We start from the raw sequence: 57,671 nt of genomic DNA, 5'->3' as shown, positions 1-57,671 counted from the left end.
CGGCATTCCCCTGAGGAGGAACATTGAAGATCAGGCGACTGAGCGCTGCCGTCGCGGTGGCTGCCAGTGGTGCGCTGCTGTTCTCGGCGTGCACCAGCCCGGCGGGCAGTAACGACCCGGCCGAAGGTGAGTCCACGGAGACCACCGCAACGGCCGCCGGTCCGTGCAAGGCCGATCTCGGTGACATCGAGACCGCCGACGGTGAGGTCAAGGTGTCTGTCGAGGACGAGTTCCTCGGTTACAACTCGAACACGCCGGAGACCTACTCCACGTACAACAGCGCCGTGACCGAGCGCCTCATCGGCGGCTTCTGGTACTTCGGTACCGACGGCGCCATCTGCGCGGACGAGGAGTACGGCACCTACAAGGCCATCTCCGAGGACCCGCTGCAGGTCGAGTACACCCTCAACGACGAGGCGGTCTGGTCGGACGGCACGCCGATCACCTACGCCGACTACCTGCTCGACTGGGCCGCCCAGGCGATCACCAAGGACGGCAAGGTCACCAAGGACGGCACTGAGACCAACCCGCTCTTCAACCACATCTCCGGCCTGACGCTGGGCGACTACGTCCCCGAGGGGCCGCAGGCGGACTCGCCGGACGCGAAGACGTTCACCTACGACTACGAGCGGGTGTACGCCGACTGGAAGATCCAGATCGGTGGCGCCTTCCCGGCACACGTCGTCGCCGAGCAGGCGGGCGTCTCCACCGAGGAGCTCGTCACCGCGATCCAGGACCTGGACATGGACGTCCTGAAGAAGGCCGCCGACTTCTGGAACAAGGGCTGGCTGTCGCAGCCGGGCGAGGTCCCGGACCCGAAGATCGCTCCGGTCAGCGGCCCGTACGACTTCAAGGCCGACGGCTGGGAGGCCGGTCAGTACATCACCCTCGAGGCGAACGACGCCTACTGGGGCACGCCGGCCGCCACGAAGGAGCTCACGATCCGCTTCGTCGCCGCCGACGCGCAGATCCAGGCGCTCGCCAACGGTGACCTCGACGTCATCCAGCCGAACGGTCCGACCGTCGACACGGTGCAGCAGCTCGAGCAGCTCGGCGACGCGGTCAAGGTGGACACCAACCAGAACCTGACCTGGGAGCACCTCGACTTCAACTTCGGCGACGGCATCTTCTCCGACAGCCTGGAGGCCCGTGAGGCGTTCGCGCTCTGCGTGCCGCGCCAGAAGATCGTCGACGACCTGATCGCGCCGATCGACCCCGAGGCCGTCGTCATGAACGCCCGCGAGGTCTTCCCGTTCCAGGAGAACTACGAGGACGTCGTGTCCCAGTCCTACGACGGCCGGTACGACGAGGTCGACCTCGACGCCGCCAAGGAGAAGTTCGCTGCCGCGGGCCTCGAGGACGGCGTGGAGGTTCGTATCGGCTACGCCGCGCCGAACCCGCGTCGTGCCGCCGAGGTCGAGGCCATCAAGTCCTCGTGCGACCAGGTCGGCTTCGACATCGTCGACAACGCCGCGGAGGACTTCTTCGACAAGGACCTGCCGAACGGTGACTACGAGGTAGCGCTGTTCGCCTGGGCTGGTTCGGGCCAGATCGCATCGGGCCAGAACATCTACGCGACGGACTTCCCGCAGAACTATGGCAAGTACTCCGACGCGACCGTCGACGAGGCGTGGGACACGCTGGCCTCGACCACGGACGAGGCAGTGCACGCCGAGCAGACCGTGATCATCGAGAAGCAGCTGTGGGACACGCTCTTCGGTATCCCGCTCTTCGCCCACCCGGGCGTCATCGCCAACAGCTCGAGCCTGAGCAACGTGTTCAACACCGCCGCCCAGAGCGGCGTCGTGTGGAACGCCGAGCAGTGGTCTCGCGCCTCCTGACGCGAGCCTGACGCAAGACCTGCGGGGAAGGGAGCGCCTGTTCCCTTCCCCGCAGGGCTGTCTGCCGCCGTCCAGAGTGGTGTCCAGGATTAATTCCCGGCCTGACCTGGGCCGATGGTGGCAATTTTCATCCGGTGTCCTATAGTGACACGCTGATCGCTTTCCCCAGCAGACGCCGTGCTGCGTCCGCCTCGAAGGGCCACCCCGTGCTCAAGTTCATTCTCCGGCGCATCGGCGCCTCGGCGCTCGTCCTGCTCGGCGCCTCATTGCTCGTCTACGTCCTGACCATCAACTCGGGCGACCCGCTCAAGGACCTGCGTGAGTCCAACGACCCGAACCGCGCCACGCTCATCGCAGAGCGCATCGCGCGGATGCGGCTCGACGACCCTTGGTACGAGCGGTACTGGGACTGGCTCAAGGGCGTCGGAGGGTGCTTCACCGGGAACTGTGACCTCGGTGTCACCGTCAACGGAATCGACGTTGCGACGCTGACGCAGCAGGCGGCGTCCTCGACGCTACGGCTCGTGACCGTGGCTACGCTGCTCGCCATCTTCGTCGGCATCGCGCTCGGTATCCTCACCGCGATCCGGCAGTACTCGGGCTTCGACTACACCATCACCTTCAGCGCGTTCCTCTTCTTCTCGCTGCCGGTGTTCTGGGCGGCGACCCTGCTCAAGGAGTACGCGGCCATCCAGTACAACAACTGGATCGCCGTGGGCCAGTACGCGCCGTGGACCATAGTCATCGTCGCGGTGCTGGCGGCCTTCGTGCTCCAGGCAGTGCTCGGCGGGACCACCAAGCGCCGGCTGATCACTGCTGCCGCCGTGTTCGGATTCGTCACTGTCGTGCTCTTCGTGTTCAACGCCCTCGACTGGTGGCGCAACCCGATGTTCGGCATCGGCGGGGTGCTGCTGGTCTCGGCCGCCGCGGGTGTGCTCGTCACCGCGCTGGTCGCCGGCGTCCGTAACCGGCGCGCGCTCTACGCTGCGTTCACCACCGCCGTCGTCGGCGTGGCCGCCTACTGGCTCACCGCGCCGTTCCTGGTCAACCAGCCCTCGTGGCTGCTGCTCGCCGGGCTCTTCGTGGTCGCCGTCGTGGTCTCGGTGGCGATCGGGGCCGCCTGGGGTGGCTACGCGCGCAAGCAGTCGATGCTCGTCACCGGCATCACGGGCGTCATCACCAGCCTCATGGTCGTCGCCGACATCCTCATCGCGCACTGGGCAAGCTTCCTGAGCGTCAAGTCGCGCCCGATCTCGACCATCGGCTCGCAGACCCCGAACTTCACCGGCGGGTTCTGGGAGCAGGTGCTCGACCTGGGCACGCAGATCCTGCTGCCGACCATCCTGCTCACCCTGGTCTCCGTGGCGAGCTACTCCCGCTACACGCGGTCCTCGATGCTCGAGACGCTGAACCAGGACTATGTGCGCACCGCCCGGTCGAAGGGCCTGTCCGAGCGCGAGGTCATCGTCAAGCACGCGTTCCGCAACGCACTGATCCCGATCACGACGATCATCGCCTTCGACTTCGCGGGCATCATCGGCGGCGCGATCATCACGGAGCAGGTGTTCGGCTGGAAGGGCATGGGCGCGCTGTTCCAGGACGGCCTGAACGCCGTCGACCCCGCGCCGGTCATGGCGTTCTTCCTCGTCACGGGCGTCGCCGCCGTGGTGATGAACCTAGTGGCAGACATTGCGTACGCGGCCCTCGACCCCCGGATCCGGCGCTGAGCGCGGGCCACGGCAGGAGACACAGACATGAGTGACATCAGGAACAGCAATCCGGGCGGCGAGGACTACGAGCCGCAGATCTCGGCATCCGGCGTCGACGCCGTCGGCCTCGCGGCAGGTGGCTCTGCCGACCCCCTGCCGGGCGAGGACAAGTCCTACAGCCAGGGCCAGCTCGTCGCGCGCCGGTTCTTCCGGCACCGCGCCGCGGTGACCTCGATGATCGTGCTCGGCATCATCATCGTCGTGGCGTTCACGTCCATCGGAGTCGGCAGCATCCCCGGCTGGTGGCCCAAGGACTACACGCTCCAGTACGACAAGATCGGCGACGGCGCGCCCACCTGGGCGTACCCGTTCGGCCAGGACACGGGCGGCAAGGACTACTTCGCCCTGGTCATGCGTGGCACGCAGTTCTCGCTGATCATCGCGTTCGCCGTCGGCATCATCTCGACCGTCGTCGGCACGCTGATCGGGGCCCTGGCGGGCTTCTACCGCGGGTGGCTGGAGTCGATCCTCATGCGGATGACCGACGTCTTCATCGTCATCCCGCTGCTGGTCATCGCGGCGGTGCTCGGCAAGACGGCGTCGGGCTGGGGCATCCTGGGCCTCGCCCTCGTGCTCGGCCTGGTCACCTGGACCGGCCTGGCCCGCCTGGTGCGCGGCGAGGTGCTCTCGCTGCGCGAGCGCGACTTCGTGCTCGCCGCCCAGGCCGTCGGCACGAGCCCGTGGCGCATCATCAGCCGGCACGTGCTGCCCAACGCCGTGGGCGTCATCATCGTGTCCGCGACGCTCTCGATCTCCAGCGCCATCCTGCTGGAGACCTCGCTGAGCTTCCTCGGGTTCGGCGTGCAGCCGCCCGACACGTCGCTCGGCACCCTCATCTCCGAGTACCAGGCGGCCTTCGCGACCCGGCCGTGGCTGTTCTGGTGGCCCGGCCTGATGATCCTGACCATCGCCCTGTGCGTGAACTTCATCGGCGACGGCCTGCGCGACGCGTTCGACCCCCGCCAGAACCGGACCAAGGACTGAGAATGACGACTCTCGACATCAGCGCTCCCGGTCCCGTCACCGCGACCGGCGACGCCGTCCTCTCGTTCGAGGACCTCTCCGTCACGTTCAAGACCGAATTCGGCGACGTGCACGCCGTCAAGGGCATCGACCTGGAGGTGCGCCCGGGGGAGGTCGTCGCGCTCGTGGGCGAGTCCGGCTCGGGCAAGTCCGTCACCTCGATGACGGCGCTCGGCCTGCTGCCCCGCAACGCGCGCGTCGGCGGCACCATCCGCGTGGGCAACAAGGAGGTGGGCGCCCTCGACGGCAGGGGGCTGCGCAGCATGCGCGGCAACGACGTGGCCATGGTGTTCCAGGAGCCCATGACCGCCCTGAACCCGGTGCTCACGATCGGCGACCAGCTCACCGAGGGCCTGCAGCTGCACGGCATCGCCTTCGGCAAGCAGGCGACGGCGCGGGCCGCGGAGCTGCTCACCATGGTCGGCATCCCCGAGCCGGAGCGCCGCCTCAAGCAGTACCCGCACGAGCTCTCCGGCGGCCAGCGCCAGCGCGTGGTCATCGCCATGGCGATCGCGTGCGACCCCAAGGTGATCATCGCCGACGAGCCCACCACGGCCCTGGACGTGACCGTGCAGGCCGACATCCTCGACCTGCTGCGCTCGCTCAAGGACAAGCTGAACACCGGCATCCTGCTGATCACCCACAACATGGGCGTCGTGGCGGACATGGCCGACCGCGTCGCGGTCATGCTCAAGGGTGACCTCGTCGAGACGGGGACCGCCGACCAGGTGCTCAACCACCCCCGCCACGACTACACGAAGCGCCTGCTGGCCGCCGTGCCCCACCTGGGGTCCGGGCCGGGCCAGTTCGGCGACGTCGCCCCGGTCGACGCGGCGCCCGAGGACCTGCCCGCGCTCGACCTGGGCAACCTCGTGATCGAGTACCACCGGGTGGGCAAGCCCACCTTCCGGGCCGTCGACGACGTGTCGCTGTCCGTGGCCCAGGGCGAGATCGTGGGCCTCGTGGGCGAGTCGGGCTCCGGCAAGTCCACCATCGCCAAGTGCGCGCTGGGGCTCATCCCCGCGGCCTCCGGCTCGGTGTCGATCCTCGGGACCGACTTCACGAAGCTCCGCGGCAAGGAGCTCAAGGCCCTGCGCAAGCGCATCGGCGTCGTGTTCCAGGACCCGGCGTCGTCGCTCAACCCGCGCCTGCCCATCGGTGACGTGATCGCGGAGCCGCTGGTGGTGCACAAGGAGGGCGACGAGCGGTCGCGGCGCCGCCGCGTGCTGGAGCTGCTCGACGCCGTCGAGCTGCCCCGCAGCGTCTACAACCGGTACCCGCACGAGCTCTCGGGCGGCCAGCGGCAGCGCGTGAGCATCGCCCGGGCGCTCACGCTCGACCCCGAGCTGCTGGTCGCGGACGAGCCGACGTCGGCCCTGGACGTGTCCGTGCAGGCCAACGTGCTCAAGATGTTCACGGCGCTGCAGGAGCGGTACAAGTTCGCCTGCCTCTTCGTGAGCCACGACCTCGCGGTGATCGACCTGCTGGCCCACCGCGTGGTGGTGCTGCAGAACGGCAAGATCGTGGAGCAGGGCCCGCGCGAGGAGGTGCTGCACCACCCCCGCGAGGAGTACACGCAGCGCCTCATCGCCGCAGCACCCGTGCCGGAGCCGCTGGAGCAGCGGCGCCGTCGCGAGGCGCGGCACGCGCTGCTGAACCAGCTCGGCGACGACGTCGCGGAGCTGGTTATCGAGGACGACTACGAGCGTCCGGTACCCAAGCGGGACGAGGGCGGCACCCCTTCGGGCCTCGCCGGCCTCACGGACGCCGACAACAACTGACCCGCCGAAGAGAACCGTGGCGAAGTAGAACTGTGGCGCACCCTCGGGTGCGCCACAGTTCTACTTCGCTCTGGTTCCATCTCGCCACAGTTCTACCTCGGCGCACCGGGGGTGGTTATTCGGCGGTGTCCACCGTGATGCGGACCTCACCCGGGTTCAGCTGCGTCTCGGCTTCGGTCCAGGCGGCCTCCTCGCGGAGCCACACCTGCCCGCCCAGGTGCACCTCGATCGCCTGCGTGGCGTGGGCCGTCGCGACGGCCCACTGGCCGACGGCCCAGGCCCCGCGCGCGGGGTCGTCCGGTGTGAGCGGCGAGGCGTCGACGGTCACCGTGGCCGACGCCGGATCCTGCCGGTTCGGGTCCGCTGAGCCGGTCGCGGGGGCGAGCCCGAGGTCGCGGCCCAGGCGGCCCACCACGACGTCGCGGGCGGCGTCGGGGGCGAGCTGATCGCCGTCCGCCACCGGAGCGAGCTCGCAGGACAGGGCGCCGGGAGAGTTGCCGGTGAGGGCCGAGGCCCAGGCGCGCGACCGCATCTCGTGCTGCGCGTACGCCTCGGGGTAGGCGGAGCGCTGCACGGTCTGTGCGGCGTCGGTCACCGCCATGTCCTCGTACCCCTCGACCTCCACCAGCACGTCGTAGAAGGCGTTCGTCGAGTACACCGGGTCGAGGATCTCCTCGGCGGTGCCCCAGCCCTGCGACGGGCGCTGCTGGAACAGCCCGACCGAGTCGCGGTCGCCGTGCTCGATGTTGATGAGCTTCGACTCCTGCAGGGCCGTGGCCAGCCCGATCGTCGCTGCCCGCGCCGGCAGGCCGCGCGCGAGCGAGGTGCCCGCCACGAGCGCCGCGTTGTCCGCCTGGTCGGGGGACAGGTACCAGTCCGAGTCGTTGAGCACGGCGGTGCAGCGCTCGGTGACGGGCCCGGAGCCCGTCAGCCGGTTCAGCCCCACGACGACGCCGACCGTCCCGACCGCGCACACGGTCCCGATGGCCACGACGTACTTGAGCGCACGCCTCATCGGACTTCGCGGCGCGGAGCCGTCGACCGGAGGCGGGCCCGGCGAGCCGGCCTGGGCCAGGAGTGCCATGCGTGCTCCCTGTAGTCCGGGGAATCAGGAGGACCGCAAAGTGTAATCCGCCTGGTCAGGGGTAGTGCAAGCGGGTTACGCACATCAGTTCGTGTGCAGCACGTCGTTCAGCTCGATCCCGACGCCGGTCCGGTCCAGCACCTCGACGGCGCCCGTGGTGGAGTTCCGCCGGAACAGCAGGTTGCTGCGGCCCGCGAGGTCACGTGCCTTGACGGGAGCGGTTCCGTCACCGTACGGATCGGCCGCGGCGCCGAGCACCGTTACCTTGGTGCCCGCCGTGAGATACAGACCGGCCTCGACCACGCAGTCGTCGCCGAGGGGGATGCCGAGGCCCGCGTTGGCGCCCAGGAGGCACCGCTCGCCGAGCGACACCACCTCCTTGCCCCCGCCGGACAGGGTGCCCATGATCGAGGCGCCACCGCCGACGTCGGACCCGTCGCCCACCGTGACGCCCGCCGAGATACGGCCCTCGACCATGGACGCGCCGAGCGTGCCCGCGTTGAAGTTGACGAAGCCCTCGTGCATCACGGTGGTGCCGGGGGCGAGGTACGCGCCGAGGCGGACCCGGTCGGCGTCGGCGACGCGGACGCCGGACGGGATCAGGTAGTCGACCATCCGCGGGAACTTGTCGACGCCGAATACCGTGACGTGGCCGCGGGCCCGCAGCCGCAGGCGGGTCTCCTCGAAGCCGGTGACGGCGCACGGGCCGGCGCTGGTCCAGACGACGTTCGTCAGCGCGCCGAAGATCCCGTCCATGTTGAGCCCGTGCGGGCGGACCAGGCGGGCCGACAGCAGGTGGAGCCGCAGGTAGGCGTCCGGGACGTCCTTGGGCGGGTCGGCGAGGTCGATCTGCGTGGTCACGACCTCGAGCCGGACGCCGCGCACGTCGTCCGCGCCGGTGGCCCCCGTGAGCGCCTCCGGCGGGGTGGCACCAGCGGGAACATCGCCGAGGGCGGGCGCCGGGTACCAGGTGTCGAGGGTGGTGCCGTCGGCGGCGATCGTGGCAAGGCCGAAACCCCATGCGGTCGTCATGACTCCAGCCTAACGGCCATGACCAGCGCCTAGGGTTGCCCTGTGGACACCGTGATCGACCCAACTCTGCTCGACCCGTCCGGCAAGACCGACCTCGTTGCTCTCACCCGGACCATCTGCGACATCCCGTCCGTCAGCGGCGACGAGAAGGCCCTGGCGGACGCCATCGAGACGGTCCTGCGGGCGTGCCCGCACCTGGAGGTGCTGCGCGACGGCGACGCCCTGGTCGCCCGCACGAACCTGGGCAGGGACCGGCGGGTGGTCGTGGCCGGCCACATCGACACCGTCCCGATCGCGGACAACCTGCCGACGCAGCTGGTCGGCGCCGGCGACGACGCAGTGCTCTGGGGCCGGGGCACTGTCGACATGCTGGGCGGGGTGGCGGTCGCCCTCGCGCTCGCCGTGGAGCTCGGCGCGCCCGGCAGCGCTCCGGCCCACGACCTGACGTGGATCTTCTACGACCACGAGGAGGTCGACTCGGCCCTCAACGGCCTGGGCCGTCTCGCGCGCAACCACCCCGAGCTCCTGCACGGGGACTTCGCGATCCTGGGGGAGCCCTCCGACGCCGGGATCGAGGGTGGCTGCAACGGCACCATGCGCATCGAGGTGCGCACGCACGGCGTGGCCGCGCACTCGGCGCGGGCGTGGACGGGCGAGAACGCGATCCACGCCGTGGCCCCGGTGCTCGACCGGCTCGCGGCCTACGAGCCGTGCGAGGTGGAGGTCGACGGCCTGGTCTACCGCGAGGGCCTCAACGCCGTGCGGATCGAGGGCGGCATCGCCGGCAACGTGATCCCGGACGCGTGCACGGTGGAGGTGAACTATCGGTTCGCCCCGTCGCGCTCCGTCGACGAGGCCGAGGCGCACCTGCGGGAGGTCTTCGAGGGGTTCGACGTCGAGGTGACCGACGCCGCCGGCGGCGCGCGCCCGGGCCTCGACGACCCCCTTGCCGCCCAGTTCGTGGCGTCGGTGCTGGCCACGACCGGTGGCGCGCCCGCGCCGAAGTACGGATGGACCGACGTCGCCCGGTTCGCCGAGCTGGGCGTGCCCGCGGTGAACTTCGGCCCGGGCGATCCCCTGCTCGCGCACAAGGACGACGAGCACCTGCCCGTGGCGCAGCTCGCGCTGTGCCGGGACGCGCTGCGGGCCTGGCTGCTGGGCGGATAATTTGGTCCTATGAGCGACGACGGAATTCCACAGTCCGGCCGCGGGTACCGCCGAGGTCCGGTTCTGCTGCGCGGGAACCAGATCCCGCGGACCACCACGGACCAGCGACTCCTGGCGTCGGACCAGGACACGGACTGGCTGCACCTGGACCCGTGGCGCGTGATGCGTATCCAGAGCGAGTTCGTGGAGGGTTTCGGCGCGCTGGCAGAGCTCGGCCAGGCGGTCTCGGTGTTCGGCTCGGCACGGACCAAGCCGGACCACGAGGACTACGCCGCGGGGGAGACCGTGGGCCGGCTCCTGGTCGAGGCCGGGTACGCCGTCATCACGGGTGGCGGGCCCGGCGTCATGGAGGCCGCGAACAAGGGCGCCGCCGAGGCGGGCGGCACCTCCGTCGGTCTCGGTATCGAGCTGCCCTTCGAACAGGGTGTCAACGAGTACGTCAATCTCGGTATCAACTTCCGGTACTTCTTCGCGCGAAAGACGATGTTCCTGAAGTACGCACAGGGATTCATCGTGATGCCTGGAGGATTCGGCACCTTCGACGAGCTCTTCGAAGCCGTCACTCTGGTTCAGACGCACAAGGTGACCCAGTTCCCGATCGTCCTGGTCGGTAAGGACTACTGGGGCGGCCTCCTGGAGTGGATCCGGTCGACAGCACTGGCGCACGGCGCCATCAGCCAGGCCGACCTCGACATCATCTACCTCACCGACGACCCCGCCGAGGCGGTGCGGCACGTCGTCGACCGGGCCAGCCAGATCGCGGCGGAGCAGGCCGCGCTGCAGGCGGCGGCGTCCGCGGGGCGTGCCGCCGAGGAAGCGGCGGCGGTCGGGACCGGGCTGCGGGCCGCCTCGGGCGGCGCGTAGGTGGACGGTCCGGACGTCCCCGAGGTGACGGTTCCGGCAGCTCCAGAGCCTGCGGTCCCGGTGGCGTCCGCGCCGCTGGTCCTGCGCGGGCGCGAGGTGGGGGTGGACGGGCGCGCGGTGCGCCCCGTCGTGATGGCGGTGCTGAACCGCACCACCGACTCGTTCTACGCCCCCGCCCGGGTGCCGGACGACGCCGCGGCGCTGGCCGCCGCGGAGCGCGCGTTCGCGGACGGCGCCGAGATCCTCGACGTCGGCGGCGTGCGGGCCGGCAACGGTTCGCCGGTGGACGAGGCCGAGGAGATCCGGCGCGTGGTGCCCTTCGTGGCGCAGGTCCGGCGGGCCGTGCCGGACCTCCTGGTCTCGGTCGACACCTGGCGCGCGGGGGTGGCCCGCGCGGCGATCGACGCGGGCGCGGACCTGATCAACGACACCTGGGCCGGGCACGACCCCGACCTGGTGGAGGTGGCGGGCGCGGCCGGCGTCGGCGTCGTCTGCTCGCACACGGGGGGAGCCGTGCCGCGCACGGACCCGTACCGGGTGGAGTACCCAGGGGCACGCGACGGTGACCCGCGTGACGGGCTGGTGGCCGACGTCGTGGCGACCCTGCGGGCCGCCGCGGAGCGGGCAGTGGCGTGCGGCGTGCCGCGCGAGTCCGTGCTCGTGGACCCGACCCACGACTTCGGCAAGAACACGTGGCACTCCCTGCACCTGCTGCGCAGCACGGGCGTGCTGGCCGGGCTCGGGTTCCCGCTGCTCATGGCGCTGTCCCGCAAGGACTTCGTGGGGGAGACGCTCGACCTGCCGCCCGAGGAACGCCTGGAGGGGACGCTCGCCGCGACGGCGGTGGCCGCATGGCTGGGCGCACGGGTCTTCCGTGCCCACGACGTGACCGCCACGCGTCGCGTCCTCGACCTCGTGGCGGCCGTCCGCGACGAGGCTCCGCCGGCCGCCGCGCTGCGCGGTCTTGCCTGATCCGTCCGCGCTCCGTTCGCGCTGCGTCCCAGATCGTGCCTGATCCGACGCATGGTCCGACGAAGGACGACCAATTAGCGGGTGGAAAGTAAGGGGCGCCATTTGAACTAGAATGGGTCTGTGCCCTCGGCGTTCGCCGGGATCATGAATGCTGCTACACACCGGACAACGGAATGGGAGAGCCACACATGGCTGCGATGAAGCCGCGAACGGGTGACGGACCGCTCGAGGTCACCAAGGAGGGGCGCGGCATCGTCATGCGTGTGCCGCTCGAGGGCGGCGGTCGGCTCGTCGTCGAGCTCAACGCGACCGAGGCCAGCGAGCTCGGCGACGCTCTCCAGACCGTCGTCGGCTGAGCCAGAGGCAGATCAAAAGCTTTGCGGCGGCCGTCCGTCGCGGGAACCGGCCTCTCGGCGGGTCAGCGACGGACGGCCAGCAGCAGCCCGTCCCCGCTCGGCAGCATGGCAGGCAGCACCCGCTCGTCGTTCCGCAGCGTCCGGCCCACCTCGCGCACGACAGTGGTGAGCTCGTCCCGGCGGGCGGGGTCCGCCACCCGGTCCCGCAGCAGCGCCCCGTCGACGGCGAGCACGCCGCCGGGTCGCAGCAGCCGCAGGGCCTCGTTCACGTACTCGGGGTACCCGAGCGGGTCACTCGCCACGAGCACCAGGTCGTAGGCGCCGTCCGCCAGGCGGGGCAGCACGTCACCGGGCCGTCCGGGAATGATCCGGGTGCGCTGCGGGGCGACGCCGTCCTCCGCGAACGCCGTCCGCGCGGCCCGCTGGTGCTCCACCTCCCGGTCGATGGTGGTGAGCTGGCCCTCGTACGGCATACCCCGCAACAGCCAGAGCGCCGCGACACCGGCACCCGTTCCCACCTCCACCACCGCATGCGCGTTCGTCGCGGCGGCCAGCACCCGGAGCACCGCACCGACGCCGGGCAGCACGGCCGGGCAGCCCAGCTCCGAGGCGCGTTCCCGGGCACGCAGCAGCACCTCGTCCTCGGGGACGAAGGCCTCGCTGTAGACCCAGGCCGCGACCTTGCCGTGGCCGGACGGCTCCGCTGTACTGATGGGTTCCTCCGCTGGACCTGTTCAGATGTGTGCATCACGTGCGGCGTCAGGGTACAGGCAGTGGGAACGCCTGGGCTTCCACGTGCGTTGAGAGGACGATGACTTCTGTGAGCACTCGCGCAGCAGACGCAAGCGCGTCGGTACCTTCCGGGGCCGGCGCCGTCGACATGCCCTGGCAGCCGCCGACCTGGGAAGAGATCGTGCGCGAGCATTCGGCACGTGTCTACCGGCTCTCCTACCGTCTGACCGGCAACAAGCAGGACGCCGAGGACCTGACGCAGGAGACCTTCATCCGGGTGTTCCGCTCGCTGTCCAGCTACACGCCGGGCACGTTCGAGGGCTGGTTGCACCGCATCACCACCAACCTGTTCCTCGACCAGGCGCGCCGCAAGAAGCGCATCCGCATGGAGGCGATGGGCGACGACGACGGCCACGTCGCCGACACCGGCGACTTCGGCCGCCCGGAGCGCGGCTACGAGCACGCGAACCTGGACCAGGACGTGCAGAAGGCGCTCGACGCACTGCGTCCCGAGTACCGCGCCGCCGTCGTGCTGTGCGACATCGAGGGCCTGAGCTACGAGGAGATCGCCGTGACGCTCGGCGTCAAGCTCGGCACGGTGCGCTCCCGCATCCACCGGGCCCGCGCCCAGCTGCGCGACGCGCTGGAGCACCTGGCGCCGACGCGCGGGGGTGCGCGATGAGCGGGCATCTCGGCGACCTGATCAGCGCGCTGGCCGACGGGCAGCTCTCGCCCGCGGAGACCGAGCGGGCGCTCTCCCACGTGACGATGTGCCGCCTGTGCGCCCGCGAGCTGGACACCGCCCGCGCGGCCCGCCGCGCGCTTTCCTCCGCCGCCGACGTGGTGCCCGACCCGGCCCTCACCGCGCGCCTGATGGCGCTCCAGGCGAGCATCCCGCCCACCTCCGATGACCCGCTGCGCCGCCCGTTCCTCGGGCCGGACCCGCTGGCCGCCCCGGTGTGGCCGACGGGGTTCGACGACTTCGACGGCCGGCTCGACCGCCCGGCGCGCCGTCGGAGGGCCGCCCGGATCGCCGCGCTCGGTGTTGGTGGCGCCGGCGTGCTGGGCCTCGCCCTCTTCACGCTCGGCGACGTCCCGGTGGTGTCCCCGCAGCTCTCCGCGCAGACCAGCATGACCATGCTCGGCCGCACCGGCCCGGACACCGCAGCGGCCGGCCAGGACGTGCTCGCCACGCTCGACGTCGCCCCCGGCCAGCGCACGTCCGCCGCGCTCGACTGGGCCGCGGACAACGGCTGGGCGGCGCCCGCCGGCCTGCCCGACGGGTACACGATCTCGGCCATGCGCCTGGTGGGCGACCAGGGCCAGACGCTGGAGATCGACCTGACCGGCCCCTCGGGCCACGCGGTGGTCCGCGAACGCCCGGGACAGCTCGCCGAGAGCGGCACCGCCGTGGGTGACGTCCAGGTGCTCGCCACCGAGCCCGCCCACGTGGCGTGGCAGTCGGACGACATGGTGGTCGACGTCGTCGCGGACGCGCCGGAGGAGGTGCTGACCGAGCTCGTGGCATCGTTCGGTGAGCATGGCTACGATGCCGGGGTCCTGCCCCGCATCGCCCGCGGGTGGCACACCGTGACAGGAGCCATCGAAAGCCCATGACCGACGAGAACCCGTTCGCGCCCCCCACACCGCGCGCAGCAGTGCCCCCCGCGAACGATCCGGCGACCCCGGCCGCGGCTCCCACGCCCGAGCCCGGCCCCGCCGGAGCGCCGGAGCAGGGGTCCGCGAACGGCGCGGCCGCCGAGCAGCCGACCGAGCAGCTTCCCGCGCAGCCGGCCGAGCAGCAGACCGCGCAGCTTCCGACGTCGGGCTTCCTGACCACGGTGCCCGCGCCGGCCACCGCCGGGCCGGAGGTGCCGGGTACGCCTGCGGAGCACCCGCACACAGCCACAACGCACGCAGCGACATCGCACGCGACGCCGCCCCACGGGACGGCCCAGGCCCCCCGGTCGCGCCGGGGCAAGCTCGGCGCAGGCGCAGTGTCCGCCGTCGTGCTGCTGGGGCTGCTCGCGGGTGCGGGCGGCGGTGTGGGCGCCTACGCGCTGCTGGACGCGCGCGAGACGGCGCGCCCGGCGGACGCCGCGCTGCCCGAGCCCGCGGCGGGCGCCACCCAGGTGCAGCGCCCCGAGGGTTCGGTGGCGGCGATCGCCGCTGCCGCGCTGCCGAGCGTGGTCTCGATCGAGGTGCGGGCCGAGCAGGGTGTGGCAACCGGGTCCGGCATGATCCTCAAGGCCGAGGGCTACATCCTCACGAACAACCACGTGGTCGCCGAGGCGGCGTCGGGGGCTGACGTGACCGTCACCTTCTCCGACGGGCACGAGCAGCCCGCCGAGCTGGTGGGCGCGACGCCGGACTACGACCTCGCCGTCATCCGGGTCGAGGAGACGGGTCTGGAGCCGCTCGTGCTGGGCGACTCCGACGACGTGGTGGTGGGCGACTCCGTGCTCGCCGTCGGCTCGCCGCTCGGCCTGGAGGCCACGGTCACCACGGGGATCGTCAGTGCGCTGCACCGTCCCGTGAAGGCGGGGGAGGCGGCGGAGGCGGCGTTCATCGACGCCATCCAGACGGACGCCGCCATCAACCCCGGCAACTCCGGCGGCCCGCTCGTGAACTCGGCGGGCGAGGTGATCGGCATCAACTCGGCCATCGCGCAGGGCCCCGGCACCACGACGGCCACGGGCAACATCGGCCTCGGCTTCGCCATCCCGTCCAACCAGGCGCGGCACACCGCCGAGCAGCTCATCGAGACCGGTACGGCCACGTTCCCGATCATCGGCGTGCTGCTGGACCCCTCCTACCAGGGCGAGGGCGTCCAGGTGTCCGAGGAGGCGCAGCAGGGCACGCCCGCGGTCACGCCGGACGGTCCCGCCGACCAGGCGGGCGTGGAGCCCGGTGACGTGATCCTCTCGATCGACGGCCGCCCCGTGTCGGTGGCCGACGAGCTCATCGTCGCGATCCGCGCCAAGGCACCCGGTGACCCGGTGACGCTGCAGGTGCGCTCCGGGGACGAGGAGCGCGAGGTCCGTGTGGTGCTCGAAGAGCGGTCCAGCGGCCAGTGATCCGGGTTCATCTGGCGTTCTCCGGCGGGTCCCGCGACGCGAGTAGGCTCTGAGCGTGTTCGGCATCAATGGCTGGGAGCTCGTGATCATTCTGGTGGTCGCCATGCTCGTCATCGGCCCGGAGCGGCTACCTGTCTACGCGGAGCAGCTCGGATCCCTCGTGCGACGCGGCCGCGACCTGCTCCAGAACGCGAAGGCCCGCGTGGACGACGAGCTCGGGCCCGAGTTCAGCGACGTCGACTGGTCCAAGCTCGACCCGCGCCAGTACGACCCGCGCAAGATCGTGCGGGATGCCCTGCTGGACGACAGCCCGCCCTCGGCGTACTCGCGGTCGGCCGCCGCGCAGGCGGCGGAGCGGAACGGCGCGCCCGCGACCCCGGCGAATGCGGTCGCGGAACCAGGGAAGGCGCCCTACGACGACGAGGCGACCTGACGATTCGGTGAGCGCGCATGGACCTGCCAGAATGTTGGCCATGTCGTCCGAAACCTCGACCGCGCCGGGCACCGCAACCTCCGCCCAGCGCCCCACCCGGAAGCGCATCTTCTCCGGGATGCAGCCCACCGACGGCTCGCTCCACCTGGGCAACTACATCGGTGCCCTGTCCCAGTGGATCGCGCTGCAGGACTCCTACGACGCGCTCTACTGCGTCGTCGACCTGCACGCGCTCACGGTGAACCCCGACCCGGCCCTGCTGCGCGAGCGCACCCGCAGCACCGCCGCGCAGTACCTGGCGGGGGGCATCGACCCCGAGCGGTCGACCCTGTTCGTGCAGTCCCACGTGGCCGCGCACGCGGAGCTGGCGTGGCTGCTGGCCTGCCAGACCGGGTTCGGCGAGGCCGGGCGCATGACGCAGTTCAAGGACAAGTCCGCGAAGCAGGGCAGCGAGGGCACCACGGTCGGGCTCTTCACCTACCCCGTCCTGATGGCGGCCGACATCATGCTGTACGACGCCGGCCTGGTCCCCGTCGGGGAGGACCAGCGCCAGCACCTGGAGCTCACGCGGGACCTCGCGGAGCGCCTGAACACGCGCTTCGGCGCGGGCACCGCCGTCGTGCCGGACGCGCACATCGTCAAGGCCGTGGCGAAGATCCAGGACCTGCAGGACCCCAGCTCCAAGATGAGCAAGTCCAGCTCTGGCGGCAAGGGCGTCGTCTGGCTGCTGGAGGACCCGAAGAAGGCGGTCAAGGCCATCAAGTCGGCAGTTACCGACGCCGACGAGGCGTACGGCGTGCGGTTCGACCCGGCCGAGAAGCCGGGCATCTCGAACCTCCTGACGATCTTCTCGGCGGTGACCGACCGTGACATCGACTCGATCGCCAAGGAGTACGACGGCCGCGGCTACGGCTACCTCAAGGTGGACCTGGCCGACGCCGTCGTCGCCTTCCTCGAGCCCTTCCAGGCCCGGGCCAACACCTACCTCGCGGACCCCGCGGAGCTGGACCGGGTACTGGCCGACGGCGCCGACCGGGCCCGCGCGATCGCCCACCCGGTGCTGGACCGGATGTACGACCGGTTCGGGCTGCTCCCCGTCCGAGGCATGCGGTGAACCTCCCCGAGCGCGGACCCGGTCAGGTCCGTATCGGGATCGCGATCGAGATCCCGTCGCCCTTCGCCGCGCAGCTGAGCGCGGCGCGGGTGGCTGCCGACGACCCGCTCGCGGACTTCATCCCCCCGCACATCACGCTGCTGGGGCCCACGCTGCTCGACGCCGGGCGGCTCGACGAGGCGCGGGCCCACCTGGCGGCCGTGGCCGCCGCGGCGCCGCCCTTCACGGTGCGGCTGCGCGGTACCGCCACGTTCCGGCCGGTGTCGCCGGTGGTGTTCGTGGCCCTGGCGCAGGGCATCTCCGAGTGCGAGCAGCTCGAGTCGAGCGTGCGCACGGGGATCCTCGACGGGGAGCTGCGGTTCAACTACCACCCGCACGTGACCATCGCGCACGAGGTGCCCGACGCGGACCTGGACAAGGCCTTCGAGGCGATGGCCGACTATTCGGCGGACTTCGACGTCGACCGCTTCTACCAGTACGAGCACGGCGACGACGGCATCTGGCGCCCGCAGGCAGCGTTCCCCCTCGGCGTCTAGTCTCGTCGTGATGAGGCGGCTGATCGAGTGGGGGCAGGCGCTCCGGGCGCGCTGGGAGGCGACCCGCCCCGGGCGGGCACTGACACGGTTCAACACGGCGAACGGCGCCGTTCTCAGCGGGGGTATGGCCTACGCCGCCCTGTTCTCCCTGTTCGCGGCCCTCGCGATCGGCTACACCGTGTTCGTGCGTATCCTCGGCGGCGACGCCGACCTGCGGGTCGCGGTGCTGGACCAGATCGACACGTGGATCCCGGGGCTGGTCGACACCGGCAGCGGCGGGGTGCTGTCGCCGACAGACCTCGTGATCTCCACCGGCCTGAGCTGGACCTCGGCCGTGGCGGCGCTGGTGCTGCTGTGGTCTGCCACGAACTTCATGGGCGCCCTGCGCACGTCGGTGCGGGCGATGTTCGGGGAGACCGACGGCCACGGCAACCCGGTGACCGACCGCCTGTGGCAGATCTTCGGGTTCGTGCTGCTCGGCGTCGCCGTGCTCGTCACGGCGGCGGCCAGCGTGGCGGTCTCGGTGGCGGTGCCCTGGACGCTGGAGAGCCTCGGCCTGGACGGGGGCGCGGTGTCCGTCGCGGTACGCGTCGGCGGAGCCCTGGTGACCCTGGCGCTGGACGCGATCGTCGTGGCCGCCGTGGTCCGCTACGTGGGCGGCGTGCGGCCCGCCTGGCGGGACCTGCTGCTCGGCTCGCTCGCGGTCGGCGTCGTCGCCGGCGCGCTGCGCTACCTCGGTACCGAGGTGATCTCGAACGCTGCCGCCCGCAACGCCCTCCTGGCGTCGTTCGCGGTGGTGGTGACCATCCTGGTGCTGGTCAACCTGCTGGCCAGGGTGCTGCTCATGGCGTGCGCATGGGTGGCCGACCCGCCGGCCGCGGACGAGCAGAACGGGGCGGCATAGGACCTCGTCCCGTGCCGCCCCGCTCTCCCCGAAGGATCAGAACGCGCGGGTGATCATCGCGCGCTTGACCTCCTGGATGGCCTTCGTGACCTCGATGCCGCGGGGGCACGCCTCGGTGCAGTTGAAGGTCGTGCGGCAGCGCCACACGCCCTCCTTGTCGTTGAGGATCTCCAGGCGCTGTGAGCCACCCTCGTCCCGGCTGTCGAAGATGAAGCGGTGCGCGTTCACGATCGCGGCCGGGCCGAAGTACTGGCCGTCCGTCCAGAACACCGGGCAGGACGACGTGCACGCGGCGCACAGGATGCACTTGGTGGTGTCGTCGAACTTCGCGCGGTCCTCGGGGGACTGGTAGCGCTCCTTGGAGGGCTCGTTCCCGGAGGTGATGAGGAACGGCATGATCTCGCGGTAGGAGGCGAAGAACGGCTCCATGTCGACCACGAGGTCCTTCACGACCGGCAGGCCCTTGATGGGCTCGACAGTGATCGGCTTCTCCGGGTTGACGTCCTTCAGGAGCGTCTTGCAGGCCAGGCGGTTGCGGCCGTTGATCCGCATCGCGTCCGACCCGCAGACTCCGTGAGCACAGGACCGGCGGAACGTGAGCGAGCCGTCCTCGTCCCACTTGATCTTGTGCAGGGCGTCGAGGATGCGGTCGGTGCCGTGCGCCTCGACGGTGAAGTCCTGCCAGGTGGCCTCTTCGGACACCTCGGGGTTGAACCGCCGGATCCGCAGCGTGACCGTGAACGAGGGGATCTCGCCCGCGGCGGGGGTCGGGGCGGCGGCTTCGAGTGTGGCAGTCATCAGTACTTACGCTCCATCGGCTCGTACCGGGTCTGGATGACGGGCTTGGAGCCCAGGACGACCTTGTAGCCGTCGAACTCCTCGACGTGGTCGAAGTAGCCCTCGACGTGGCCCTCGGCCTCGTCCGACGCCGCCGTGGGGCGACGGTAGGCCATGGTGTGCAGCATGTAGTGGGCGTCGTCGCGGTTCGGGTAGTCCTCGCGGTAGTGACCGCCGCGCGACTCCTTGCGGTTGATCGCCGCGACCACGGTGACCTCGGCGATGTCGAGCAGGAAGCCCAGCTCGATCGCCTCCAGCAGGTCGGTGTTGAAGAGCTTGCCCTTGTCCTGGACGGACGCGTTGCGGTAGCGCTTCTGCAGCTCGCGGATGTCGGCCAGGGCCGCGTTCAGCGAGTCGCCCGTGCGGAACACCTGGGCGTTGAGGTCCATCGTGTCCTGCAGCGCCTTGCGGATGTCCGCCACGCGCTCACCGTCGGGCCGGTTGCGCATCTCGTCGAGCTGCGCGACCACGCGGACGGTCGGGTCCTCCGGCAGGTCGTGGAACGACGCCGTCTTGGAGTACTCGGCGGCCGCACGGCCGGAGCGCTTGCCGAACACGTTGATGTCGAGCAGCGAGTTGGTGCCGAGCCGGTTGGAGCCGTGCACGGACACGCAGGCGACCTCACCGGCGGCGTAGAGGCCCTTGACGACGTTGACGCCGTCGCGGAGCACCTCGCCCTGGATGTTGGTCGGCACGCCGCCCATGGCGTAGTGCGCCGTGGGGTACACCGGGACGGGCTCGGTGTAGGGCTCGATGCCGAGGTAGGTGCGCGCGAACTCGGTGATGTCCGGGAGCTTGGCGTCGATGTGCGCCGGCTCCAGGTGCGTCAGGTCGAGCAGCACGTAGTCCTTGTTCGGGCCGGCGCCCCGGCCCTCGCGGACCTCGTTCGCCATGGACCGGGCCACGATGTCGCGCGGCGCGAGGTCCTTGATGGTGGGGGCGTAGCGCTCCATGAAGCGCTCGCCCTCGGAGTTGCGCAGGATGCCGCCCTCGCCGCGGGCCGCCTCCGACAGGAGGATGCCCAGGCCGGCCAGGCCTGTCGGGTGGAACTGGAAGAACTCCATGTCCTCCAGCGGCAGGCCGCGGCGGTACGCCAGCGCCATGCCGTCACCGGTCAGGGTGTGCGCGTTCGAGGTGGTCTTGAAGATCTTCCCGGCGCCGCCCGTGGCGAAGATGATCGCCTTGGCCTGGAACACGTGGATCTCGCCGGTGGCCAGGTCGTACGCGACGACGCCGGTGGCGTTGACCTCCTCGCCGTCCGCGATCTCCTCGGTGGTGAGGTCGTGGTCGGTGATGAGGTCCAGCACGTAGAACTCGTTGAAGAACTCGACGTCCTGCTTGACGCAGTTCTGGTAGAGCGTCTGGAGGATCATGTGGCCGGTGCGGTCGGCTGCGTAGCACGCGCGGCGCACGGCGGACTGGCCGTGGTCACGGGTGTGCCCGCCGAACCGGCGCTGGTCGATCTTGCCCTCGGGGGTGCGGTTGAACGGGAGGCCCATCCGCTCCAGGTCGAGGACCGACTCGATGGCTTCCTTCGCGAGGATCTCGGCCGCGTCCTGGTCGACGAGGTAGTCGCCGCCCTTGACTGTGTCGAACGTGTGCCATTCCCAGTTGTCGTCCTCGACGTTGGCGAGGGCCGCGGCCATGCCGCCCTGGGCGGCACCCGTGTGGGAGCGGGTGGGGTACAGCTTGGAGATCACCGCGGTGCGGGCCTCCTTCGACGACTCGAGGGCGGCGCGCATACCTGCGCCGCCGGCGCCGACGATGACGACGTCGTACTGATGGGTCTGCATCGGGCTCGATGCCTCCTGCTGAAGAGTTTCGGAGTGTGGGGCTGGGGGACGTGCCGGAAGCTAGGCCGTGCAGAAGGAGGCCAGCAGCTCCGCGGGAGCGTCCGGCGGGCACGGGTCGAACGTGAAGATCACCAGGGTGCCGAGCACGACCACCACGGCGAACGCCAGGAGCAGCAGGCCCTTGAGGATGCCGCGCGTCAGGTCCCTGGTGGCGTAGTCGTTGATGATGGTGCGCACGCCGTTGGTGCCGTGGATCATGGCGAGCCACAGCATGAGGAGGTCCCAGACCTGCCACAGCGGGTTCGCCCACTTGCCGCCCACGAAGCCGAAGTCGATGGCGTGCACGCCATCGCCGACCATCAGGTTCACGAACAGGTGGCCGAAGATGAGGACGATCAGCACGACGCCGGACGCCCGCATGAAGACCCAGGAGTACAGCTCGTAGTTGCCGCGCGTCGTCTTGCGACGCACGTACGGGGAGCGCGGGGAGTCGAGCTTCGCCACCGCTGCGGTTCCGTGCGCCATCAGTGGCCACCTCCGAAGACGTTCATGAGGTGACGCGGCAGGAAGCCGGCCATCGTCACGACGAAGAGACCGACGACGACCCACAGCATGACCTTCTGGTACTTCGGGCCCTTGGCCCAGAAGTCCACCAGCAGGATGCGGATGCCGTTGAAGGCGTGGAAGACGATCGCGGCCACGAGCCCGGCCTCGCCTAGCCCCATGATCGGGGTCTGGTACGTGCCGATCGCGGCGTTGTACGCCTCGGGGGACACGCGCACCAGCGCTGTGTCGAGCACGTGCACGAGCAAGAAGAAGAAGATCAGCACGCCGGTCACGCGGTGCGCGACCCACGACCACATGCCTTCACGGCCGCGGTACAACGTGCCTGCTGGTGCGGTGGGCACTTCGGGAGCCTCCTATGGCTGTCCGGCTGGGGGTGGCTGGTCCCCACTGTAATGACAACTGGTCGCCTCGATCGCCGCCCGGCGGCCCTCACGGGCATCAAGACACGGCCTTTGTGACTGATCCCACAGGGGAGATGTCGCGCCTTCGGGCACCCGTCAGGTTGCTCGCGCGTTGCCGCCCAACCCTGCTCCTGAACCGGGGTGAGTTCGGCGAGTTATCGCTGCGGGAACGCCGTCCGGCTGCCATCCTGCGGGGCATGACTTCGGCCGCCGCCCTATCGTCCCCGATCGACGACTTCTTCGCAGTGGTACCCGCCGGTGGATCCGGCACCCGGCTCTGGCCGCTCTCGCGGGGCGGGTCACCCAAGTTCCTGCACGACCTCGTGGGCTCCGGCATGACGCTGCTCCAGGCCACCGAGCACCGGCTGCGTCCGCTGACGGGGCCGGACGGCGTCGTGCTGGTCACCGGTGAGCAGCATGTAGCGGCCTGCCGCGCGCAGCTGCCCGGCCTGTCGGACGACGCCGTGCTCGCCGAGCCGTCCCCCCGCGAGTCCATGGCGGCGATCGGCCTGGCCGCCGCCGTCCTGGAGAAGCGGCACGGTGACGTGGTGATCGGCTCGTTCGCGGCGGACCACGTGATCCACGGGACCCGCGCGTTCCAGCTGGCGGTCCGCGAGGCCGTGGCCGCGGCGCGCGCCGGCTACGTGACGACCGTCGGGATCGCCGCCTCGCGGCCGTCGACCGCCTTCGGGTACGTGCGCTCGGGGGAGCCGCTCGGGGTCGAGGACGCGCCGCGCGCGCTGCACGTGCGCGGGTTCACGGAGAAGCCCGACGCCGCCACCGCGCGGCGGTACCTCGCCTCGGGCGAGTACCGGTGGAACGCGGGCATGTTCGTCTCACGCACGTCGGTGCTGCTGGGGCACCTGGCCGAGCAGCGCCCCGCGCTGCACGACGGCCTGCGGACCGTCGCCGAGGCGTGGGACACCCCGCGCCGCGCGGGGGTGCTCGCGGAGGTGTGGCCGGGCCTGGAGAAGATAGCGATCGACCACGCGGTGGCCGAGCCCGTCGCCGCGGCCGGCGGCGTCGCCGTCGTGCCGGGGACGTTCGGGTGGGACGACGTCGGGGACTACAACTCGCTCGCCGTCCTCCTGCCGTCCGACGACGAGCAGGGCGCCAAGGTGCTCGGCGATCCCGCCGACGTGCTCCGCATCGACAGTGCGGGCTCGGTGGTGGTCCCGGCGTCGGGCCGGCTGGTGACGGTGCTGGGGCTGGACGACGTCGTCGTCGTCGACACGCCCGATGCGCTGCTGGTGACCACGCGCGCCCGCGCGCAGCAGGTGAAGGACGTGGTGGCGGCCGTGCGCGAGCGTGGCCGCGAGGACCTGCTCTGACGTTTTAGACGTACCGGTCGCCCTCGGTGACCGGTACGTCTGACCCGTCCGGACGGGCCGACGGCGGGGCCATCTCACAGGTGTCCGTATGGTGGGACGGATCCTTGGCAACCGTGTCTCGCGGGCCGGACAGCGCTACCGTGGTCACGTGAACCCGACCCCACAGCGCGTCAGTCTCGACGAATTCGATCAGATCGTTTCGAACGATCAGATGCCGGTCGGGGACGTGCCCGGGGGGAACGCGACGGACGTCGTCGCGGCCCTGGCCGCCCGCGTGGGCGAGCTGGCCGACGGCCTGAGCTCCGAGCTGATCAGGTTCCGCCGCGACGTGCACAGCCACCCGGAGCTGTCCCGCAAGGAGACGCGCACCACCGCGGTCCTGGCGGAGCGCCTGCGGGCCGCCGGGCTGGAGCCGCGGCTGCTGCCGATCGGCTCGGGCCTGGTCTGCGACATCGGCCCCGACCACGGGCCGGACGGCGAGGGCCGGGTCGGCCTGCGCGCCGACCTCGACGCCCTCCCGCTGCACGAGACCAGCGGCGTGGACTTCGCCTCGACCCGGCCGGGCGTGGCCCATGCCTGCGGGCACGACGTGCACACCACGGTGGTGCTCGGGGCGGGCCTCGTGCTCGCCCGCCTGCAGGAGGAGGGCCGGCTCACCCGCGGCGTCCGCCTCTTCTTCCAGCCCGCCGAGGAGGTCTTCCCCGGCGGTGCCGAGGACATCATCAACAAGACCTCCGAGCTCGACGGCGTCGACCGCATGGCGGCGCTGCACTGCGACCCGAAGCTCGACGTCGGGCACATCGGCACCCGCATCGGGCCCATCACCTCGGCGAGCGACTCGGTGATGGTGAACATCTCGTCGCCCGGCGGCCACACCTCCCGCCCGCACCTCACGGGCGACGTCGTGTTCGCGCTCGGCCAGGTCATCACGCAGACGCCCGCCGTGCTCGGCCGGCGGCTCGACCCGCGCTCCGGCGTGAACCTGACGTGGGGAGCGGTCCAGGCCGGCTCGACGCCGAACGCGATCCCGTCGGCCGGTGTCGTCAAGGGCACGCTGCGCTGCCTCGACGTGCGGGCCTGGGAGCGGGCCGGCGAGCTGGTGCGCGAGGCGGTGGAGCAGGTGGTGGCTCCCTACCAGGTGGAGGTCTCGGTGACGGTGACGCAGGGCGTGCCGCCGGTCGAGAACGAGGCCGAGGCCACCAGTGACCTCGAGGCGGCGATCCGGGACGCCGTCGGCCCCGACGCCGTGCAGCTCACCGAGCAGTCGATGGGCGGCGAGGACTTCGCCTGGTTCCTCCGCAAGGTGCCGGGAACGATGGCGCGCCTCGGCGTGCGCACGCCTGGCGGCCGCACCTACGACCTGCACCAGGGCGACCTCGTCGTGGACGAGCGCGCGATCGGCATCGGCGTGCGCACCCTGGCCCAGTTCGCGGCCGGCTGAGGCGAGAACTGTTGTTGTCGATGACGCTTCGGTAACGACTTACTCCGGTTACCGTCTCGAAACGCGAAATGCGAGATGCGCTGACTACTCTCGGTGCGATATAGGGCCTCAGATCTGTTTGGACATGGCCCGCCTGGACCATCGAAGGAGCACCAGTGAAGAAGGCTGTCTGGCTCACCGCCCTTGCGGGAGCAACGGCGCTCGCGCTTTCGGCGTGCGGCGCCGCACCTGAGGAGAGCACTGGTGGCGAGACGACCGCCGCCGCCAGTGACTTCAAGCCCTGCATCGTCTCGGACGCCGGCGGGTTCGACGACAAGAGCTTCAACCAGCTCAGCTTCGAGGGCGCGACGGCGGCCGCCGACGAGCTCGGCACCACGCTGGTCGACGTGCAGTCGGCGTCGGAGACCGACTACAAGGGCAACATCGAGTCGCTCGTGGCCGAGGACTGCAACGCGATCGTCACCGTCGGCTTCGCGCTGTCGGCCGCCACCGTCGAGTCGGCCACTGCCAACCCCGACATCGACTACATCATCATCGACGACGCCGCGGACGCCGACTTCGACGGCAAGGCCGACGCCGACAACATCAAGCCGCTGCTGTACGACACGGCGCAGGCCGCGTTCCTCGCGGGCTACCTCGCCGCGGGCTACTCGGAGGCCGGCAAGGTCGGCACCTTCGGCGGCATGGACTTCCCGACCGTCACGATCTTCATGGACGGCTTCAAGCAGGGCGTCGACTACTACAACGAGACCAACGGCACCGAGGTCGAGCTGGTCGGCTGGGACGGCAAGAAGGGCTCGTTCACCGGCGGCTTCGCGGCCGACCCGGACGCGAAGCAGACCGCGCAGAACATCCTCGACCAGGGCGTCGACGTGATCCTGCCGGTCGGCGGCCCGATCTACCAGTCGGCGATGGACGCCATCGCGGACTCGGGCGAGGACGTCGCACTGATCGGCGTCGACGCCGACTTCTACGAGACGGACCCGACCACGCAGGACATCGTGCTGACCTCGATCCTGAAGGGGATGGACATCTCCACCCAGGAGGCGGTCGTCGCAGCGGGCAACGACGAGTTCGACCCGACGCCGTACGTCGGAACCCTCGAGAACGGTGGTGTGGACATCGCCCCGCTGCACAACTTCGAGGACAAGGTCGACCCGGCCCTCTGGGAAGAGGTCCAGACCCTCAGGGAGTCGATCATCGCGGGCGACGTCGAGGTGAAGTCCTACCTCGCCGAGTGACGGCTCGCGAGGGCTGATCGGTCGACGACCGATACTTGACGCAGGATGGTCCCGGGGGGCACGGCTCGCGCCGTGTGCCCCGGGACCTGTTATGAGCAGGACTCACGTCGGGGAAGGACATCCATGCGGCTCGAGCTGCGCGGCATCACCAAGCGCTTCGGCGCGCTCGTCGCGAACGACCACATCGACCTGGTGGTGCAGCCAGGTGAGATCCACTCGCTCCTGGGCGAGAACGGGGCGGGCAAGTCCACCCTGATGAACGTGCTCTACGGCCTGTACGAGGCGGACGAGGGCGAGATCCTGCTGGACGACGTCGTCCAGAGCTTCTCCGGCCCCGGCGACGCGATGGGTGCGGGCATCGGCATGGTGCACCAGCACTTCATGCTCGTGCCCGTCTTCACCGTGGCCGAGAACGTCATGCTCGGTCACGAGCAGACCCGCGGCGGCGGCCGGCTCGACCTGGAGGCGGCCCGCGCGCAGGTGCGGGAGATCTCGGCGCGGTTCGGGTTCCACGTGGACCCGGACGCCCTCGTCGAGGACCTCCCGGTGGGCGTGCAGCAGCGCGTCGAGATCATCAAGGCGCTCTCCCGCAACGCCGACGTGCTGGTCTTCGACGAGCCGACGGCGGTGCTCACCCCGCAGGAGACCGACGAGCTGATGGCGATCATGCGCCAGCTGCGCGACGAGGGCTCCGCGATCGTCTTCATCACGCACAAGCTGCGCGAGGTGCGCGAGGTGGCGGACCGCATCACGGTCATCCGGCACGGCAAGGTGGTGGGCGAGGCCAGCCCCACGGCGTCGGACGGCGAGCTCGCCTCCCTCATGGTCGGCCGCTCCGTGGAGCTGCGGGTGCACAAGGACGCGCCGACCCTGCGCGACAACGGCCTGAAGGTCTCCGACCTCGTGGTCACCAGCGAGTCTGGCGCCGTCGTGGTGGACGACGTCAGCTTCGAGGTGCGTGGCGGCGAGGTGCTCGTGATCGCGGGCGTGCAGGGAAACGGGCAGACCGAGCTCACCGAGGCGCTCATCGGCCTGGAGGGTGACGTGTCTGGGAGCATCACGCTCGACGGCAAGGAGCTGGTCGGCCGCTCGGTGCGCAGGATCCTCGCCGGCGGTGTCGGCTTCGTGCCGGAGGACCGGACGCTCGACGGCCTGATCGGCGAGTTCACGATCGCCGAGAACCTGATGCTCGACCGCTCCGACGGGCCGCCGTTCGTGAAGGGCGGAGCGCTGCAGCTCGGCTTCCGCGACCGGTTCGCGGACGAGAAGGTCGCCGAGTTCGACGTCCGTACGCAGAGCATCACCACGCCGGTGGGGCGCCTGTCGGGCGGCAACCAGCAGAAGGTGGTGCTCGCGCGCGAGCTGTCGCGCGACCTGCGTCTGTTCGTGGCGGCACAGCCGACGCGCGGCGTGGACGTTGGCTCCATCGAGTTCATCCACAAGCGGATCGTCGCCACACGCGACGCCGGCGTGCCGGTCCTGGTGGTCTCCACCGAGCTGGACGAGGCGGTAGCCCTGGCCGACCGCATCATGGTGATGTATCGCGGCAAGGTGGTGGGCATCGTGCCCGCGGACACCCCGCGCGACGTGCTGGGCCTGATGATGGCGGGGATCTCCCCGGAGGACGCGAAGGGAGAGGTCGCGTGAACGCGCCCGATTCGAGCCCGGGGTCGAACCCCGAGCAGGAGGCCGGCCTCGACCCCGGCACCGCCGAGGAGCTGGAGCAGGAGCGGGCGCGTGTGGCCGGCGAGCCGGCCGGCGCCCACACCGACACGGAGAGCCGCCTGGCCAAGGCCCTGCAGCAGACGATGAGCAGCTCGTGGACCGTGTCCGTGGGTGCCGTCCTGCTCGCCGTCGTGGCGGGCTCGATCATGATCGCCTTCACCGACGAGGACGTGAAGGCGGCCTCCAGCTACTTCTTCGCGCGGCCCGGGGACACCCTCGTCGCGCTGGGCCAGGCGATCGGCGGCGCGTACGCCGCGCTGTTCCGCGGCTCGGTCGTGAACCTGCAGGCGCCGGACTTCGTCACCGCCATCCGGCCCCTCACCGAGACGTTGACCTACGCGACCCCGCTCATCGCGGCGGGCCTCGGCGTGGCGCTCGCGTTCCGGGCCGGCCTGTTCAACATCGGCGGTCAGGGGCAGATGCTCATGGCTGCCGCTGCGGCCGGCTGGGTGGGCTTCGGCGTCAGCGGCGTGCCGTTCCCGCTGCACCTGCTCATGGCGCTGGTGGCGGGCATCGCGGCGGGCGCGCTGTGGGCCGGGATCGCGGGCCTGCTCAAGGCCCGCACCGGGGCGCACGAGGTGATCGTCACGATCATGCTCAACTACGTGGCGTTCTACCTGATCGCCTATCTCCTGGCGACGCCGGGGCTGCTGCAGGCACCCGGGTCCTCCAACCCGAAGACGCCGCCGACGGCGGAGTCCGCGCAGCTGCCGCCTCTCCTGGGCGAGCAGTTCAACCTGACCTGGGGCTTTGTGCTGGCCCTGCTCGCCGTGCTCGGTGTGTGGTGGCTGCTCAACAGGTCGTCCGTCGGCTTCTCGTTCCGCGCGGTGGGGGAGAACCCGCGCGCCGCGCGCGTGGCCGGCATCGACACGGGCCGCGCCACCGTGAGCTCGATGCTCGTGGCCGGCGGGCTCGTCGGCCTGGCCGGTGCGTCCCAGGTGCTCGGCGGGGTCACCACCGGGTTCAGCTCCGACATCGACGCAGGCATCGGGTTCGACGCCATCACCGTCGCCCTGCTCGGCGGGTCCAACCCGTGGGGCGTGCTCGCGGCGGGCATCCTGTTCGGCGCGTTCAAGGCCGGCGGGTCCACCATGCAGGCCGCCGAGGGCATCCCCAGTGACATCGTGCTCGTGGTCCAGTCGCTCATCGTGCTGTTCATCGCGGCGCCGCCGCTGGTCCGGGCGATCTTCCGGCTGCCGGACCCGAACCGCCGTCGGACCCCGAAGAAGGCCAAGGCGACCCGGAAGGAGGCGGCCGCGTGAGCGCCGACCACAAGACCACCCAGCTCGACGCGCCGCTGTCGGAGACGACGCGGACCGTCACGGTCGTGTCGTGGAAGACGGCGGGCGTGCTGCTCACCGTGACCGTGCTGTACGCGCTGCTGCTCATCGCGGTCCCGCACACGGGCGACGTGCGGTTCCTGCTGTCGCAGCGCGGCGACTTCTTCCAGATCCCGGTGATCGTGGTGCCCGCGGCGCCGCTGGCCTGGGCGTGCGGGGCGGTCATGCTCGTGGTGACGGCGCTCGCCTTCGTGCTCACGGCGCGCGGGGCCAAGGCGCCGCTGTGGGCGGTGGTGCTGTTCTCCCTGGCCGGCCTGATCGGCTTCCTGGCCTGGGCCGGGGCCGGCAGCCCGCGTGACCTGTCGATCGTCGGCCTGCTCAGCGGCGCCGTGCTGTGGTCCGTGCCGTTCGTGTACGGCGCGCTGGGCGGCGTGATCGGCGAGCGCGCCGGCGTGGTCAACATCGCCATCGAGGCGCAGCTCCTCGGTGCCGCCTTCACCGCCGCTATCGTCTCCTCGATCACCGACAGCGCCGTGGCAGGCCTGTTCGCCGCGGTCCTGGCGGGCGCGCTCGTGGCGCTGGTGCTCGGCCTGTTCGCCATCACGTACCACGTGAACCAGGTGATCGTGGGTGTGGTGCTGAACGTGCTGGTCATCGGCCTGACGAGCTTCCTGTACTCGCAGGTGCTCGTACCCAGCGCCGAGACGCTGAACTCCACCACGCGGTTCCAGTCCATCCCGATCCCGGTGCTGTCCGACATCCCGGTCCTCGGGCCCGTGCTGTTCGACCAGCCGCTGCTCATCTACCTGATGTTCATCGCGGTGCCCGCGGTCTGGTACGCGCTGAACCGGACCCGCTGGGGCCTGCGGCTGCGGTCCGTGGGCGAGCACCCGAAGGCCGCCGACACGGTCGGCATCGACGTGGTGCGCACCCGGTACAACGCGCTGCTCGTCGCGGGCGCGGTGGCCGGTCTGGGCGGCGCGTTCTACACCACCGTCAACCTGAGCCAGTTCGGCGAGAACATGACCGGCGGCGCGGGCTACATCGCGCTCGCCGCCGTCATCTTCGGCAAGTGGGACCCGGTGCGCGCGGCGTTCGCTGGCCTGCTGTTCGGGTTCGCCTCCAACCTGCAGAACGTGCTGTCGGTGGTGGGCTCGCCCGTGCCGAGCCAGTTCATGCTCATGGTGCCGTACGTTGTCACCCTGCTCGCCGTGGCGGGCCTGGTGGGGCGGTCGCGTCCCCCGGCCGCGTCAGGCGAGCCGTACATCAAGGGTTGAGGATGGTGGACGTGGAATCTGACGTGGACTCCGTGGATTCGGCGAGCTCGGTGGACTCGGTTGACTGGGAGAACCTGCGGGCGGCGGCCCGGGGCGCGCTCGACAAGGCGTACGCGCCGTACTCGCACTACCCGGTGGGCGCCGCCGCCTTCGCCGACGACGGCCGCCTGCTCACCGGCGCCAACATCGAGAACGCCGCGTACGGGGTCACCCTGTGCGCCGAGTGCTCGCTGGTCAGCGCCCTGGTGATGTCGGGCGGCGGGCGGTTCGCCGCGTTCACCTGCGTGAACGCGCTCGGCGAGACGATCATGCCGTGCGGCCGGTGCCGCCAGATCCTGTGGGAGCACGGCGGGCCGGAGCTGCTGGTGGACACCCCGCAGGGCGTGGTGGCGATGACAGAGGTACTGCCCCAGGCCTTCGGGCCGGGCGACCTGGACCACGTGCGGGAGGCAAAGCGATGACCGAGCAGTCCACCAGCACCGAGCCGTTCGACGCCGTCGACGTCATCCGGGCCAAGCGCGACAAGGAGGCCCTGTCCGACGCGCAGATCGACTGGCTCGTCGACGCCTACACCCGTGGTGTGGTGGCCGACGAGCAGATGTCCGCGATGACCATGGCGATCCTGCTCAACGGCATGTCACGCGCGGAGATCTCCCGGTGGACGAGCGCGATGATCGCGTCCGGCGAGCGCATGTCGTTCGCCGGGCTCTCCCGGCCGACGGCGGACAAGCACTCCACCGGCGGCGTGGGCGACAAGATCACGCTGCCGCTGGCGCCCCTCGTGGCGGCGTTCGACGTCGCCGTGCCGCAGCTCTCGGGCCGCGGCCTGGGGCACACGGGCGGCACGCTCGACAAGCTGGAGGCCATCCCGGGCTGGCGGGCGTCGCTGACCAACGACGAGATGATGTCCCAGCTCGAGTCCGTGGGCGCGGTGATCTGCGCCGCCGGAACGGGCCTGGCGCCGGCCGACCGCAAGCTGTACGCGCTGCGGGACGTCACCGCCACCGTCGAGGCGATCCCGCTCATCGCTAGCTCCATCATGTCCAAGAAGATCGCCGAGGGCACCGGTGCCCTGGTGCTCGACGTGAAGGTCGGCTCCGGCGCGTTCATGAAGACCCTGGACAGCGCGCGCGAGCTCGCCCGCACCATGGTCGACCTCGGGACCGACGCCGGGGTGCGCACCGTCGCCCTGGTCACCGACATGTCGGTGCCGCTCGGCCTGACCGCGGGCAACGCCCTGGAGGTGCGCGAGTCCCTGGAGGTGCTGGCGGGCGGCGGGCCGTCCGACGTCGTCGACCTCACCGTGGCGCTCGCCGTGGAGATGCTCGCCGCGGCCGGCCGCCCCGCCTCGGAGGCGGATGTGCGGGAGGCCCTGGCCGGCGGCCGGGCGATGGACAAGTGGCGGGCCATGATCGCGGCGCAGGGCGGCGACGTCGACGCGCCGCTGCCGGTCGCGAAGGAGACCGAGATCCTGGTGGCGCCGCGGTCCGGCGTGCTGACCTCGCTCGACGCGTATGCGGTGGGCGTGGCGGCCCGGCGGCTGGGTGCGGGCCGGGCGCGCAAGGAGGACGCGGTCCAGGCCGCGGCCGGCGTCGAGATCCACGTGAAACCGGGGGACGACGTCGCCGCCGGGCAGCCCGTGCTCACCCTGCACACCGACACCCCGGAGCGGTTCGCCCGGGCCCGCGAGGCGCTCGACGGCGCATGGGCGGTGGAGCACGAGAGTGCCGGGGCCGTGCTGCGCGACATCCTGACCGGTGCTGCGGGTGCTCTGGCGAGCATCGACGGGGGCTCGGGCGCCATGGCGGGTGCCGGGCTCGTGGCGGACGACTCGGTGGTGCTGGACCGCATCGTCTGATGCGCGTCGTCCGAGGCGAGTTCCTGGAGGTGGGGCGGGGTTTCACCCGCTCCGCCGACGGCGCCCGCGCGTGGCGGACCGGCGAGTCGCCCGAGGGCGGCTTAGCCTGCTGAACGTGCAGTCGACATTGCGCCTTTCGTCCCTGCTCGGCGCAATGCGTGCATTCGCCGGGCCAGTACCGACCCCACCCCCGCCAGGTCGCTTCGAGCGCCCGGCGGTCCCCGACGACGTCGAACGCCACCTCGAGCTGGTGACGTCCCGCGCCCGGCGGTCCGTCCTGGACCCGCTGGCGCGCGAGCGTGGCACCGGGACCGTCGGGTTCCCGCGGCGGCTGAACCTGCCGTCGCTCTACGGCGCCGCCGCGGCCGCCGTGCAGGTCGACGAGACCACGTGCGGCTCGGCGGTGCTGGCGATGCTCGGGCTCGCCGGAGATCCCCGGGCGGCCCTGCGGATCGCCACCGACGACCCCGCTGCGCGGTTCGTGCGGCTGCAGCACGCGATCCAGTCGGCGACCAACCGGCACGGGCTCGTCGTGGCGGGCTGGCCGCGCACGTACGGCACGCCGCCGTGGGGCGCCGCGCGGTTCGCGAGCTACGGCGGCGTCCGGTACACCCATCGGGTCGCGGGCTCGCGGGCCCTGCTTGAGGCTGCGGTCGCCGCCGCCCGCGCGGGGATCCCGGTGCCCCTGTACACGGGCGGTGACGTCACGAGCGGCTGGGACTCCGCCGTCCCGCGCCACGTGGTGCTGCTCACCCTGGCCGACGGCGAGGGGGACGAGGGCAACGCCGTCCTGTACGAGCCGTCGGGCGCGGGGCTGCACACGGTCCCGGTCGCGGCCCTGCTCGACCCGCCGCCGGCGGCCGGGCCCGACGAGGCGCAGCAGCCGACGGACGACCGCACGGCCGCGCGGGTGCGCAAGGCGCTGACCGCGGCGTTCGGCGGCTGGCCGCACGTGGCGTGGGTGCTGCTGCCGGAGCGCGTGGGGCGGTGGCGCACCGACGACAGCGGAGCGACGACGGAAGCCCGCTGACGGCCACGATGGGAGCCGTGTCGGTGCCGAGCGGTAGGTTGTCAGCATGACCACGCAAGACCCCGGGGCGCGCCCCGGCGAGGCGCTGATCCGCGCCCTGCCCAAGGTTGTGCTGCACGACCACCTCGACGGAGGCCTGCGGCCACGGACCGTCCTCGAGCTCGCGGACGCCGCCGGGCACGAGCTGCCCGCGAGCGACGCCGAGTCCCTCGCCGCCTGGTTCCGGGACGCCGCCGACTCCGGCTCGCTGGTCCGGTACCTCGAGACCTTCCACCACACCATCGCCGTCATGCAGACGGCCGACAACCTCGCCCGCGTCGCACGCGAGGCCGTGCTGGACCTCGCGGCCGACGGCGTCGTGTACGCCGAGCAGCGCTGGGCCCCGGAGCAGCACCTGGCCGGCGGGCTGTCGCTCACCGAGACCGTCGAGGCGGTACAGGCCGGGATCGACGACGGCATCGCCGCCGCCGCGGCCGACGGCCACCTCATCCGGGTCGGCCAGCTCGTGACCGCGATGCGGCAGGCCGACCGCTGGCAGGAGATCGCGGAGCTCGCCGTCGCCCACCGGGACGACGGCGTCGTCGGGTTCGACATCGCGGGCCCCGAGGACGGGTTCCTGCCGTCGCGCCACCTCGCGATCTGGCGCTACCTCGCCGAGCACGACTTTCCCGTCACGATCCACGCGGGCGAGGCCGCCGGCCTCGACTCCATCGGGCAGGCCGTGCACCTGGGGCAGGCGGACCGCCTGGGCCACGGCGCCCGGATCATCGACGACATCGCCTTCCCGGACCAGGACGACGTCGCCGCCGGCCACCTCTCGGCCGACCGTCCCGGCGGCGCGGCGGACCTGGGCCGCCTCGCGCACTGGGTGCGGGACCACCAGATCCCGCTCGAGCTGTGCCCGGTGTCGAACCTGCAGACGGGTGTGGCCGCGTCGATAGCCGAGCACCCGATCACCCGCCTCAAGGAGCTGGACTTCGCGGTCACGCTCAACACGGACAACCGCCTGATGTCAGGCACGTCGATGACGCACGAGATGAAGCTGCTCGTCGACGAGGCCGGCTGGACGCTCGACGACCTCGTCGACGTGACCGTCACCGCCGCCTGGGGTGCGTTCATGCACCACGACGAGCGGCGCGACCTCGTGGAACAGGTCATCATGCCCGGATTCCAGAAAGTCGAAGGTGCCCTCGTATGACCGCACAGACCCACGCGACCCAGCCCGCTCAGCCGCCGCGCGACCGGGCGGCGCTCGCCGCGTTCGTGGACCACACCCTGCTCAAGCCGGAGGCCACGGCGGCCGACGTCGCTGCACTCGTCGAGGAGGGCGCCGAGCTCGGAGTGTTCTCGGTGTGCGTGTCGCCGTCGTTCGTCTCGCTCGCGGTCGAGGTGGCGGCCGGACGGCTCGCCGTCGCGACGGTGTGCGGGTTCCCCTCGGGCAAGCACATGAGTGACGTGAAGGCCTTCGAGGCGGCCCGCTCCGTGGCCGACGACGCCGACGAGGTCGACATGGTGATCGACGTCGGTACCGCGCGCGCCGGCCGGTTCGACGTCGTGGAGGCCGACGTCGCCGCGGTCCGCGGGGCCGTGCAGGCCGACCGCGTCCTCAAGGTGATCATCGAGTCCGCGGCGCTCACGGACGAGCAGATCGTCGGCACGTGCAAGGCGGCCGAGGCCGCCGGCGCCGACTTCGTGAAGACGTCAACGGGCTTCCACCCGGCCGGCGGCGCCTCGGTGCACGCCGTGTCGCTGATGGCCCGGACCGTGGGTGCCGCGGGCGGCGGCAGCCTCGGGGTGAAGGCCTCCGGCGGGATCCGGGACCTCGACACGGCGCTCGCGATGATCGCGGCGGGCGCGACCCGCCTGGGCCTGTCGGGCACGGCCTCTGTTCTGGCCGGCTTCGACGAGGACGCCCCGGTCACCGCTCCCGCCCCGACCGACTACTGATCGTTGAGTGCTGGATTTTCGCCCTTTTCCGTGTGCCAGAAGGGCGAAAATCCAGCACTCAACGTTGCTGGCGGGCTAGCGGCGGGCGGCCAGCCACGCCTCCGTGGCTGCCCAGTGCTCCTTGAGCAGGATGTAGCGGTCGTCGTGCCACGGCTTGACCGGTCCGGCCCAGTGGATCAGGCCGGGCTCGGTGACGACCTCCTGCGTGGGCCACGCGTTCCACCGGGCGTCCAGGACGCGGTAGCGCGACCCCGCGTAGGCGTTGAGCACGTCCTGGTCGTTGAGCCCGTACCGCTCGGCGTACGGCACGAACTCGGCGGTGAACCCGTCGGCGCGCATGACCGCCAGGTCGAGCAGCAGGATTCCCGCGTTGAAGCCGTGGTACCCGTGCCGGTGCCGTTGCATCATGGCGCGCACCAGGTCCTGGGCGGCGTCGGGGTCGTGCCCGAGCAGCCGCGTGGACCGGATGACGTTCCCCACGCCGTGCCGGTAGTTGTACGAGATCGACGGGCGGGCCGCCAGCGGCGCGCCACCGAGGTCGGTGTCGTACAGCTCGGCCAGGTCGACCACGGACAGCGCGTCCAGGTCGTGGTACAGCACGCGGTCGAGGTGCGGCAGCAGCTCGGGCAGCAGCAGCCGGTCCATCGTGGCGACCGTGATGTGCTTGAGCATCCCGAGCACCGCCCCGTAGTCGATCCCGTCGCAGGCGAACCACTCGAACGTGACCTCGGGGAACAGCCCGGCGAGCCGCTCGTGGTCCGCGGACGTGTGGTCGCGCGTCAGCGCGACGACCCGCACCGGCCGGTCGGTGTGCCGTACGACCCCTGCGACCACCACCTCCATCTGGGAGCGCAGGTTCCCGTCGAGGGCCACGGCGACGTTGAGCACGCCCCCCGCGGGGCTGTCCCGGGATCCGTTCGCGGGCACGGGGCGCGGCCTGGCCGCCTCCACCAGCACCCGCGTGGCGCGCACCCCGGCCACGATGTCCGCGACCGAGCAGGTGCCCGACGGCGCGGGCACCGGCGCGGTGTGCACCGCCCGCGCCCGTTCCACCTCGTCGGCCACGGTGGCGCGCCAGGTCGCGTAGACCTCGTCCCGCGAGGCGCCGGCGAGGATCTTGGCCATCGCCGGCGCGACGACGTCCCGGATCCGGTTCTGCATGGCGCGCCGGTCGGCCTCGTCGGCGTCGAGCAGGCCGGCGAACCGGATGTCGGCGTCGTTCCGGGGCCGGAAGTCGACGTCCGCCCCGATGGCCCACGCCGGGAGGAAGGCGTGCAGACGCGAGGTGACCAGGCGGGAGAACCGGGTCCGGTAGGCGTCGAGCAGGTCGACGGCGGTGTGCACGTTGCGGCCGAGCCCGTGGCTGCGGACCGAGGGATGCAGGTGGGTGACCAGCTCGCTGCGGGTGTCGTGCTCCGGGACCGGCGTGTCCACGTACACGGCCGGTGCGCCGGCCGGCGCGGGCTGGAAGCCGGAGGGGAACACCGTGTCGATGGTGGTGGTGAGGCAGCCGCTGAAGAACGCGGGGACACCCGCGTTGAGCAGCAGGTGCACGGTGGTCCAGTCGCGGCACCCGATGGGCCCGTGGGCCCTGAGGTAGTCGACGGCGGTCGGCGTCAGGATGGCGTGCTTGTTGACGTGGAACGAGACGAACAGCGGCTGCAGGTTCTCGTGGAACGGGAAGTCGAACCGCAGGTCGAACTGGCTGTGCATGTACCAGCCGAACGCGAGCATCCAGGTGTTCTCCGGCACCGCGTCCAGCCGGGACATGTCGCGCTGCACGAGCGTCAGGTCCACGTCGGCGCCCGGCCCGGGCACCACGTGCTCGGGGCGCACGCGGCCGGCGAGGAACCGCACGGGCTCGGTGACGGCGTCGTCGCCGTGCAGGCGCACGCCCTCGTGCCGCAGCAGGTGGCCCAGGCTCGCGATGGTCTGCACCGTGTCGCCGATGTTGCTGGAGGCCACGTTCTCGTCCGGCGCCTTGTAGTCGATGACGGCGAACGACACGTGTCCCGTCGGCACCCGCGCGGGCGTCGCGGGCCGGAGCGCCTTGTCGATCCAGGGCGCCAGGTGGTCGATCGACGCCTGGACCCGCCCGGTCGGTCCGGCAGCGTTGCCGGTCGCGTGGCCGACGGCGTAGCGGGCGGCGTCGAGCGCCTCCGCCGCTGCCGCGGGCTCGTCGGCGATGAACAGGAGCTTCGCGATGTCGAGCAGCACCGCGGCGTCGGACACGAAGCCGTGCCGTACCCAGGTGGTGGCCGTCCGGGTGACGTCGGGGTTGGCCATGGCGATGCCCGCCCGGAGGTACTCAGCGGGGGCGAGGCGGGCGGCGTCGTCGGGCCCGAGCTCGCGCAGCAGGTCCCACGCGAGCTCGCGCAGGCCCACGCGCTGCGCGATCAGGGCGGCTCCGGCGACACCCGCGCGGCGCGTCTCGGGATGCGCCATGAGCGAGTGGCACAGCGACCGCCACTGGGCGGTGTCCAGGCTGCGGGCGGTGCGGATGGAGGTGGTGATCGCCTCGTCGACGGGCAGGCCGCGGCGGAGGGCGGCGGTCACCACCGCGTCGCTCGAGAGGGGCTCTGGTCGTTCCTGGAAGGGGCGGTCCGCGGCGCGGTCCGGGGCGGACCACACCTCCCGCGGCTGACGGTTGGCTTCCTTGGCGGAGGCCCAGGACTCCTGGTCGGGGGACGGCAGAGGTCGGGCGTCGGGTAACGGGCCCGGCCGATCAGGATGCGGGTTGAGTAGGGGATCGGCCGCGGCGGTGAGCAGCGCCTCGGCGATCATCTCGTCAGCGGTCGGGACCTGGTGCGCAGTCTCACCGGGCGCGGCGAGACGGCGGCTTGCAGGGGACATGAAGGCTCCTCGTGGGGTCGACGGGTGCGGCGGGTACCGTCGTCAAGGAGGGCGCTCCCAGCGAGCGCGGAATGCCGACGGTGGCCAGAGCGTAGTGCCCCTGGGTTACGCCCCGACGACGTCTCGGTAGGCTCCCGGACATGTCTGCGCAACAACCTGCTGATCAGGGTTTTTCGCCGTCGCTGCCGACCGAGCCGGGCACCGTTGTCGGCGCCCGCATGCGCAAGTGGGACGGCACTCCGCACTGGCGCTTCGATGGGGTGTATCTCGGCAGGGACGAGCACGGTGTCTGGCTCGGCTACCGGACCGGGACGCTGTTCAGCAGGCCCGGGCGCGAGTACCACACGAAGACCGCCGGGCTCATCGTCTTCGGCGACGTCGGATGGGTCACGGACATCTACCGCGACCACCCGCGGGGCGCTCTCCTGTACATCGATCTCACGACTGTCCCCGAGTGGAGCGAGGTGCCCGACGACGGTCGCGACGGTCGGGGGCCCGCGTTCGAGGTCTCCGCGGTCGACATGGATCTCGACGTCCTGGCCAACGAGCCGGGCAGCAAGGCAGCCAAGGGGAAGGGCGAGACGCTCATCGACGACGAGGACGAGTTCGCGGAGCACACCGTGCAGTACGGCTACCCACAGGAGGTCGTTTCCCGCGTCCGCGCGGACGCCGACGCCCTGCTCGCCGCGGTGCGTGCCGAGGAGCCGCCCTACGACGGTCCGACGGCCAAACGCTGGTTCGCGGCGTTCGATGCGCTCTGAGAGCTCGTGACACGCGGGGACCTTCGGACGGCCGACCAGATGAGGTACTTCGAGAACAACCTCGAGCGGATCGAGGCGCTGTGGCGCGTCGAAGGACCATGGGTCTTCGGCGTCTACGAGAACGAGCTCCGGCGGCTCAACCTGCCCAGAAGCAAGGAGCCCGCGCAGGCTGGGTGACGATCAGGCAGAGCCCGTCAGTGCGCGCTGAGCACCAGGTCGTCCTGCTCCACCGCTGCCCGCCACTCGGCCTTCTCCGCGCGCCAGCGCTCGTCGTCGCGGCCGCGACGCCAGTAGCCCGACGCCGAGAGCAGCTCGCGCGGCACACCCAGCGTGCCGCGCGCCCAGCGGCGCAGGTCACGGACGCAACCGGCCTCGCCGTGCAGGAACGTGTGCGGCACGCCGTCCGGCAGCTCGGCGGCCTGCACGACGTCGGCCAGGCTCGCCCCGGTGGATCGGTGCACCCACGTGACGCGGAGGTCCGCGGCACTCGTGATCTCCTGCTCCTCCGACGCGTCGGCGACCTCGACGAAGACGTGGGCCACGGCGTCGTCGGGCAGGGCCTCGCACGCGGCCGCGATGGCCGGGAGGGCGGACTCGTCGCCGGCCATGAGGTGCCACTGGGCGTCGGGGGACGGCGCGTAGTCGCCGCCCGGGCCCACGAACGAGACCTCTTCGCCCGGTTGGACCCGCTGGGCCCATGGGCTGCCGTAGCCCTCGTCGCCGTGGGTGACGATGTCGATGTCCCAGCTGGACTCGGCGACGTTGCGGATCGTGTAGGTGCGGAGCACCGGGCGACCCTCGGGCTCGGGGGACTCCGCCATGACGAGCTTGATGTAGCGGTCCGTGAGCGGCGTGGGGTCGACGCCGGCCAGCGACTTCCCGCCGATCGTCACCCGGATCATGTGCGGGGTGAGGTGCCGGACTGCCGTCACGGTCGCCGTGGTGCGGACCCCCTTGCGGGGCTTTCCGATGAGTGCGTTCGTGGTTTGCGACATGGTGAGGTAAGCCTAACCTCTGGGGCTGCCGAGCGCCGGTGTGGCGTGCGTCACTGGCTGAAGGTTCGCGCGGCCCCCGCGGGACACGCCGTCGGGGTCTCGCCGCGCGCCTACGATGGGCCCGTAATCGAACTCTTCCTGTCAGGAGTCCCGTCGTGAAGATCGCTGTCGCCGGCACTGGATACGTCGGTCTGTCCAACGCGGTCCTGCTCGCCCAGAACCACGAGGTGTGGGCGGTGGAGGTGGACCCGGTCAAGGTGGCGCAGGTGAACGACCGGATCTCGCCGATCGTCGATGCCGAGCTCGAGGAGTACCTCGCCGGCAAGGAGCTGAACCTGACCGCGACCCTCGACAAGGACGCGGCATACGCGGGCGTGAGCGTCGTGGTCATCGCCACCCCGACGAACTACGACGAGGTGACCAACTTCTTCGACACCTCGTCGGTGGAGTCCGTGATCGACGACGTCCAGGCCCGGGCGCCCGAGGCGACGATAGTGGTCAAGTCCACGGTCCCCGTGGGGTTCACCGAGCGCGTGCGCGAGGAGCGCCCGGGCGCGGTGATCGTCTTCTCCCCGGAGTTCCTGCGCGAGGGGCGGGCGCTGTACGACAACCTGCACCCGTCCCGGATAGTGGTGGGCGACCGGTCGGACCGCGGCAAGCAGTTCGCGGACCTCCTGCTGGAGGGCGCCCTCACCAAGGACGTCCCGGTGCTGCTGACCGACCCCACCGAGGCCGAGGCGATCAAGCTGTTCGCCAACACCTACCTCGCGCTGCGGGTCGCGTACTTCAACGAGCTCGACACCTACGCGGTGACCCGCGGGCTGGACACGGCGCAGATCATCGAGGGTGTGGGCCTGGACCCGCGGATCGGGTCGCACTACAACAACCCGTCGTTCGGGTACGGCGGGTACTGCCTGCCCAAGGACACCCGCCAGCTGCTGGCCAACTACGCGGACGTGCCGCAGAACCTGATCAACGCGGTGGTCGACGCGAACACCACCCGCAAGGACTTCGTGGCCGCCGACATCCTGCGCCGCAGCCCGAAGACCGTGGGCGTCTACCGGCTGGTGATGAAGGCCGGGTCGGACAACTTCCGGGCCTCCAGCATCCAGGGCATCATGAAGCGCATCAAGGCGAAGGGCGTCGAGGTCATCGTGTACGAGCCCACCCTGGACGAGGACGAGTTCTTCCACTCCGAGGTGGTCCGGGACCTCGACGAGCTCAAGTCCCGTGCCGACGTCATCATCGCGAACCGCCGCACCGGGGCGCTCGACGACGTCGCCGACAAGGTCTACACGCGCGACATCTACGGTCGTGACTGAACCGGTGCGGGTCCTGGTCACCGGCGGAGCCGGCTTCATCGGCGCGAACTTCGTGCAGCAGACGGTGCGGGAGCGCCCCGAGGTGCGGGTCACCGTGCTGGACGCCCTGACCTACGCGGGTGACCGGACCTCGCTCGACCCGGTCGCGGACCGCGTGGAGCTGGTGGTGGGCTCGATCACCGACGCGCCGCTCGTGGACCGGCTCGTCGGGGAGTCGGACCTGGTGGTGCACTTCGCGGCGGAGTCGCACAACGACAACTCCCTGAACGACCCCTCGCCGTTCGTGCAGACCAACCTCGTGGGCACGTTCACGCTGCTGGAGGCGGTGCGCAGGCACGGCGTGCGGTTCCACCACATCTCGACGGACGAGGTGTACGGGGACCTCCCACTGGACTCCCCGGAGCGGTTCACGCCGGAGACCCCGTACAACCCGTCGTCGCCGTACTCCTCGACGAAGGCGGGCTCCGACCTGATGGTCCGGGCCTGGGTGCGGTCCTTCGACGTGCGGGCGACCATCTCGAACTGCTCCAACAACTACGGGCCGTACCAGCACATCGAGAAGTTCATCCCGCGGCAGATCACCAACCTGATCGACGGCGTCCGCCCCCGCCTGTACGGCGCGGGCCTGAACGTGCGCGACTGGATCCACGTCGAGGACCACAACGCGGCCGTCTGGAGCATCATCGAGAAGGGCACCATCGGCGAGACGTACCTGATCGGGGCCGACGGCGAGACCAGCAACCTCGAGGTGGTGCGGACCCTCCTGGGGATCTTCGGCCGGGACGCCGACGACTTCGACCACGTGACCGACCGCGCCGGGCACGACCTGCGCTACGCGATCGACGCCTCGCGGCTGCGCACCGAGCTGGGCTGGTCGCCCAGCTACACGGACTTCCGTGAGGGGCTCGCGGCGACCGTCGACTGGTATCGGGAGCACGAGGCCTGGTGGCGGGGGGCGAAGGCTGCGACTGAAGCGAAGTACGCGGCGACCGGCCAGTAGCCCGCCGCGTCAGACGTACAGGTCACCCGAGTGACCCGTGGGTCAGTAGCGGTCAGTGACGCCGGAGCCGTGGACGAGTACTGAAATGCGGCTCAGACCAGGGTGCCCACGTAGTCCCGCACGGCGTCCTGCGTCGGGAGCAGGCCCTGTTCCTTCGCCTCGGCGAGCGTTGGCGCCGCCTCGTCCTTCTCGGACAGCAGCGGCGCCAGCGGGCTGCCGTCGCGGGCGGTGGTGGGCCAGTCGATGCCGACCTCGGGGTCGAGGGGGTGGATGCCGTGCTCGCGGCCCGGCGCGTACCCGGACGAGCACAGGTACATGACGGTGGAGCCGTCCTCGAGGGACATGAACGCGTGGCCCAGTCCCTCTGACAGGTAGATCGCCCGGCGGTCGACGTCGTCCAGGAGGACGGCGTCCCAGGTGCCGAAGGTGGGCGAGCCGACACGGATGTCCACGACGACGTCGAGAACTGCGCCCTGGACTGCCATGACGTACTTGGCCTGGCTGGGCGGCACGTCCGCGAAGTGGATGCCGCGGAGCACCCCGGCGGCCGATACCGAGCAGTTGGCCTGCTGGAGGTCGAAGGCGTGGCCGACGGCGTCGGCGAACGGGCCGGCCTTGAAGGCTTCGAGGAAGACGCCCCGGGGGTCCCCGAACTGCTTGGGGGTGATCTCGAACGCGCCGGGCACGGCCAGCTCGCGGTACTCCATGAGGCTCCTAGCGTGGTTCGTCGATGGCAGAGCGTGGTTCGTCGGTGGCCCCGCGACCCTCGATAGGATCCTAGGGTGACCAGCGGACAGAGCACGCGGCAGCGGTGGGTGGTCTTCGGCGCGGCAGGCATGCTCGGCCAGGACGCGGTGGCGGTCGCCGAGGCCGCGGGGCACGAGGTGACCGGGCTGCGCCGGTCCGACCTGGACATCACCGACGCCTCAGCGGTGCTCGACGCCGTGGCGGGCCACGACATCGTCGTCAACTGCGCCGGCTGGACCGCCGTCGACGACGCCGAGACCCACGAGGCCGAGGCGTTCGCCGTGAACGCGACGGGCGCCGCGCACCTCGCCCGCGCCGCCACGGCGTCGGGCGCGCGCCTGGTCCACGTGTCCACGGACTACGTGTTCGACGGCGGCGCGACCCGGCCCTACGCCGAGGACGCGCCCGTCGCACCCCGCTCCGCGTACGGACGCACCAAGGCCGCCGGCGAGTGGGCCGTGCGCGCGCTCGCGCCGGACGCCCTGGTGGTCCGCACCGCATGGCTGTACGGGGCCGGTGGGCGCTGCTTCCCGCAGACCATCGCGCGTGTTGCGGGGGAGCGCGACCGGCTGAGCGTCGTGGACGACCAGACCGGGCAGCCCACCTGGACCGCCGACCTGGCGGACCTCATCGTGCGGCTCGTCGGAGCGCGGTCGCCGGGCGGGATCTACCACGGGACGGCATCGGGGCAGGTGACGTGGCACGGGTTCGCCCGCGAGGTGGTGGCAGCCGCCGGGCGCACGACGCCGGTGGACCCGACGACGAGCGCCGCCTACCAGCTACCGGCCCCACGCCCGGCGTACTCCGTGCTGGGCCACGACCGGCTCCGCGAGGCCGGCGTCGAGCCGATCGGCGACTGGGCCGAACGCTGGAAGGTGGCGGCGCCGGCGGTGCTGGGGTTGGATCGGCCTTGACTTGAAGTGAGCCCGGCAGCCATCCGGACGGTTGGTGAGCCGGGCTTCGCGCTGCCTACAGGAGTTCGATCGTGCGGACGGCGCGGACCAGCGACGTCACTCGTCCAGTAGGCCCAGCAAGTAAGTCCCGTAGCCCGACTTCGTGAGCTTCTCGGCGCGGGCGCGCAGGTCGTCGTCGGACAGGAAGCCGCGCCGCCAGGCGACCTCCTCCGGGGCGCCGATCTTCAGGCCTTGGCGCCGCTCGATGGTGCGGACGTAGTCCGAGGCCTCGAGCAGCGAGTCGAAGGTTCCCGTGTCGAGCCAGGCGGTGCCGCGGGGCAGCACCTCGACCTGGAGCCGGCCCTGGCTCAGGTACTCCGTGTTGACGTCGGTGATCTCGTACTCGCCTCGCGCCGACGGCTTGAGCTCCTTGGCGATGGCGACGACGTCGTTGTCGTAGAAGTACAGCCCGGGCACGGCGTACCTCGACTTGGGCCGCGCGGGCTTCTCCTCCAGGGAGAGTGCCTTGCCGTGCTCGTCGAACTCGACGACCCCGTACGCGGTGGGGTCGGCGACGCGGTAGGCGAAGACGGCGCCCCCGTCGATGTCGGCGAACCGGGTGAGCTGGGCGCCCAGGCCGGGGCCGTAGAAGATGTTGTCGCCGAGCACGAGAGCCACGGGGTCGTTGCCGAGGAACTCCTCGCCGAGCACGAAGGCCTGCGCGAGGCCGTCGGGCGACGGCTGCGTCGTGTAGGTGATCGAGATGCCGAACTGGCTGCCGTCGCCGAGCAGCCGCTGGAACTGCTCGGCGTCGTGCGGCGTCGTGATGACCAGGACCTCCCGGATCCCGGCCAGGATCAGCGTCGAGAGCGGGTAGTAGATCATCGGCTTGTCGTAGACGGGGACGAGCTGCTTGCTGATGCCCTGGGTGATGGGGTGCAAGCGGGTACCTGAGCCACCGGCGAGAATGATTCCGCGCATGTGCCGGATCTTCTCACGCCCCTCGTGCGGCGGCCGGGCCCGGTCGGTGGCCCGGAGGAACAAAAAATTCTCGGGTGCTTCCGCCCGCTGTCATTCCCTCATCAAGGAATACCGATGAGGAATTCACCCGGATGAATTCCTCGCCGTGAGCGAGCAATAGCCAGGATGTCCGACTACGGGTGAATACCGGGTGATCTCCTTCGCGGGGTGATGCGGTGAGGCCCGTCGGAACTGTAGTTACATGGGTATGGATGGACCTGATGGCATCAGTGAGCTACTCGCTCCGCCGAACCCTGTCGCCTTCGAGCCGCCACCCGTGCGGCGCTTCCGTCGTCGCAAGGGTTTCGTCGCGGCGGTCATCGCTGGTGCGCTGGTCCTCGTCTGCGCGAGCGGCGTCACGGCGTACTTCGGCTACCGGATCTCGCTCGACGAGAACATCGAGCGCATCGACGACCCGTTCGCCGAGATCGACCCGTCGACGCGGCCGAGCGCGCCGCCGGTGGAGGGGTCGACCGCACCCGTGAACATCCTGATGCTCGGTTCCGACAGCCGGATCTCCGCCGGCGACCCGAACGCGTGGGAGGCCGGAGCCCAGCGGACCGACGCGATCCTGCTCGTGCACCTCTCGGCCGACCGGCAGTCGGCGGCGGTGATCTCGATCCCGCGCGACTCCTGGGTGCCGATCCCGGGGTACGGAGAGGCGAAGGTGAACGCGGCGTTCTCCTACGGCGGCCCCAGCCTCATGATCCACACGGTTGAGAACCTGACGGGCGTGCGCATCGACCACTTCGCGGTGACCGACTTCGAGTCCTTCACGACCCTCACCGACACCCTGGGCGGGGTAGAGATCACGGTGCCCGACGACGCCGGCGGATCCGTCGAGCAGACCATGACGGGTGCGGAAGCGCTGGACTTCACCCGGGAGCGGTACGCCCTGGCGAACGGCGACTTCGGTCGTGTGCAGCGCCAGCAGGCATGGATGCGGGCCATCGCCACGAAGGTGCATGACGACCGGACCGACCTCCTGAAGATGTCCCGGTTCCTCGATGCCGTCACCGGCTCGGTGGCGGTCGACGAGGGCTTCACCTTCGACGAGATGCAGGGGCTCCTGATCAGCGCCCGGGAGATCTCCACCGGCGACATCACGTTCATGACCGCTCCGTACGCCGGCACGGGGCGCAGCGCGGACGGGCAGTCGACAGTGGTGCTGGACCGCGACGCGTTCGACCCGCTCATGCAGGCGGTGGCCAAGGACGAGGTGCCGGCGTACCTGGCTGCCAACCCCGACGCGATGGACCTGCTGCCTGCCGTCGTGCAGTAGCGGGGGCCGCCGCCGTCGTCTCCCGGAGTGGGCGGGAAGTGCCTGAAGATTGCCCGGGTGAACATGTTCGTCTTTCACCCGGAAACGGCAAAGTCGGTCTGTGACCGCTTGTAGCATGAGCCAACCAATGGCGCATCCTGAACGTCCGGCACCCTGTATTTCGCGCCTGGCAGGGTGCCCTTCTCTTTGATGAATTTCTGGCAGACAGGGACATTCTTGCCGTGATGGATCGTGCGTCGGGAGCGGTGCTCAGGCTCCGCCGCGCGGCATGGCATCTCCGGCAGGGCGGGGTCGAGCAGCTGCGGACGTACCTGCGTCGGCAGCGGGTGCCGATGGCCTCCCAGACCGGCGGCGCACGGTTCACCAAGGACGGTCTGACGTTCGACCCGTGGCCGGCCCGACCGGCGTCCGGCCTGGTGGTGTCCGGTGCGGCGGGGCCAGAGCTCCGCGTCGGTGTCATCCTGGACGACTTCTCGCGGCGCGCGTTCGCGCCCGAGTGGGACCAGGTGGCCCTGACCCCCACGACCTGGCGGGACGAGCTGACGGCAGGCCTGGACCTGCTGTTCGTCGAGTCGGCCTGGAACGGCAACGGCGGCGCGTGGCAGTACCACCTGACGGGGACGTCGGCCCCGCGTCCCGCGTTCGTCGAGCTCGTGGCGGCCTGCCGTGCCGCGGGTGTGCCGACGGTCTTCTGGAACAAGGAGGACCCGGTTCACTTCGAGGACTTCCTCGACGCGGCACGGCTGTTCGACCGCGTCTACACCACCGACGTCGACCGCGTTCCCGCTTACGCCGAGGCACTGGGACACGACCGGGTGGGCGTGCTGGAGTTCGCCGCGCAGCCCGCGATCCACAACCCCGTGCGGCTGCACGGCCGCGGACCGGAGCGCGACGTCGCGTTCGCCGGGATGTACTTCGCGCACAAGTACCCGGAGCGCCGCGAGCAGATGGACCTGCTCCTCGGCGCGGCCCTGGACGTGTCGTCCGCGATGGAGCACGGCCTGGAGATCTTCAGCCGGTTCCGCGGCAAGGACAAGAAGTACCAGTTCCCCGCGCCGCTGGACGGCCGCGTCGTCGGCTCGCTCGACTACGACCGCATGCTGACCGCCTATCGCGAGTACAAGGTATTCCTCAACGTGAACTCGGTGGTCGGGTCGCCGTCGATGTGCGCGCGCCGGATCTTCGAGATCACGGCCTGCGGGACGCCCGTCGTCTCCACGCCGAGCGCCGCGGTGGGGGAGTACTTCCGGGGCGACGAGGTGTTCGTCGCGGGCACCCGCGAGGCCGCCGCGCACACCATCCGGGCGCTCGTGCGGTCGCCGGAGCTGCGGGACCGCGCCGTGCACAAGGGGCAGCGTCGCATCTGGCGCGAGCACACCTACGGCGCGCGCACCCAGAAGGTCCTGCACGACGCCGGGCTGGTCACCTCTCCCGTCGTCCCGCGGCCGAGCGTGACCGCGCTGGTCTCCACGAACCGCCCACACCAGCTCGATCACGTGCTGGGCGTGCTCGGTGCTCAGGACGGCGTCGACCTGCAGGTCGCGCTCCTGACCCACGGCTTCGAAGCGGACGACGCCGACCTGCGGGCCCGGGCGAAGGAAGCCGGCGTCGAGCGCCTGGAGCTGCTGTCCGCGCCGTCCGACGTGCCCCTGGGCGCGTGCCTGAACCTGCTGCTGGATGCCGCCGACGGCGACGTCGTGGCCAAGATCGACGACGACGACCTGTACGGCCCGCAGTACCTGTCCGACCAGCTGTACGCGCTGGCGTACTCCGGCGCGGATGTCGTGGGCAAGCAGGCGCACTACATGTACCTCGAGGGCACGGACGCGACCATCCTGCGGTTCGCGGACCGTGAGCACCGGTACACCGACCGCGTGATGGGTCCGACGATCGTCGCTGCGTGTGAGATCGCTTCCACAACGCGCTTCCGGGCGCTGCCGCGTGGTGAGGACACGGCGTTCCTCGCGGACGTCGCCGAGGCCGGCGGGACCGTCTACTCCGCCGACCGGTTCAACTTCGTCCAGGTCCGGTCCGCCGTCGGCGGGCACTCCTGGGACGTGACCGATGCCGAGCTGCTCGCGAGCGGCGAGGTCAAGTACTACGGGCGTGCGGCGACGCACGCCACCTTCTGAGGTGGGGAACCATGGGGATCAGCACTGTCGGCGTGATCGGACTCGGGTACATCGGGCTCCCGACCGCGGCGATCCTTGCCTCGAACGGCGTAGCGGTGACCGGCGTCGACGTGAGCCCGGAGACCGTCAGTGCGGTGAACCGCGGCGAGGTGCCGTTCGTGGAGCCGGACCTGGCGGGCTACGTGGCGGAGGGCGTGTCGTCGGGCAAGCTGCGCGCGACCCTGGCACCGGAGGCGGCTGACGCCTTTATCGTCGCCGTGCCTACGCCGTTCACCGGCGATCACAAGCCCGACCTCTCGTACATCAAGGCTGCCGCCGAGGCACTCGCGCTCGCGCTGCGTGGCGGCGAGCTGGTCATCCTCGAGTCCACGTCTCCGCCGGGTACGACGCAGCGCATGGCCGACTGGATCCTGGCCGCCCGGCCCGACCTCAGCCTCGACGGCTCGGCCGGCCGGCCTGCCGTCTTCTTCGCGCACTGCCCCGAGCGGGTGCTGCCCGGCAAGGTCATGGTCGAGCTGGTGACGAACGACCGGATCGTGGGCGGACTCACCCCCGAGGCCGCGCAGCGTGCCCGGGACCTCTACCAGGTCTTCTGCCAGGGCGAGATCCTGCTGACCGACGCCGCGACCGCCGAGACGGCCAAGCTCGTCGAGAACTCGTTCCGCGACGTGAACATCGCGTTCGCCAACGAGCTGTCGCTCGTCGCGGACCGCCTCGACATCGACGTCTGGGAGCTCATCCGGCTCGCCAACCACCACCCCCGAGTCAACATCCTGCAGCCCGGGCCGGGCGTGGGCGGGCACTGCATCGCCGTCGACCCCTGGTTCATCGTCGACGCCGCGCCCGAGGAAGCACGGCTGATCCGGACGGCGCGCGAGGTCAACGACGCCAAGCCGCGCTGGGTGCTGCACAAGGTGGTCGACGCGGTCGCGGATCTTGGCGTGACGAACCCGGTGATCGCCACCTACGGGCTGGCGTTCAAGCCGAACATCGACGACCTGCGGGAGTCGCCGGCCCTGAAGATCACCACCGAGATCGCGCGGACGTTCCCGCACGCGACGGTGCTGGCCGTGGAGCCGCACGTGGAGAAGCTTCCGGCGGAGCTCGCCGACCTGGCGAACGTCCGGCTGGCGGGGACCGAAGAGGCGCTCGGGGCCGGGCAGGTGCACGTGCTGCTGGTGGACCATGCGCAGTTCCGTGCACTTGCCGGCCCTCTGGCGGGTAGGCACGTGGTGGACACGCGGGGGTTGCTGCGTTGAGGAGTCTCGTCTTGTTCCGACGTCGATGGGTGGCCGCTGCTGTGACGGCAGCCCTCGTCGTCGTGTCCGCGACCCTGCTGACGGTTGGCCTGGTCGCGACACGACCGAGTGCATGGCTGGTGTTCGCGGGTGTGCTGGGCGCGCTGTTGTCGGTCGGCATACTCGTGGCTGTAGCGGGGTCGTGGGCGAGCGTACGGCCCGAAGAGCGGCTGCGTCGCCGCATCGAGCGGCTCGAGGCGACCGTGCAGGACACGCGCGTGAAGGCTTCGCGGCACGAGTGGACGCAGGAGAAGGCGCTCGAGCGGATCGAGTCGACGAGCCGTGAAGCGGCGACCGGGGCCTTGCACATGGCGTGGGCCACATTGCGTGAGGCCCCTCCTGTGGACGCGGCCCAGGCCGCGGGCGCGGCACCGCGCGTGCTCTTCGTGACGAGCAACGGTGGCGGCATGGGGCACATCGCCCGGTGCGCCGCGGTGCTGCGACACGCGGGCAGCACGCTCGATGGCCGGATCCTCACACTTTCAACGGCGGCCTCGACGGTCGCTGCCGCGGGCTACGACGTCGCGTACCTTCCGAGCCACACCACGGCCGGTGTCAGCCAGGACCGATGGCGCCGGCAGTTCACGCGCCGGCTCCTCGACGAGGTCGCTGCATATCGCCCGGAGTCGGTCGTCTTCGACGGTACGTGGGTGTATCCCTCGCTGACGGACGTCGCGGATCTGGTGGGCCTGCCTCTGGTGTGGCTCCGCCGCGGGCTGTGGCGCGAGGGCACCGACCTGACGCAGGTGAAGAGCTGGCGTGACCACGTGACCTCGGTCATCGTGCCCGGTGACATCGCCGAGACGCGGGAGACCGCGCCGGAGGTCTTCCAGGACGCGACGTGGGTGGACCCGGTGTCCCTCGCACCGGCCTGGCTCATGCCACGGGAGAAGGCGCTCGCCTCGCTCGGGCTCGATCCGGAGCGGCGGTATGCGCTCGTGCAGCTGTCCGGCGGCAACGGCGACGGGTCTGCCACGGCTGCTGCCGTGGAGGCCGTTCGCGGCGCCGGGGACATCGTCCCGGTCGTGGTGAGGTCGCCGCTGCTGTCCTCCGCGGTGGCGCACGACGCGGCGACCATCGATGCGCGCTTCCCGCTGGTGGACCTCGCCGGGGCGTGGGAGTTCACGGTGACCGGTGCGGGGTACAACTCCGTGCACGAGAACCTGCACACCGGGACGCCGGGTGTGTACCTGCCGAGCGCGGTGACGTTGAGGGACGACCAGGAGAAGCGTGCACAAGCGGTTGCCGGAGCAGGTCTTGGTATCACGGCAGAAGACGTGGACGGGATTGCCGGCGCTGTCGCCGATCTGACCGCTGGACGAGGCATCGACGAAGTGCGCGCGGCAATGCGCGAGAGCCTGAGCGCGCAGGGTGCGCCGAGCGCGGCAGAAGCCATCGTCCTCTCCACCAGGAGATGGCTGGCAGCGCATTGAATTTCTTCATCTTTGATTCTGACAGACTTCATGACGATAGGAACACCAAGCGCGATGACCGAAAGCTTCAGGCGTACCGCAACCACCGATCAGGATTCCGGCCGGCCGAGTGTTTCGGTCCTGGTTCCCACCTTCAACGTCGAGCAGTATCTTGAGGCTGCGCTGGACAGCCTGATTCACCAGACGTTGACGGACCTGGAGATCATCTGCGTAGATGACGGCTCGACCGATTCGAGCTCGGAGATTCTCGCACGTTACGCGCAGGAGCATTCGGATCGCCTCAAGGTCATCACCCAGGCGAACGCTGGTTACGGCGTGGCCATGAACGTGGCCCTCCGCCATGCGACTGGCGAGTATGTCGGGATTCTTGAGCCGGACGACGTCGTGCGGCCGGCCATGTACGAGACGCTCTGGCGGACGGGGCGCGAGCACGACCTCGACATCGTCAAGGCGGACTACCTGCGCTTCCGTGGCGTCGGGGAGCACCGCACCGAGGTGATCGTACGATCGGCGTCGACCCCGTCGGTCTACGGCCAGGTCCTCGACCCGGCCCAGCAGGTCGGCATCTTCCGCTACCCGATGAACACCTGGTGCGGTATCTACCGCCGCGAGTTCCTCATCGAGAACGACATCTGGCACCACGAGACTCCGGGTGCGTCCTACCAGGACAACGGGTTCTTCTTTCAGACGATGTGCCTCGCGCGCCGCGTCATGTACATCAACGAGGTCTTCTACGAGAACCGGCGCGACAACCCCAACTCGTCGGTGAAGTCGACCGGCAAGGCGGACGTCGCGTTGCAGGAGTATGACTGGATCCGGGAATGGCTCTTGAAGCGCTCCGAACTGTCTGAAGAATTCATTGGCGTCTACGGGCTCAAACGGTGGCACAACATCGACTTCACGATGAAGCGGCTGGCGCCGAGCCTGCGCCGGGAGTACTGCCACATGGTGTCGGACGTGCTGAGGAAGGACGCCGAGCGCGGCGTGCTGATCCAATCGGCTTTCGGCGTCGGCGAATGGAACCGCGTGCAGTGGATCATGCGGGACGCGGACGAGTACTACTACCAGCACGAGACCGGTCGTGTGAAGGTGTCCGTCGTTGTTCCGGTCTACAACGCGATGCCCTACCTCAAGGACTGCTTGGCGGCGCTCCGGGCACAGTCACTTCGTGACCTCGAGATCATCCTGGTCGACGACGGCTCGACCGATGAGTCGATGGAGGAGTTGCAGAAGTTCGCCGAATCCGACCCCTACGACCGGGTCATCCTTCTGACGCAGGAGCACCAGGGAGCCGGTGCCGCACGCAATCTCGGTCTGGACAACGCACAGGGCGAGTACGTGGCATTCCTCGACGCCGACGACGTCTTCGATGCGGGGATGCTCGGGCGCGCCTACGGCAAGGCGAAGGCGGACCGCGCGTCCATCTGCGTCTTCCGTTCCCGCGACCTGGACACGACCACCGGCCGCACGAGCCCGATCAAGCACGCCGTCCGGATCGCAGAACTGCCCAAGGCCCGGCCGTTCCCTGCCGCCGCGATCTCGGCGAACCCATTCTTCGCCTTCGTGGGGTGGCCCTGGGACAAGCTCTTCCTTCGCACCTACCTGCAGAACACGGGGATCCGCTTCCAGGCGCTGACCTCGACGAACGACGCGTACTTCGTCTACTCGGCGCTGCTGTGCTGCGACCGGATCACCATTCTGGACGAGGAGCTCGTCTCCCACCGGCGGAACGTGAAGACTTCGATCTCGAACTCGACGTCGAAGTCGCCGGACAACGCGCACCTCGCACTCCTGGCGATCCGCGACCAGCTTGTGCGCAGTGGTATCTACCCGCCTCTGCAGCGCAAGTTCATCAATTACGCCCTGCACCTTCTGCTCTGGCACCTCAACAACCTGCCGACGGATGTGCGTGAGGACTTCTACAAGACCCTGGTCACCGACTGGTTCCCCGAGCTGGGTGTGTCCGACCAACCGCTGGATTTCTTCACGCAGCCGAAGGAGCGGGCGATGCTGGGCATGATCCGGTACACGCAGGAGCACGGGACCGGGTCGTACTGGGATCTGGCGTTCCTCGATTCGGACCCCGAGCACCGCGCGGAGCTGGAGCGGGTCTATTCCGCACTGGGGAACGGTGCCGCCGACCCGGACGGGGTGGACCAGCGGGTCCGGCGGCTTGAGCGCGAGGTCGCGCTCGAGCAGCGCAGGATCGTACAGATCCGCACGTCAGAGACTTGGCGGGCCGGCCAGGCGGTCACCGTCGTCCCTCGGCTGATCGCCGACCTCTTCAAGCGCTGAGCAGGGGATTCACGTGAACGCTGATCTTGTTGTCGTCGGGTCGGGATTCTTCGGCCTGACCGTCGCCGAGCGAATCGCCGAGGAGTACGGCCTGAAGGTCCTTGTGATCGATCGGCGCCCGCATATCGGTGGTAACGCCTACAGCGAAGCGGAGAAGACCACCGGAATCGAGGTGCACCGTTACGGTGCCCACCTGTTCCACACATCGAACGAGCGGGTGTGGGGGTACGTGAACCGGTTCACCGCGTTCACGAACTACGTGCACCGCGTGTTCACCACGCACAAGGGCGAGGTGTACCCGATGCCGATCAACCTCGGCACGGTGAACCAGTTCTTCCGCTCCGCTCACGGGCCCGAAGCCGCTCGTGCGCTCATCAAGGAGCAGGCGGCCGAGCTCGGAGCCAGGAAGCCGGAGAACCTCGACGAGCAGGGTGTCTCGCTGATCGGGCGTCCGCTGTACGAGGCGTTCATCCGTGAGTACACGGCGAAGCAGTGGCAGACGGATCCGACCGAGCTGCCGGCCTCGATCATCTCGCGCCTGCCCGTGCGCTACACGTACGACAACCGCTACTTCAACGATACGCACGAGGGCCTGCCGGTCGACGGCTACACCCGGTGGATCGAGCGCATGGCGGACCACAAGAACATCGAGGTGCGGCTTGGAGTGGACTTCTTCGACGACACGCAGCCGGTGAGCAAGGGCAACGTGGTCGGGAACGTGCCTGTCGTGTACACGGGTCCGGTCGACCGGTACTTCGACTATGCAGAGGGCGAGATGTCCTGGCGCACCCTCGACTTCGAGGAGGAGGTGCTCGAGATCGGTGACTATCAGGGAACCCCGGTGATGAACTATGCGGACGCTGATGTGCCGTACACACGCATCCACGAGTTCCGGCACTTCCATCCTGAGCGGGACTACCCGACCGACAAGACGGTGATCATGCATGAGTTCTCACGTTTCGCCGAGCGTTCGGACGAGCCGTACTACCCGGTGAACACCGGCGAGGACCGTGAGCGCCTGCTCAAGTACCGGGACCTTGCTGCGAACGAGAAGGACGTCCTGTTCGGTGGGCGGTTGGGCACGTACAAGTACCTCGACATGCATATGGCCATCGGCGCCGCGCTGTCGATGGTGGACAACAAGCTCGCGCCGCACTTTGCTCGGGGCGCGAGCATCGAGAGCGGTGGCGTCGAAGCCTGATGTGGTCGATGGCACCGTGAGGCGGAAGCAGCCTCGTCACCGTCTGGTGGCGGGGCGCTTTCGTGTCGTCTCCGGCCCACCGCCGGCAGCTGCGGTCACCGGCTGTGACGCACGCTGTCCCGTATTGCTTCTGGATCGCGTCGCGAGACGCCGTTGTCCACGGGAAAGTCGTGCGTCCACGCTACGCGGCTGCGCCTCACGGCAGCCGGGCTTCCCGCGAGAAGCACATTCTCATCACTGAACTGCCGGTTGACGATGCTCCTTGCGGCAACGACTGACCCTGATGGGACTGCTGACTTGTTGAGAACGATGACGCTGGCGCCGAGCCAGACATGGTCACCGATCTCAATTCCGGCCTCCGGGTTGAGGAGCGCTCCTGAATCGAGGTCCCAAAGGCCGTGGTGCGACGATCCGCGCACGGTGACTCCGGAGGCGAAAAGGCAGTCCCGACCGATACGGACGGCGACCCCGTCGGACAGCGCCCCGATGATGTGCGTGGACCCGTTGAACGTGCATCCGTCACCGACGGTCACCTCCGATCCGGTTGATATGCGCCCGTTGTTTGCTACGAACGAGACGCGCAGACCACCGAAGGGCACGCGCAGCCGGCCCAGCTGGACGGTGCAGTCGCGTGCGCTGCCCAGGTCAACGGTAAGGCTGCTCACTCTCTGATCCGGAGCGATCTCGACCCGGTTTCCCGCGGAGCGGGGTGTGAAATTGATCGACACTCCGGCTGGTAGTTCCGCGCTCGAGGTGATGCGGGTCCCCCCGATCGTGACCGTGTTCCTTTCGAAGTTGCCGGAGGGCAGGTCGTTTGGCATCTGAGGTTGACTCCAGGGGTATTTAAGTGCATGAAATGCGATTACTTCACCATGCGGCCACTTCGCTCAAGGCTGAGCACTACCTCGTTGTAGCTGTCTTCTTGGCCGATGTTGATCCGCCCTTGTCGGTCATGTCGAGGTATGCCTGTAGGGCGGCGGGCCGACCGGTCTGGGCCAGGAAGAGGAACACCCGCGCATTCGCGCTGATGTTCTTGAGGTAGGGGTCAGGGTTGTGTGCACCGATCAGCCGGTTCAGATCGGCGATGAACTTGAGGCTCGCGTCAGAACGAGTCTGCTTGCGGAATTCGCCCACAAGGTCACTCGTGAGGATACGATTCCAGTATCGGGCCTTGAGGACTTGCCTCTTTGCTGCTGGAGTCTTCGTGTTCGAAGCGGCCTTGAACGTTGCCCAGACGACGGCAAGCGGGTTGGCCCCGGTGATGGTGGGAAGGGGTGGCTTCGAAGGTGCGTTGTCGTGGCGGACCAGGTAGTAGCAGTCAACGCTGCTCTCGACGGACACTTTATCGGCCATGGCGTAGGTGGCCATCGCGAACGGTCGTTCGATCAACGCCGGTAGCGAGATGTCGAACGCTATCTCGTTCTTGCGAAGGAAATCCGTACGGTACAGACAGTGTGCATGCAGGACCTCGGCAAATTGGAAACGCTCCAGCTCGATAGTGTCGTAAGAATTCTCGAAGGGCTTCTTCGGTACTGAGTGTCCTACGCCGACAGGCTTGCCGATGACTATTTCTGAAGAGTTCTTGTAGGCCCTGTGAACCATTGCCTGCAAAGCGTCGGGCCCAAGGTGGTCGGAGGCGTTGACAAAGTATATGTACTCTCCTCGCGCTTCCGTGATTGCCGTGTTTCGTCCAGAAGCGGACGACACTGCTCTCTTCTGGGCGATCGTTCGGAAATTGCCGTACGGGAAATGGTGCTGGTACTGGTCGAGGATCTGCTGTGTGTCGTCCGTCGAACCGTTGTCGACCACCAGAACCTCGAGGTTCTCGACCCCCATGCTTTGACGCTGAATACTTTCCAGGCAAGTGCCCAACGCGAATGCGTCATTGTTGTTCGATACGACAACTGTCACAAGAGGGTCTGGAGAGCCTTGGGCCCTCGAGCCGATTGCACCGTTGTGGGCGGTGCCCTGGCCGGTCGAGACCGTAGGCGAGGATCCGCTCCTGGTGGCGCCCGGGCCCCAGACGACGCGCCCGTCCTGTCCTGTGAGGCGCAGCGCGACCTCCAGGTACACCTTCTCCGCGTAGTGGAACGGTGCGTCCCCCCAGGGGTGATGTGGCCCGGACAGGACCTCTGCGGGGTCCAGCGAGACGACGTGCGCACCCAGAGCCTGCACCGCGACTTCCACGTACGAGCGGAACACCGGGTTCGCCTGCGCCGCCCCGATCCCGAACGAGTCCGGCGTCTGCTGCCCGCTCTCCGACCACTCCGCCCACGGGATGTCGAGCAGCGCGACGGCGGCCCGCGGCGCGGTCTGCCGGATCGAGTCGCCAAGCGCCCGGATGGCGCCGGACCAGTACTCGTAGTGCTGCTGCGTACCGAACGCGACGTGCTGCGCCCCCGGCGGCAGCGACTGCTCCGCACCCGACTCGATGAGCTCGACGGACCGGGTCACCACAGTGCCGTCGGGCAGCAGGTAGACACCGAGCCGCTCGTCGGTCAGGTCGACGAGCAGCAGGTCGATGTCCGCCGCATGCTGAGCGAGCAGCGGGCGCAGGCTCGATCGGAAGTCGCCGGTCACCATCCGCTGCTGGAACCGGGACGTGAGCACCGGCGGAGCCACGGATTCGACGGGCCGGGTGGTAGCGCTCAACACCGACTGCCGCGCCACGTACTCCAGGAGCTCGAACTGCTCCGGATCGAGATGCTCGAACGTGTCTCGTGACACGCACGAGCCATAGACAAAGACCCTGGTCTTGCTCATGCTCCACCCTCTGCAGTCACGGCAGTGAAATCGTTCGTCAGCAGCCGGGACACCTCAGCCACGACATGTTCCTCGGCGGTGCCGAGCAGCCGGGCCGTGCCGCTGACGGCGGCTACGACCTGGTCGGCACCGCGTGAGCCGAGGTCCTGGGAATGCTCCCGGCAATTCACCCGGATGATCTTTTCGCCATGGATTCTCTGGGTTACCGATCCGGCCAGGAAAGCGGGTGAAAAATGGGTGATCTTTCCCGAAGGGTAGTGCGG

At 70.1% G+C, this 57,671-nt stretch carries 51 protein-coding genes (1 of these 51 running past the window's edge); 37 read left to right on the top strand and 14 right to left on the bottom strand.

Annotation, left to right across the window (positions count from 1 at the left end):
- Positions 1-23: 23 nt before the first annotated feature.
- From C8K30_RS04695 to C8K30_RS04680, 4 genes are all read left to right on the top strand, one after another.
- A complete protein-coding gene (locus C8K30_RS04695) occupies positions 24-1,841 on the top strand; it encodes an ABC transporter substrate-binding protein (RefSeq protein ID WP_108491660.1) in 1,818 nt (605 codons plus the stop codon).
- Positions 1,842-2,047: 206 nt separating this feature from the next.
- The gene (locus C8K30_RS04690) at positions 2,048-3,568 is read left to right on the top strand and encodes an ABC transporter permease (protein ID WP_108491659.1); all 1,521 of its coding nucleotides are present in this window, start codon (positions 2,048-2,050) and stop codon (positions 3,566-3,568) included.
- Between the two features lie 27 nt (positions 3,569-3,595).
- Positions 3,596-4,594, top strand: a complete 999-nt coding sequence (locus C8K30_RS04685; RefSeq protein WP_108491658.1) for an ABC transporter permease — start codon at positions 3,596-3,598, stop codon at positions 4,592-4,594.
- Positions 4,595-4,596: 2 nt separating this feature from the next.
- Positions 4,597-6,414 (top strand): ABC transporter ATP-binding protein, encoded by a 1,818-nt coding sequence (locus C8K30_RS04680; RefSeq protein ID WP_108491657.1) that lies wholly within the window; start codon positions 4,597-4,599, stop codon positions 6,412-6,414.
- A gap of 115 nt (positions 6,415-6,529) precedes the next feature.
- Here the strand turns inward: C8K30_RS04680 and C8K30_RS04675 are convergent, their stop codons facing one another.
- Together C8K30_RS04675 and dapD are read right to left on the bottom strand one after the other, a co-directional pair.
- Positions 6,530-7,498, bottom strand: a complete 969-nt coding sequence (locus tag C8K30_RS04675; protein ID WP_108491656.1) for a hypothetical protein — start codon at positions 7,496-7,498, stop codon at positions 6,530-6,532.
- 84 nt (positions 7,499-7,582) lie between these two features.
- Positions 7,583-8,530, bottom strand: coding sequence for a 2,3,4,5-tetrahydropyridine-2,6-dicarboxylate N-succinyltransferase (gene dapD, locus C8K30_RS04670; RefSeq protein ID WP_108491655.1), 948 nt, complete (start codon positions 8,528-8,530; stop codon positions 7,583-7,585).
- 42 nt (positions 8,531-8,572) lie between these two features.
- On the opposite strand from dapD, the gene dapE reads away from it, so the two are divergent.
- The 4 genes from dapE (at position 8,573) to C8K30_RS04650 (ending at position 11,889) form a co-directional block, all read left to right on the top strand.
- On the top strand, positions 8,573-9,697 hold the full coding sequence (gene dapE / locus C8K30_RS04665; RefSeq protein ID WP_108491654.1) for a succinyl-diaminopimelate desuccinylase: 1,125 nt from the start codon (positions 8,573-8,575) through the stop codon (positions 9,695-9,697).
- Between the two features lie 9 nt (positions 9,698-9,706).
- On the top strand, positions 9,707-10,561 hold the full coding sequence (locus C8K30_RS04660) for a TIGR00730 family Rossman fold protein (protein WP_108491653.1): 855 nt from the start codon (positions 9,707-9,709) through the stop codon (positions 10,559-10,561).
- Positions 10,562-11,533, top strand: coding sequence for a dihydropteroate synthase (gene folP / locus C8K30_RS04655; protein ID WP_369939277.1), 972 nt, complete (start codon positions 10,562-10,564; stop codon positions 11,531-11,533). It begins immediately after the preceding gene.
- Positions 11,534-11,721: 188 nt separating this feature from the next.
- Complete coding sequence (locus C8K30_RS04650) at positions 11,722-11,889, top strand: DUF3117 domain-containing protein (protein WP_084467633.1); 168 nt, start codon at positions 11,722-11,724, stop codon at positions 11,887-11,889.
- Between the two features lie 62 nt (positions 11,890-11,951).
- On the opposite strand, the gene C8K30_RS04645 is transcribed toward C8K30_RS04650, so the two are convergent.
- Positions 11,952-12,524, bottom strand: coding sequence for an O-methyltransferase (locus tag C8K30_RS04645; RefSeq protein ID WP_108491652.1), 573 nt, complete (start codon positions 12,522-12,524; stop codon positions 11,952-11,954).
- Positions 12,525-12,700: 176 nt separating this feature from the next.
- Between C8K30_RS04645 and sigE the strand changes: the two genes are divergently transcribed.
- The 7 genes from sigE to C8K30_RS04610 are packed head-to-tail and all read left to right on the top strand — an operon-like array spanning position 12,701 to position 18,685.
- Complete coding sequence (sigE, locus tag C8K30_RS04640) at positions 12,701-13,303, top strand: RNA polymerase sigma factor SigE (RefSeq protein WP_108491651.1); 603 nt, start codon at positions 12,701-12,703, stop codon at positions 13,301-13,303.
- Positions 13,300-14,238 (top strand): zf-HC2 domain-containing protein, encoded by a 939-nt coding sequence (locus C8K30_RS04635; RefSeq protein WP_108491650.1) that lies wholly within the window; start codon positions 13,300-13,302, stop codon positions 14,236-14,238. The genes sigE and C8K30_RS04635 overlap by 4 nt, the downstream gene beginning before the upstream one ends.
- Positions 14,235-15,698, top strand: a complete 1,464-nt coding sequence (locus tag C8K30_RS04630; RefSeq protein WP_108491649.1) for a S1C family serine protease — start codon at positions 14,235-14,237, stop codon at positions 15,696-15,698. Before C8K30_RS04635 ends, C8K30_RS04630 begins: the two co-directional genes overlap by 4 nt.
- A gap of 55 nt (positions 15,699-15,753) precedes the next feature.
- A complete protein-coding gene (locus C8K30_RS04625) occupies positions 15,754-16,131 on the top strand; it encodes a twin-arginine translocase TatA/TatE family subunit (protein WP_108491648.1) in 378 nt (125 codons plus the stop codon).
- Positions 16,132-16,171: 40 nt separating this feature from the next.
- Positions 16,172-17,245: a tryptophan--tRNA ligase gene (gene trpS / locus C8K30_RS04620; RefSeq protein WP_108491647.1), complete on the top strand. Its 1,074-nt coding sequence runs from the start codon at positions 16,172-16,174 to the stop codon at positions 17,243-17,245.
- Positions 17,242-17,781, top strand: a complete 540-nt coding sequence (locus C8K30_RS04615) for a 2'-5' RNA ligase family protein (RefSeq protein ID WP_108491646.1) — start codon at positions 17,242-17,244, stop codon at positions 17,779-17,781. The genes trpS and C8K30_RS04615 overlap by 4 nt, the downstream gene beginning before the upstream one ends.
- Positions 17,782-17,791: 10 nt before the next feature.
- Positions 17,792-18,685, top strand: a complete 894-nt coding sequence (locus C8K30_RS04610; protein WP_108491645.1) for a YihY/virulence factor BrkB family protein — start codon at positions 17,792-17,794, stop codon at positions 18,683-18,685.
- A 36-nt stretch (positions 18,686-18,721) separates the two neighbouring features.
- On the opposite strand, the gene C8K30_RS04605 is transcribed toward C8K30_RS04610, so the two are convergent.
- The 4 genes from C8K30_RS04605 to sdhC are packed head-to-tail and all read right to left on the bottom strand — an operon-like array spanning position 18,722 to position 22,223.
- Entirely contained in the window at positions 18,722-19,483 is a 762-nt protein-coding gene (locus C8K30_RS04605; RefSeq protein ID WP_108491644.1) for a succinate dehydrogenase iron-sulfur subunit, read from the bottom strand.
- Complete coding sequence (sdhA, locus tag C8K30_RS04600) at positions 19,483-21,315, bottom strand: succinate dehydrogenase flavoprotein subunit (RefSeq protein WP_108491643.1); 1,833 nt, start codon at positions 21,313-21,315, stop codon at positions 19,483-19,485. The genes C8K30_RS04605 and sdhA overlap by 1 nt, the downstream gene beginning before the upstream one ends.
- Positions 21,316-21,375: 60 nt before the next feature.
- Positions 21,376-21,840, bottom strand: coding sequence for a succinate dehydrogenase hydrophobic membrane anchor subunit (locus tag C8K30_RS04595; protein ID WP_108491642.1), 465 nt, complete (start codon positions 21,838-21,840; stop codon positions 21,376-21,378).
- Complete coding sequence (gene sdhC, locus C8K30_RS04590; protein WP_108491641.1) at positions 21,840-22,223, bottom strand: succinate dehydrogenase, cytochrome b556 subunit; 384 nt, start codon at positions 22,221-22,223, stop codon at positions 21,840-21,842. The genes C8K30_RS04595 and sdhC overlap by 1 nt, the downstream gene beginning before the upstream one ends.
- A gap of 257 nt (positions 22,224-22,480) precedes the next feature.
- On the opposite strand from sdhC, the gene C8K30_RS04585 reads away from it, so the two are divergent.
- From C8K30_RS04585 to deoC, 11 genes are all read left to right on the top strand, one after another.
- The gene (locus tag C8K30_RS04585; RefSeq protein WP_108491640.1) at positions 22,481-23,614 is read left to right on the top strand and encodes a mannose-1-phosphate guanylyltransferase; all 1,134 of its coding nucleotides are present in this window, start codon (positions 22,481-22,483) and stop codon (positions 23,612-23,614) included.
- Positions 23,615-23,825: 211 nt separating this feature from the next.
- Positions 23,826-25,055: an amidohydrolase gene (locus C8K30_RS04580; RefSeq protein ID WP_108491923.1), complete on the top strand. Its 1,230-nt coding sequence runs from the start codon at positions 23,826-23,828 to the stop codon at positions 25,053-25,055.
- 155 nt (positions 25,056-25,210) lie between these two features.
- Positions 25,211-26,296: a BMP family protein gene (locus tag C8K30_RS04575; RefSeq protein ID WP_108491639.1), complete on the top strand. Its 1,086-nt coding sequence runs from the start codon at positions 25,211-25,213 to the stop codon at positions 26,294-26,296.
- Between the two features lie 123 nt (positions 26,297-26,419).
- Positions 26,420-27,943 (top strand): ABC transporter ATP-binding protein, encoded by a 1,524-nt coding sequence (locus tag C8K30_RS04570; RefSeq protein ID WP_108491638.1) that lies wholly within the window; start codon positions 26,420-26,422, stop codon positions 27,941-27,943.
- Complete coding sequence (locus C8K30_RS04565; RefSeq protein ID WP_108491637.1) at positions 27,940-29,283, top strand: ABC transporter permease; 1,344 nt, start codon at positions 27,940-27,942, stop codon at positions 29,281-29,283. The genes C8K30_RS04570 and C8K30_RS04565 overlap by 4 nt, the downstream gene beginning before the upstream one ends.
- On the top strand, positions 29,280-30,578 hold the full coding sequence (locus C8K30_RS04560) for an ABC transporter permease (RefSeq protein ID WP_199230330.1): 1,299 nt from the start codon (positions 29,280-29,282) through the stop codon (positions 30,576-30,578). Before C8K30_RS04565 ends, C8K30_RS04560 begins: the two co-directional genes overlap by 4 nt.
- Positions 30,579-30,589: 11 nt before the next feature.
- Positions 30,590-31,039: a cytidine deaminase gene (locus tag C8K30_RS04555; protein WP_255415700.1), complete on the top strand. Its 450-nt coding sequence runs from the start codon at positions 30,590-30,592 to the stop codon at positions 31,037-31,039.
- Positions 31,036-32,436 carry a thymidine phosphorylase gene (locus tag C8K30_RS04550; protein ID WP_108491635.1) on the top strand — a complete coding sequence of 467 codons (1,401 nt, stop codon included), beginning with the start codon at positions 31,036-31,038 and terminating at the stop codon, positions 32,434-32,436. Before C8K30_RS04555 ends, C8K30_RS04550 begins: the two co-directional genes overlap by 4 nt.
- Before the next feature lie 115 nt (positions 32,437-32,551).
- Entirely contained in the window at positions 32,552-33,466 is a 915-nt protein-coding gene (locus tag C8K30_RS04545; protein ID WP_146197327.1) for a hypothetical protein, read from the top strand.
- A 46-nt stretch (positions 33,467-33,512) separates the two neighbouring features.
- Positions 33,513-34,664 (top strand): adenosine deaminase, encoded by a 1,152-nt coding sequence (locus C8K30_RS04540; RefSeq protein WP_108491633.1) that lies wholly within the window; start codon positions 33,513-33,515, stop codon positions 34,662-34,664.
- Positions 34,661-35,413, top strand: a complete 753-nt coding sequence (gene deoC, locus C8K30_RS04535) for a deoxyribose-phosphate aldolase (RefSeq protein ID WP_108491632.1) — start codon at positions 34,661-34,663, stop codon at positions 35,411-35,413. Before C8K30_RS04540 ends, deoC begins: the two co-directional genes overlap by 4 nt.
- 75 nt (positions 35,414-35,488) lie before the next feature.
- On the opposite strand, the gene C8K30_RS04530 is transcribed toward deoC, so the two are convergent.
- Positions 35,489-38,266, bottom strand: coding sequence for a glycosyltransferase (locus C8K30_RS04530; protein WP_108491631.1), 2,778 nt, complete (start codon positions 38,264-38,266; stop codon positions 35,489-35,491).
- A 140-nt stretch (positions 38,267-38,406) separates the two neighbouring features.
- Between C8K30_RS04530 and C8K30_RS04525 the strand changes: the two genes are divergently transcribed.
- Both C8K30_RS04525 and C8K30_RS30625 read left to right on the top strand, forming a co-directional pair.
- Complete coding sequence (locus C8K30_RS04525) at positions 38,407-39,027, top strand: DUF402 domain-containing protein (protein ID WP_146197326.1); 621 nt, start codon at positions 38,407-38,409, stop codon at positions 39,025-39,027.
- 39 nt (positions 39,028-39,066) lie between these two features.
- Entirely contained in the window at positions 39,067-39,204 is a 138-nt protein-coding gene (locus tag C8K30_RS30625) for a hypothetical protein (RefSeq protein ID WP_158280930.1), read from the top strand.
- 17 nt (positions 39,205-39,221) lie between these two features.
- On the opposite strand, the gene C8K30_RS04520 is transcribed toward C8K30_RS30625, so the two are convergent.
- A complete protein-coding gene (locus tag C8K30_RS04520) occupies positions 39,222-40,022 on the bottom strand; it encodes a siderophore-interacting protein (protein ID WP_233256967.1) in 801 nt (266 codons plus the stop codon).
- 155 nt (positions 40,023-40,177) lie between these two features.
- Between C8K30_RS04520 and C8K30_RS04515 the strand changes: the two genes are divergently transcribed.
- Together C8K30_RS04515 and rfbB are read left to right on the top strand one after the other, a co-directional pair.
- Positions 40,178-41,344: a nucleotide sugar dehydrogenase gene (locus C8K30_RS04515; RefSeq protein WP_108491629.1), complete on the top strand. Its 1,167-nt coding sequence runs from the start codon at positions 40,178-40,180 to the stop codon at positions 41,342-41,344.
- A gap of 4 nt (positions 41,345-41,348) precedes the next feature.
- A complete protein-coding gene (gene rfbB / locus C8K30_RS04510) occupies positions 41,349-42,344 on the top strand; it encodes a dTDP-glucose 4,6-dehydratase (protein WP_108491628.1) in 996 nt (331 codons plus the stop codon).
- A 92-nt stretch (positions 42,345-42,436) separates the two neighbouring features.
- On the opposite strand, the gene rfbC is transcribed toward rfbB, so the two are convergent.
- Positions 42,437-43,051: a dTDP-4-dehydrorhamnose 3,5-epimerase gene (rfbC, locus tag C8K30_RS04505; RefSeq protein ID WP_108491627.1), complete on the bottom strand. Its 615-nt coding sequence runs from the start codon at positions 43,049-43,051 to the stop codon at positions 42,437-42,439.
- Between the two features lie 75 nt (positions 43,052-43,126).
- On the opposite strand from rfbC, the gene rfbD reads away from it, so the two are divergent.
- Positions 43,127-44,005: a dTDP-4-dehydrorhamnose reductase gene (gene rfbD / locus C8K30_RS04500; protein WP_108491626.1), complete on the top strand. Its 879-nt coding sequence runs from the start codon at positions 43,127-43,129 to the stop codon at positions 44,003-44,005.
- A 96-nt stretch (positions 44,006-44,101) separates the two neighbouring features.
- Here rfbD and rfbA read toward each other — a convergent pair whose 3' ends face one another.
- The gene (gene rfbA / locus C8K30_RS04495; RefSeq protein WP_108491920.1) at positions 44,102-44,965 is read right to left on the bottom strand and encodes a glucose-1-phosphate thymidylyltransferase RfbA; all 864 of its coding nucleotides are present in this window, start codon (positions 44,963-44,965) and stop codon (positions 44,102-44,104) included.
- Between the two features lie 316 nt (positions 44,966-45,281).
- Between rfbA and C8K30_RS04490 the strand changes: the two genes are divergently transcribed.
- From C8K30_RS04490 to glf, 6 genes are all read left to right on the top strand, one after another.
- Positions 45,282-46,286 (top strand): LCP family protein, encoded by a 1,005-nt coding sequence (locus tag C8K30_RS04490; RefSeq protein WP_233256966.1) that lies wholly within the window; start codon positions 45,282-45,284, stop codon positions 46,284-46,286.
- Between the two features lie 224 nt (positions 46,287-46,510).
- The gene (locus tag C8K30_RS04485; protein WP_233256965.1) at positions 46,511-48,418 is read left to right on the top strand and encodes a glycosyltransferase; all 1,908 of its coding nucleotides are present in this window, start codon (positions 46,511-46,513) and stop codon (positions 48,416-48,418) included.
- A gap of 11 nt (positions 48,419-48,429) precedes the next feature.
- Positions 48,430-49,677, top strand: a complete 1,248-nt coding sequence (gene wecC, locus C8K30_RS04480) for a UDP-N-acetyl-D-mannosamine dehydrogenase (protein ID WP_108491624.1) — start codon at positions 48,430-48,432, stop codon at positions 49,675-49,677.
- A gap of 11 nt (positions 49,678-49,688) precedes the next feature.
- Positions 49,689-51,149 carry a hypothetical protein gene (locus C8K30_RS04475; protein WP_146197325.1) on the top strand — a complete coding sequence of 487 codons (1,461 nt, stop codon included), beginning with the start codon at positions 49,689-49,691 and terminating at the stop codon, positions 51,147-51,149.
- Between the two features lie 12 nt (positions 51,150-51,161).
- Positions 51,162-53,444 carry a glycosyltransferase family 2 protein gene (locus tag C8K30_RS04470; RefSeq protein ID WP_146197324.1) on the top strand — a complete coding sequence of 761 codons (2,283 nt, stop codon included), beginning with the start codon at positions 51,162-51,164 and terminating at the stop codon, positions 53,442-53,444.
- Positions 53,445-53,457: 13 nt separating this feature from the next.
- A complete protein-coding gene (gene glf / locus C8K30_RS04465) occupies positions 53,458-54,645 on the top strand; it encodes a UDP-galactopyranose mutase (protein ID WP_108491621.1) in 1,188 nt (395 codons plus the stop codon).
- A gap of 95 nt (positions 54,646-54,740) precedes the next feature.
- Here the strand turns inward: glf and C8K30_RS30195 are convergent, their stop codons facing one another.
- The 3 genes from C8K30_RS30195 to C8K30_RS04455 all read right to left on the bottom strand — a co-directional run.
- On the bottom strand, positions 54,741-55,466 hold the full coding sequence (locus C8K30_RS30195) for a hypothetical protein (protein WP_132231771.1): 726 nt from the start codon (positions 55,464-55,466) through the stop codon (positions 54,741-54,743).
- 79 nt (positions 55,467-55,545) lie between these two features.
- A complete protein-coding gene (locus tag C8K30_RS04460; protein ID WP_108491620.1) occupies positions 55,546-57,408 on the bottom strand; it encodes a DUF6270 domain-containing protein in 1,863 nt (620 codons plus the stop codon).
- Positions 57,405-57,671, bottom strand: partial view of a hypothetical protein gene (locus tag C8K30_RS04455; protein ID WP_108491619.1) — the 3' portion only. It continues 153 nt past the right edge of the window; only the last 267 of its 420 coding nucleotides appear in the window; its start codon lies off the right edge, out of view; it ends in the stop codon at positions 57,405-57,407. The genes C8K30_RS04460 and C8K30_RS04455 overlap by 4 nt, the downstream gene beginning before the upstream one ends.

This window comes from Promicromonospora sp. AC04, assembly GCF_003058225.1.
Taxonomy (GTDB): Bacteria; Actinomycetota; Actinomycetes; order Actinomycetales; family Cellulomonadaceae; genus Promicromonospora.
The sequence above is the reverse complement of the archived record's forward strand: the minus strand, read 5'-3'. Positions and strand labels throughout refer to the sequence as shown.

Excerpts from the sequence above, each read along its gene's own strand:
- C8K30_RS04610 (WP_108491645.1), top strand. The coding sequence starts at position 17,792 with ATGAGGCGGCTGATCGAGTGGGGGCAGGCGCTCCGGGCGCGCTGGGAG.
- C8K30_RS04525 (WP_146197326.1), top strand. The coding sequence starts at position 38,407 with ATGTCTGCGCAACAACCTGCTGATCAGGGTTTTTCGCCGTCGCTGCCG.
- C8K30_RS04685 (WP_108491658.1), top strand. The coding sequence starts at position 3,596 with ATGAGTGACATCAGGAACAGCAATCCGGGCGGCGAGGACTACGAGCCG.
- C8K30_RS30195 (WP_132231771.1), bottom strand. The coding sequence starts at position 55,466 with ATGCCAAACGACCTGCCCTCCGGCAACTTCGAAAGGAACACGGTCACG.
- dapD (WP_108491655.1), bottom strand. The coding sequence starts at position 8,530 with ATGACGACCGCATGGGGTTTCGGCCTTGCCACGATCGCCGCCGACGGC.
- C8K30_RS04650 (WP_084467633.1), top strand. The coding sequence starts at position 11,722 with ATGGCTGCGATGAAGCCGCGAACGGGTGACGGACCGCTCGAGGTCACC.
- C8K30_RS04660 (WP_108491653.1), top strand. The coding sequence starts at position 9,707 with ATGAGCGACGACGGAATTCCACAGTCCGGCCGCGGGTACCGCCGAGGT.
- sdhA (WP_108491643.1), bottom strand. The coding sequence starts at position 21,315 with ATGCAGACCCATCAGTACGACGTCGTCATCGTCGGCGCCGGCGGCGCA.
- C8K30_RS04580 (WP_108491923.1), top strand. The coding sequence starts at position 23,826 with ATGCCGGTCGGGGACGTGCCCGGGGGGAACGCGACGGACGTCGTCGCG.
- C8K30_RS04485 (WP_233256965.1), top strand. The coding sequence starts at position 46,511 with ATGGATCGTGCGTCGGGAGCGGTGCTCAGGCTCCGCCGCGCGGCATGG.
- deoC (WP_108491632.1), top strand. The coding sequence starts at position 34,661 with ATGACCGCACAGACCCACGCGACCCAGCCCGCTCAGCCGCCGCGCGAC.
- C8K30_RS04680 (WP_108491657.1), top strand. The coding sequence starts at position 4,597 with ATGACGACTCTCGACATCAGCGCTCCCGGTCCCGTCACCGCGACCGGC.
- C8K30_RS30625 (WP_158280930.1), top strand. The coding sequence starts at position 39,067 with ATGAGGTACTTCGAGAACAACCTCGAGCGGATCGAGGCGCTGTGGCGC.
- rfbA (WP_108491920.1), bottom strand. The coding sequence starts at position 44,965 with ATGCGCGGAATCATTCTCGCCGGTGGCTCAGGTACCCGCTTGCACCCC.
- sigE (WP_108491651.1), top strand. The coding sequence starts at position 12,701 with ATGACTTCTGTGAGCACTCGCGCAGCAGACGCAAGCGCGTCGGTACCT.
- C8K30_RS04630 (WP_108491649.1), top strand. The coding sequence starts at position 14,235 with ATGACCGACGAGAACCCGTTCGCGCCCCCCACACCGCGCGCAGCAGTG.
- C8K30_RS04675 (WP_108491656.1), bottom strand. The coding sequence starts at position 7,498 with ATGGCACTCCTGGCCCAGGCCGGCTCGCCGGGCCCGCCTCCGGTCGAC.
- trpS (WP_108491647.1), top strand. The coding sequence starts at position 16,172 with ATGTCGTCCGAAACCTCGACCGCGCCGGGCACCGCAACCTCCGCCCAG.
- C8K30_RS04635 (WP_108491650.1), top strand. The coding sequence starts at position 13,300 with ATGAGCGGGCATCTCGGCGACCTGATCAGCGCGCTGGCCGACGGGCAG.
- C8K30_RS04540 (WP_108491633.1), top strand. The coding sequence starts at position 33,513 with ATGACCACGCAAGACCCCGGGGCGCGCCCCGGCGAGGCGCTGATCCGC.
- C8K30_RS04595 (WP_108491642.1), bottom strand. The coding sequence starts at position 21,840 with ATGGCGCACGGAACCGCAGCGGTGGCGAAGCTCGACTCCCCGCGCTCC.
- C8K30_RS04520 (WP_233256967.1), bottom strand. The coding sequence starts at position 40,022 with ATGTCGCAAACCACGAACGCACTCATCGGAAAGCCCCGCAAGGGGGTC.
- rfbC (WP_108491627.1), bottom strand. The coding sequence starts at position 43,051 with ATGGAGTACCGCGAGCTGGCCGTGCCCGGCGCGTTCGAGATCACCCCC.
- C8K30_RS04550 (WP_108491635.1), top strand. The coding sequence starts at position 31,036 with ATGACCGAGCAGTCCACCAGCACCGAGCCGTTCGACGCCGTCGACGTC.
- C8K30_RS04530 (WP_108491631.1), bottom strand. The coding sequence starts at position 38,266 with ATGTCCCCTGCAAGCCGCCGTCTCGCCGCGCCCGGTGAGACTGCGCAC.
- C8K30_RS04585 (WP_108491640.1), top strand. The coding sequence starts at position 22,481 with ATGACTTCGGCCGCCGCCCTATCGTCCCCGATCGACGACTTCTTCGCA.
- C8K30_RS04570 (WP_108491638.1), top strand. The coding sequence starts at position 26,420 with ATGCGGCTCGAGCTGCGCGGCATCACCAAGCGCTTCGGCGCGCTCGTC.
- wecC (WP_108491624.1), top strand. The coding sequence starts at position 48,430 with ATGGGGATCAGCACTGTCGGCGTGATCGGACTCGGGTACATCGGGCTC.
- C8K30_RS04460 (WP_108491620.1), bottom strand. The coding sequence starts at position 57,408 with ATGAGCAAGACCAGGGTCTTTGTCTATGGCTCGTGCGTGTCACGAGAC.
- C8K30_RS04605 (WP_108491644.1), bottom strand. The coding sequence starts at position 19,483 with ATGACTGCCACACTCGAAGCCGCCGCCCCGACCCCCGCCGCGGGCGAG.